General features: G+C 44.5%; 43 protein-coding genes and 1 pseudogene (2 of these 44 cut by a window edge). 13 read left to right on the top strand and 31 right to left on the bottom strand.

Features of this window, described 5'->3' with window-relative positions:
- Together AC0L6N_RS02320 and AC0L6N_RS02315 are read right to left on the bottom strand one after the other, a co-directional pair.
- Nucleotides 1-1,330, bottom strand: the 5' portion of a protein-coding gene (locus AC0L6N_RS02320; protein WP_473478531.1) for a sulfatase-like hydrolase/transferase. Its footprint begins 224 nt before the window's first position; only the first 1,330 of its 1,554 coding nucleotides appear in the window; the start codon lies at nucleotides 1,328-1,330; the stop codon falls past the left edge of the window.
- Between the two features lie 94 nt (nucleotides 1,331-1,424).
- Nucleotides 1,425-1,550 carry a hypothetical protein gene (locus tag AC0L6N_RS02315; RefSeq protein ID WP_301547049.1) on the bottom strand — a complete coding sequence of 42 codons (126 nt, stop codon included), beginning with the start codon at nucleotides 1,548-1,550 and terminating at the stop codon, nucleotides 1,425-1,427.
- Nucleotides 1,551-2,505: 955 nt separating this feature from the next.
- Here AC0L6N_RS02315 and AC0L6N_RS02310 point away from each other — a divergent pair.
- The 4 genes from AC0L6N_RS02310 (at nucleotide 2,506) to AC0L6N_RS02295 (ending at nucleotide 11,569) form a co-directional block, all read left to right on the top strand.
- Complete coding sequence (locus tag AC0L6N_RS02310; protein ID WP_473478529.1) at nucleotides 2,506-6,216, top strand: TonB-dependent receptor; 3,711 nt, start codon at nucleotides 2,506-2,508, stop codon at nucleotides 6,214-6,216.
- Nucleotides 6,217-6,322: 106 nt separating this feature from the next.
- Complete coding sequence (locus tag AC0L6N_RS02305; protein WP_473478526.1) at nucleotides 6,323-8,071, top strand: Ig-like domain-containing protein; 1,749 nt, start codon at nucleotides 6,323-6,325, stop codon at nucleotides 8,069-8,071.
- Between the two features lie 99 nt (nucleotides 8,072-8,170).
- Entirely contained in the window at nucleotides 8,171-10,597 is a 2,427-nt protein-coding gene (locus tag AC0L6N_RS02300) for a glycoside hydrolase family 42 (protein WP_473478524.1), read from the top strand.
- A 192-nt stretch (nucleotides 10,598-10,789) separates the two neighbouring features.
- Entirely contained in the window at nucleotides 10,790-11,569 is a 780-nt protein-coding gene (locus tag AC0L6N_RS02295) for a 3-keto-disaccharide hydrolase (RefSeq protein ID WP_473478522.1), read from the top strand.
- 129 nt (nucleotides 11,570-11,698) lie between these two features.
- On the opposite strand, the gene AC0L6N_RS02290 is transcribed toward AC0L6N_RS02295, so the two are convergent.
- The 8 genes and pseudogenes from AC0L6N_RS02290 to AC0L6N_RS02255 all read right to left on the bottom strand — a co-directional run bounded on the left by AC0L6N_RS02290 (nucleotide 11,699) and on the right by AC0L6N_RS02255 (nucleotide 21,682).
- Complete coding sequence (locus AC0L6N_RS02290; protein ID WP_041713324.1) at nucleotides 11,699-11,959, bottom strand: YrhK family protein; 261 nt, start codon at nucleotides 11,957-11,959, stop codon at nucleotides 11,699-11,701.
- A 336-nt stretch (nucleotides 11,960-12,295) separates the two neighbouring features.
- A pseudogene (locus AC0L6N_RS02285) lies at nucleotides 12,296-12,742 on the bottom strand (hypothetical protein); the annotation flags it as partial.
- Nucleotides 12,743-13,226: 484 nt separating this feature from the next.
- Nucleotides 13,227-14,759 carry a sulfatase gene (locus AC0L6N_RS02280; protein WP_473478519.1) on the bottom strand — a complete coding sequence of 511 codons (1,533 nt, stop codon included), beginning with the start codon at nucleotides 14,757-14,759 and terminating at the stop codon, nucleotides 13,227-13,229.
- Nucleotides 14,760-14,781: 22 nt separating this feature from the next.
- Complete coding sequence (locus AC0L6N_RS02275) at nucleotides 14,782-15,783, bottom strand: family 16 glycosylhydrolase (protein ID WP_473478518.1); 1,002 nt, start codon at nucleotides 15,781-15,783, stop codon at nucleotides 14,782-14,784.
- 204 nt (nucleotides 15,784-15,987) lie between these two features.
- On the bottom strand, nucleotides 15,988-18,612 hold the full coding sequence (locus tag AC0L6N_RS02270) for a hypothetical protein (RefSeq protein ID WP_473478516.1): 2,625 nt from the start codon (nucleotides 18,610-18,612) through the stop codon (nucleotides 15,988-15,990).
- 83 nt (nucleotides 18,613-18,695) lie between these two features.
- Entirely contained in the window at nucleotides 18,696-19,325 is a 630-nt protein-coding gene (locus AC0L6N_RS02265; RefSeq protein ID WP_473478515.1) for a hypothetical protein, read from the bottom strand.
- Between the two features lie 465 nt (nucleotides 19,326-19,790).
- The gene (locus AC0L6N_RS02260; RefSeq protein WP_473478512.1) at nucleotides 19,791-20,060 is read right to left on the bottom strand and encodes a hypothetical protein; all 270 of its coding nucleotides are present in this window, start codon (nucleotides 20,058-20,060) and stop codon (nucleotides 19,791-19,793) included.
- A gap of 635 nt (nucleotides 20,061-20,695) precedes the next feature.
- Nucleotides 20,696-21,682 carry an MBL fold metallo-hydrolase gene (locus AC0L6N_RS02255; protein ID WP_473478510.1) on the bottom strand — a complete coding sequence of 329 codons (987 nt, stop codon included), beginning with the start codon at nucleotides 21,680-21,682 and terminating at the stop codon, nucleotides 20,696-20,698.
- Between the two features lie 523 nt (nucleotides 21,683-22,205).
- On the opposite strand from AC0L6N_RS02255, the gene AC0L6N_RS02250 reads away from it, so the two are divergent.
- Nucleotides 22,206-23,396 (top strand): MFS transporter, encoded by a 1,191-nt coding sequence (locus tag AC0L6N_RS02250; RefSeq protein ID WP_473478508.1) that lies wholly within the window; start codon nucleotides 22,206-22,208, stop codon nucleotides 23,394-23,396.
- Nucleotides 23,397-23,564: 168 nt separating this feature from the next.
- Here AC0L6N_RS02250 and AC0L6N_RS02245 read toward each other — a convergent pair whose 3' ends face one another.
- Entirely contained in the window at nucleotides 23,565-25,043 is a 1,479-nt protein-coding gene (locus AC0L6N_RS02245) for a carboxylesterase/lipase family protein (protein WP_473478506.1), read from the bottom strand.
- 240 nt (nucleotides 25,044-25,283) lie between these two features.
- The gene (locus tag AC0L6N_RS02240; RefSeq protein WP_473478504.1) at nucleotides 25,284-25,379 is read right to left on the bottom strand and encodes a hypothetical protein; all 96 of its coding nucleotides are present in this window, start codon (nucleotides 25,377-25,379) and stop codon (nucleotides 25,284-25,286) included.
- 50 nt (nucleotides 25,380-25,429) lie between these two features.
- Here AC0L6N_RS02240 and AC0L6N_RS02235 point away from each other — a divergent pair, with 50 nt between their 5' ends.
- From AC0L6N_RS02235 to AC0L6N_RS02225, 3 genes are all read left to right on the top strand, one after another.
- Nucleotides 25,430-25,654, top strand: coding sequence for a MarR family winged helix-turn-helix transcriptional regulator (locus AC0L6N_RS02235; RefSeq protein ID WP_473478503.1), 225 nt, complete (start codon nucleotides 25,430-25,432; stop codon nucleotides 25,652-25,654).
- 226 nt (nucleotides 25,655-25,880) lie between these two features.
- On the top strand, nucleotides 25,881-26,558 hold the full coding sequence (locus AC0L6N_RS02230; protein WP_473478502.1) for a glutathione S-transferase family protein: 678 nt from the start codon (nucleotides 25,881-25,883) through the stop codon (nucleotides 26,556-26,558).
- A 25-nt stretch (nucleotides 26,559-26,583) separates the two neighbouring features.
- Nucleotides 26,584-27,327 (top strand): siderophore-interacting protein, encoded by a 744-nt coding sequence (locus AC0L6N_RS02225; protein WP_473478500.1) that lies wholly within the window; start codon nucleotides 26,584-26,586, stop codon nucleotides 27,325-27,327.
- A 598-nt stretch (nucleotides 27,328-27,925) separates the two neighbouring features.
- Here the strand turns inward: AC0L6N_RS02225 and AC0L6N_RS02220 are convergent.
- The 4 genes from AC0L6N_RS02220 to AC0L6N_RS02205 all read right to left on the bottom strand — a co-directional run bounded on the left by AC0L6N_RS02220 (nucleotide 27,926) and on the right by AC0L6N_RS02205 (nucleotide 32,375).
- Entirely contained in the window at nucleotides 27,926-29,653 is a 1,728-nt protein-coding gene (locus AC0L6N_RS02220; protein WP_473478498.1) for an arylsulfatase, read from the bottom strand.
- 83 nt (nucleotides 29,654-29,736) lie between these two features.
- On the bottom strand, nucleotides 29,737-30,693 hold the full coding sequence (locus AC0L6N_RS02215) for a PDR/VanB family oxidoreductase (RefSeq protein WP_011573757.1): 957 nt from the start codon (nucleotides 30,691-30,693) through the stop codon (nucleotides 29,737-29,739).
- A gap of 45 nt (nucleotides 30,694-30,738) precedes the next feature.
- Entirely contained in the window at nucleotides 30,739-31,149 is a 411-nt protein-coding gene (locus AC0L6N_RS02210) for a DoxX family protein (protein WP_473478496.1), read from the bottom strand.
- Nucleotides 31,150-31,301: 152 nt separating this feature from the next.
- Entirely contained in the window at nucleotides 31,302-32,375 is a 1,074-nt protein-coding gene (locus tag AC0L6N_RS02205; RefSeq protein WP_473478495.1) for a Rieske 2Fe-2S domain-containing protein, read from the bottom strand.
- Between the two features lie 313 nt (nucleotides 32,376-32,688).
- Here AC0L6N_RS02205 and AC0L6N_RS02200 point away from each other — a divergent pair, with 313 nt between their 5' ends.
- On the top strand, nucleotides 32,689-33,588 hold the full coding sequence (locus AC0L6N_RS02200) for a LysR substrate-binding domain-containing protein (RefSeq protein WP_473478493.1): 900 nt from the start codon (nucleotides 32,689-32,691) through the stop codon (nucleotides 33,586-33,588).
- A gap of 89 nt (nucleotides 33,589-33,677) precedes the next feature.
- Here AC0L6N_RS02200 and AC0L6N_RS02195 read toward each other — a convergent pair whose 3' ends face one another.
- The 7 genes from AC0L6N_RS02195 to AC0L6N_RS02165 form a co-directional block, all read right to left on the bottom strand.
- Nucleotides 33,678-36,242, bottom strand: coding sequence for a TonB-dependent receptor (locus AC0L6N_RS02195; RefSeq protein WP_473478491.1), 2,565 nt, complete (start codon nucleotides 36,240-36,242; stop codon nucleotides 33,678-33,680).
- A 489-nt stretch (nucleotides 36,243-36,731) separates the two neighbouring features.
- Nucleotides 36,732-37,862: an FAD-dependent oxidoreductase gene (locus AC0L6N_RS02190; protein WP_473478488.1), complete on the bottom strand. Its 1,131-nt coding sequence runs from the start codon at nucleotides 37,860-37,862 to the stop codon at nucleotides 36,732-36,734.
- On the bottom strand, nucleotides 37,859-38,221 hold the full coding sequence (locus AC0L6N_RS02185; protein WP_011573747.1) for a Rieske (2Fe-2S) protein: 363 nt from the start codon (nucleotides 38,219-38,221) through the stop codon (nucleotides 37,859-37,861). The genes AC0L6N_RS02190 and AC0L6N_RS02185 overlap by 4 nt, the downstream gene beginning before the upstream one ends.
- 5 nt (nucleotides 38,222-38,226) lie before the next feature.
- A complete protein-coding gene (locus AC0L6N_RS02180; protein ID WP_473478486.1) occupies nucleotides 38,227-39,159 on the bottom strand; it encodes a VOC family protein in 933 nt (310 codons plus the stop codon).
- A gap of 10 nt (nucleotides 39,160-39,169) precedes the next feature.
- Nucleotides 39,170-40,330, bottom strand: coding sequence for an alpha/beta hydrolase family protein (locus tag AC0L6N_RS02175; RefSeq protein ID WP_473478484.1), 1,161 nt, complete (start codon nucleotides 40,328-40,330; stop codon nucleotides 39,170-39,172).
- Nucleotides 40,331-40,384: 54 nt separating this feature from the next.
- Nucleotides 40,385-41,173, bottom strand: coding sequence for a cyclase family protein (locus tag AC0L6N_RS02170; protein WP_473478483.1), 789 nt, complete (start codon nucleotides 41,171-41,173; stop codon nucleotides 40,385-40,387).
- Complete coding sequence (locus AC0L6N_RS02165) at nucleotides 41,173-42,168, bottom strand: fumarylacetoacetate hydrolase family protein (protein WP_473478480.1); 996 nt, start codon at nucleotides 42,166-42,168, stop codon at nucleotides 41,173-41,175. The genes AC0L6N_RS02170 and AC0L6N_RS02165 overlap by 1 nt, the downstream gene beginning before the upstream one ends.
- Before the next feature lie 183 nt (nucleotides 42,169-42,351).
- Between AC0L6N_RS02165 and AC0L6N_RS02160 the strand changes: the two genes are divergently transcribed.
- Complete coding sequence (locus tag AC0L6N_RS02160; protein WP_473478478.1) at nucleotides 42,352-43,260, top strand: LysR family transcriptional regulator; 909 nt, start codon at nucleotides 42,352-42,354, stop codon at nucleotides 43,258-43,260.
- Nucleotides 43,261-43,431: 171 nt separating this feature from the next.
- Here the strand turns inward: AC0L6N_RS02160 and AC0L6N_RS02155 are convergent, their stop codons facing one another.
- On the bottom strand, nucleotides 43,432-44,499 hold the full coding sequence (locus tag AC0L6N_RS02155; RefSeq protein WP_473478476.1) for a Rieske 2Fe-2S domain-containing protein: 1,068 nt from the start codon (nucleotides 44,497-44,499) through the stop codon (nucleotides 43,432-43,434).
- A 103-nt stretch (nucleotides 44,500-44,602) separates the two neighbouring features.
- On the opposite strand from AC0L6N_RS02155, the gene AC0L6N_RS02150 reads away from it, so the two are divergent.
- Complete coding sequence (locus tag AC0L6N_RS02150; protein ID WP_473478474.1) at nucleotides 44,603-45,553, top strand: cupin domain-containing protein; 951 nt, start codon at nucleotides 44,603-44,605, stop codon at nucleotides 45,551-45,553.
- A gap of 98 nt (nucleotides 45,554-45,651) precedes the next feature.
- On the opposite strand, the gene fdhA is transcribed toward AC0L6N_RS02150, so the two are convergent.
- The 4 genes from fdhA to AC0L6N_RS02130 all read right to left on the bottom strand — a co-directional run bounded on the left by fdhA (nucleotide 45,652) and on the right by AC0L6N_RS02130 (nucleotide 50,356).
- On the bottom strand, nucleotides 45,652-46,845 hold the full coding sequence (fdhA, locus tag AC0L6N_RS02145; protein ID WP_473478472.1) for a formaldehyde dehydrogenase, glutathione-independent: 1,194 nt from the start codon (nucleotides 46,843-46,845) through the stop codon (nucleotides 45,652-45,654).
- A gap of 198 nt (nucleotides 46,846-47,043) precedes the next feature.
- Complete coding sequence (locus tag AC0L6N_RS02140) at nucleotides 47,044-48,123, bottom strand: fumarylacetoacetate hydrolase family protein (protein WP_473478470.1); 1,080 nt, start codon at nucleotides 48,121-48,123, stop codon at nucleotides 47,044-47,046.
- Between the two features lie 42 nt (nucleotides 48,124-48,165).
- Entirely contained in the window at nucleotides 48,166-49,104 is a 939-nt protein-coding gene (locus AC0L6N_RS02135; RefSeq protein ID WP_473478467.1) for a VOC family protein, read from the bottom strand.
- A gap of 199 nt (nucleotides 49,105-49,303) precedes the next feature.
- A complete protein-coding gene (locus AC0L6N_RS02130; RefSeq protein ID WP_473478464.1) occupies nucleotides 49,304-50,356 on the bottom strand; it encodes an amidohydrolase family protein in 1,053 nt (350 codons plus the stop codon).
- 115 nt (nucleotides 50,357-50,471) lie between these two features.
- On the opposite strand from AC0L6N_RS02130, the gene AC0L6N_RS02125 reads away from it, so the two are divergent.
- Nucleotides 50,472-51,383: a LysR family transcriptional regulator gene (locus tag AC0L6N_RS02125; RefSeq protein WP_011573735.1), complete on the top strand. Its 912-nt coding sequence runs from the start codon at nucleotides 50,472-50,474 to the stop codon at nucleotides 51,381-51,383.
- A gap of 94 nt (nucleotides 51,384-51,477) precedes the next feature.
- Here the strand turns inward: AC0L6N_RS02125 and AC0L6N_RS02120 are convergent, their stop codons facing one another.
- On the bottom strand, nucleotides 51,478-52,173 hold the full coding sequence (locus AC0L6N_RS02120) for a GntR family transcriptional regulator (RefSeq protein ID WP_473478462.1): 696 nt from the start codon (nucleotides 52,171-52,173) through the stop codon (nucleotides 51,478-51,480).
- A gap of 262 nt (nucleotides 52,174-52,435) precedes the next feature.
- On the opposite strand from AC0L6N_RS02120, the gene AC0L6N_RS02115 reads away from it, so the two are divergent.
- Nucleotides 52,436-53,485, top strand: a complete 1,050-nt coding sequence (locus AC0L6N_RS02115) for a Rieske 2Fe-2S domain-containing protein (RefSeq protein ID WP_473478461.1) — start codon at nucleotides 52,436-52,438, stop codon at nucleotides 53,483-53,485.
- 1,184 nt (nucleotides 53,486-54,669) lie between these two features.
- On the opposite strand, the gene AC0L6N_RS02110 is transcribed toward AC0L6N_RS02115, so the two are convergent.
- Together AC0L6N_RS02110 and AC0L6N_RS02105 are read right to left on the bottom strand one after the other, a co-directional pair.
- Complete coding sequence (locus AC0L6N_RS02110; protein ID WP_473481225.1) at nucleotides 54,670-56,826, bottom strand: multiheme c-type cytochrome; 2,157 nt, start codon at nucleotides 56,824-56,826, stop codon at nucleotides 54,670-54,672.
- A gap of 571 nt (nucleotides 56,827-57,397) precedes the next feature.
- A protein-coding gene (locus AC0L6N_RS02105) for a sulfatase family protein (protein WP_473478459.1) crosses the window boundary here: on the bottom strand, nucleotides 57,398-57,671 show its end. The gene runs 1,292 nt beyond the window's last position; the window shows 274 of its 1,566 coding nt (coding positions 1,293-1,566); its start codon lies beyond the right edge, outside the window — the gene reads right to left on this strand; it ends in the stop codon at nucleotides 57,398-57,400.

Here is a 57,671-nt window from a genome sequence, read left to right as displayed (position 1 = left end):
TCCAAACGAATTTCATCTCTGGGGTACGCAAAGCGCGAATGCCAAACCAGCCACCGTTGTACCATTCGTAAGCATATAACGCTTGATCGACTCTGCCTTTATCAGCAATGTCGCCTTGCTCCATCAGATTAACCAAACTTCTGCCGTCCACGTCTCCGTCAGGCTCCAGTGACATCATTTCGCTAATTGTCGGCGCAATGTCGAGCATTGAAACTTGCTTGTTAACAATTCTAGGCTCTACATTTGGCGCGCGAATGATTAAAGGCATGCGCATCAATTCGTCGTAAGCATAAGGGCCTTTATCGTACAGATTATGCTCTCCCAACATGCTTCCCTGATCGCCTAGCACGATAATCGTTAAGTCATCGTACATGCCCACGTCTTTGGCCGTTTTGATGATATCCCCAACCGCATGGTCGATCATGGCAATGGCACCGTAATAAAAGGTGCGTGACTTGCGCCAATCCATATCCGTCATATGGCTCACATCATGCCAAGGCCACCAATCTTCATCTTGGGCCATCGGCTTAAACTGACGTTTCACAGCGTGATTAGCGGGTAATTTAACTGTTTTCGGATCGAACATACTGGCGTATGGCTCTGGCACTCGATAAGGAGGATGCGGCTGTTCGAAGCTGATGACGCCAAAGAATGGTTCATCCATTTTGGCCGCTTCACGTAGCATTTTTTGCCCCATATGCACGTTTTCAGCGGTATGGCTTGTTTCGTATGTACCAGGCAAGGTTTGGTAATATTCGTGCTTCTCGCCATTTTCGTCCCGCTCGCCGCGATTGTATTGCGCCATTTTGGCTTGTTTTTCATAAGGCACGTAGGGGCGAGAATGACGGGCCTGAGAATGTTCTTTGCCCCACATAAAATCAGCACCTCGTAGCGCTGGGCCTTGGGGGCCAAGGTGCCACTTGCCCACATATCCTACGTGGTATCCGGTGTCTGCAGCACGGCGTATCACGCCTCCTTCTTCTTCACTTAGTTCATCCACATGAGAATGGTACAAACCTACGTTGTCATCTAGGCCGGTTTTATGTCCCCAACGCCCTGTAAACAACGCAGCACGTGAAGGTGAACACAAGCCAGTGGTTGTCATGGCATTATCAAAGCGGGTGCCATCGTTGGCAAGAGCATCAATGTTAGGGGTAGGAACTGGCCCGCCACGATACGAGAATGTATCAAAACGCATGTCGTCAAACATAAGAACCAATACGTTTGGTTGTTTGGTTTGCACAGTTTCTTGCTCTGGTTCATTGGCAGCTAAGCTACTGTGACAAAACAAGGCAGTTGCCATGCCCGCGATAAAAAACGTTAACTTCATTATGTTTTCCTTACTCTGAAATTGCTAATAACTAACCTTCTACCTAATGCGCTTAATTGCTAAGTAATGGATGAACAAGGTCAGTGTTCTGTCGTTACTCTGGGAAGAAGCGTGTTGCTGTCGCTGAAAAATCGGCTCTGTCATTTGTCACTGAGCCTGGCAAGCGGTGATGCTGCACTCGAGTGATAATCGGTAACCTAGTGTAAGAATCCGGGTTCATTATCTTTCGCCTTAATATGTCGTCCTAGCAGATCATCTAAATGCCTTATATGCATCTAATGTCGCGCAAAATCTCAGAAGATAGCGTTTAATGACTGCGACTCATCTCATTAACCTAGCCGAAGAACATCTACCGTCGTCTATGTCTTCCCAGCAATCTAAACATATGATGTTTGCACTTGCAATATCTTTTGTTGCGCATTTGTAAATTGTTGAAACAGTGGTAAAGCAAATGAATTCACTCAACTCAAGCTACTTCTTATTCACATTTTCACCCAAACGCTTCGCCAAATTCCCCACAGCATTTTCTAATCAAGTTGTAGCAGAATGATTAAACGTCTTATGCTGGCGCTTGCTGCTAGGTTTTATTTCCCTGAGCAGTGATTCAAGCATTACAGTTGCAGGACACTCCTATTCAACAAGGACGTGTTATGTCGTGATTGTTCCCACTTTTTAAGCTCCTAATGCTAGTACAAAGAAATTTTTAGCATGGAATGTTGCTAGCTAACTAGATGATTCATCCCTTAGCTAAAAACGAATAACTTCGACCTATTCATTCCTTATCCCATTGATATAAGTTCTTATTTTAGTGCTCACCATAGAGAACTTAGGGATTGATAAACCTCGAACGTCTGAACTAATGTTACGTAAAAGTTAAAAAACATATTGCGGATGCAAACATCATATGTTTATATTTGTATGAGATTTGTAACTGCTTGTATCAAATAGTTTGAAGTTGGCGTGGATGGCAGAGGCTCAGTCATTGAAACATCACTCCATATGTTTGAGTTACAAAACGCGCTGAAAGTAGCATGCGTTAACGAATGAACACTGCACCTAATGACGCAAGTACACGACACATGATTGCGCAGATGAAATGTTCAATTTAGAAGGCAACGCACACACTTTCCTTTTAAACACGCATGTAAATATTTAAAAAGAACGCGGGAAATATCATGAGAACACATTTTAGATTAAACGCTTTATCACTGGCGGTTATGACAACTTTTCTGAGCACACATGCTGTCGCTCAAGAGTCCGAGCAACCACCAGCAGAGCCTGTCCAGTCAAAACTCGCTTCAGAAGAAGATATAGAAGTCATTGATGTGACGGGTTTTCGTAGCAGTTTGATGAAATCAATGAATGCTAAGCGATTCTCTGACACTGTCAGTGACTCAATTCACGCAGAAGATGTGGGTAAATCTACCGACCAAAACATTGCGGACGCGTTATCCCGCGTGACTGGTGTCACAGTACAAGAAGAGGCTGGCGAAGGAACACGTATTTCAGTACGCGGTGCTGGCCCATCACTAAACCAGATTTCTATCAACGGTGTGGCGTTAACTGGCGGCATTAGCAATGACGGTTCCAACAACAATGCAACCAATAACAACAGTGTTGATTTAAGTTCTTTCTCATCAGATATTTTGTCCTCAATTGACGTGGTAAAAACTGCGGCCGCCGATCAAGATGAGGGCTCCCTTGGTGCAAACATCGTACTTCGAACCGTCAGACCATTAAACCTGAAAAAGCCCAGACGTTCATTCACCATTGAAGGGCGTTATAACGAGTTCGCTGACGACAACGATTTCAGAATTAACGGTAGCTTCGCTGACAAGTACTTCGATGAAAAATTGGGATTTATCATTACTGCCTCCAGAGACGTTCAAAACACGCGGCAGGACAGAATTTCAACGGACTTTGAAACTGGTGCAATTCCAATAAATGACTTAAATGACGGTGGGCGTACCGCAACCGATTTAGCTACAGGTCAGCCTATTCGCGTATTGGGTTATCAACGCGACGATCAAGGAAACGTATTACGAGATGATAGCGGACAAGCGTTAGTCAACCCTATTGAGAGCTTGGTTGATTATGACCCAACAACGCAACAGCTGGTTGAAGGCGACCTTTTCGTATTGGCAAGAGACTCAGTCAATTTTGGTCTTAATACGGATAAGCGAGAACGTTTTTCACTGTCAACGGGGGTGCAGTACCGCCCTGACGAAAAAACGGATATTCAATGGGATGTGACATACACCAAACAAGATATCCTACAAGATAACCATAGCGTAAATATGAATATTTCTCCGTTAGTGTTGATCCACCCAGATGATGATAATACCGCGCTCAATGTGGTTGATCTTCGCACCAATACCCTAGAACGCTCAACGAGTCGCTCGATTGGCGGTACCACAAACCGCACAACAGGTTTGCGTGAAATCGAAACAAAGGTCAGCACATTGGATTTGACTCGTCATCTTACGGATAACCTCACTATGAACATAGTGGCCGGATATTCTCAGACCGTTGATGAAACACCTGATGATGATGAAGAAAATAGATTCCTTTCAATCGGAACAGCTCAATGGGGAACCGCCGGAAGAAATGCTGTAGAAGCCCAGCCGGACGACATACTTGAGCTTGTAGGTTACGACTGCTCAACAGGCTCGACAGCAGACTGTGATTATTTTAGTGGATCAACACTGGCGCAATTTGATGCCTTCGACGGCTCTGTGACGTCGGTAACTAGTCGCTTTAACCCTTTCGATTTAGAACACAATCATTTAGGTCAGTTGTTATTTCGTAAAAACAAGCTGACTGACACCAACAAGTCCGTATTCTTAAACTTTGATTGGGTGCTGGATTACGAACATGTGAGATCCGTTGAATTTGGTGCCAAATGGGCTGACCGCTCACGGGATGTGAATATTGAGAACACCCGTATCACCAATGGCGAAGATCTCATCGATGTTGATGACCCATCCGCACCATTTGAAGTCAGAGGCCTGGCGACCATTCGTGTTGCCGACATCATCAGTGGCGAAGCATTCCCTTATGATAACTTTGGCGAAGACTTGCAGGCGAATCGCAGCAACGCGTTATTTGGTGGATGGCCATTGTTGGATGCAGAAAAAGCCTTAGAACTTGTCGGCGGTAAAAATGCTGGTGAACTTGGGGTTAACCGTTCACGTGCCGGTAGCCGAGAAATTGCAACCGAAACGATGGCAGCCTACGTTAAAACTAACTTCGAGTTTTTCGATGGTAAGCTTACAGGTAATATTGGCGTGCGCTACGTTCGTGACGAATCGGACGCGTCAGGTCTTGGTAGTATCAATTATATTCGCGCCCCGCAAATGCTGGACCCATACGATCTAATCGTTACGCGCGGGCTGGCTAATATGAGTAATCCCGCCTGTCCTGAAGCCGTCATCAGCAACAACGATACACGTTTTACACCAGAGAATGACGACCAGTTGAGAAACTGTTGGGCGTTTGCAGTGACACATGGCTACAACTTTAATAACCAAGCCACCATTCCTTACGATACAGCCACTGGGCAGTTCCTGATCCCTGGCGCAGATGGCCAAGTTGGCCCGGATGTTAACCGTATACTTTTCGTAGATGGTTCAGGAAATATCGTTACCAGTAATGAACTGCCAGCACAAATTTACGACCAAAACGGCAACCTTGTCCCCACCAGCGCATCTGAATGGGCAAGATTTAATTCAAACGGTTTGATTTGGCCATTCCTAGACAGAAGCACCGCCTTCACTGGGCCTAATGGCACTGGGCAAGAAGTGCAACAACGGGAAGCACCGGTGTCGGACTCAGGTACTAACGAGGCTTGGCTGCCTAGCTTGTCCCTTAACTATGCGTTGAACGAAGAGACAATATTACGTTTTGCAGCAACAAAAACCATGACTCGGCCAAGCTTCGATTCGTTAAATCCGGGTAACAGTATTCGCGAGCAACAATTCGGAACCGGTAACGGACGCGCAGGCAATACCCAGTTGAAAAACCTAACCTCGACTAACCTCGACTTCTCTTACGAGTGGTATTTCAATGAATCAGGCTTGTTATCCGCGGCACTGTTTTACAAAGATATGCAAGATTTTGAAGAAACCATTATCACGCCGTTCCATTATAAAGATGTACGCGATCAGATCGATTTAGAAAGTGCTGACCTACTACTCGATTTTGATCCCAATCGCACCCCTGGTGACGAAGATAATTGTCATCCATTGCGCTACGCCGCTGGCTTTTTCGATAAGTGGACGATTGAGTGCGATGTGGTCAATGTTGCCACTGTAACTAATGGTGACGGCGCCACGATTAAAGGCATTGAGTTAGGTTACACTCAAAACTACACCATGTTACCAGGGGTATTATCTGCTCTCGGGATAAGCGTTAATTACACCTACCAAGACTCAGAATCAGAAGCACAAGAAATTGGCTCAACAGGTCGTTTCTTGCGCCCACTACCACAGCCGTTTACGCCGAAACATTCTGCCAACATGACCATTTACTGGGAAAAGGACGGCATCCAACTGCGCTTGGCCAATCGCTATACCGATGTGCAAGCGGTTTCAAGGAACAATGGTGGGGCAATATGGCAAGAAGCGAGCTCTCGTCTTGATTTCAGCGGCAGCTACGCCATCAACAAAAATTTTACTGTGACCTTCAATGCGTTGAACTTGACCGACGAAACCAGACGTAATTTTTACACCGCCTCAGGTACGGTTGATGCGACCAATTTGAATTCTCAAGAAGTGGTGTTGGACGAAGGCAATGTTTTTGATGACAGCGGCATAACGACAAACAGAACCGTTGCTCTATTCAAAACTGGACGTCAATTCCGTATCGGTTTACGCGGCACTTTCTGATACGCCTTATTCAATAACACTTTAAGAACAGGTTGAGCCCGTTGTGCTTGCATACTTCGCTCACATCACGTGCTCGACCTACATAACAGGATTTTGGAGAAGTAAGATGAAAAAACACTTACTAGTAAACAATGTAACAGCAGCCGTACTTGCCACGCTTTTAGCCGGCTGTGGCGGCGGTACTGACGAAGGGTACGACCCTGATTTTTCAGCGTCTGAGATTGTGACCTTTGATACGGCGACGCTTAGCGCGTCTTTTGAAGAAGAAACCGGTACCCAAGAAGTTGATTTACTGGCTGGGGCCATGGCTGATGGCAAGCCACTGGCCGGCAATATCAATGTTTCAGACTTTAACTTCACCGTTGATCAAAACTTTGTCACGCCACAAATAAGAGGTAATGGTTTAGCCAATCAGACCGTGTCACCTTTTTCTGAACAAGACGGCAAGCTCATCATTGATACTGACAAATTTGCTGACCGGCTCAGCACCTGTGACACCACTGATATCATTGGAGGCCCGCGGGATGAGGATGACAACCCAACACCTGACGGCTTCTTAGATACCCCGCCCCAAGTGACTTATACAATCGATTTTGCAGTGGATAACGGCTTTGATTTAGCCCCCGGGGAAGTATTGCCCAGACGCACTTTAATATTGACCATGAATGCAGTGTTCGACGCTGTTGAAAGTGTGACGGCTGAGCCGATTCGCGTATTGATGGGCCAAGAAGCCACTCTTTTTGCCACTGTGCTTCCTGAAAAAGCATGCGATCAGGGCCTAACTTATTCGATAGCCGACCCGTCCATCGCGAGCATAGACGACAACGGCAATATCACTACCATTGAGGCTGGGCAAACCACGGTAACAGTGACCAGCGTCAGTTCGCCTGATAAGTCAATTACAGTAGACCTAGAAGTCTTTTCTGAATTCACCTTAGCAATTTCCAACAGAGACATGGACAGCAATGGGCTGCCAAGTGAAACGAAAGAGGTACCAGCCTGCGTAACCGCAGGATTTAACGTTACCCCTACCCCAGCGTTTGGAGACGCCTTAAGCGGTGATTATGCCTACGCGTGGGCATCAAGCAACGACGTAGACTTCCCTGCAACATCTGTTAACTATGGCGAAAGTGGGGTTGGTATGTACTCAGTGGGTGACGCTTCAACCGTTGGCTATACGTTCGATGCATCCGTTTCTTTAGCGTCTGGCGATACTGGTGCAACTGAATTCGCAGATGTGGCGAATCAAGGTATTACCGCGACTGTGGTCAGAAACCTGATGTGCGAAACCGGCGTATCAGTTCACCCTGCTGGATTCAACACTGATTTTAATCTCGACGGTGCAGGCGCTCCTTGGAAAGGCGGCACTGTTACTGCTTCTGACGTCAGTCTTTCGGGCAAAGCGTTGGAAATTACTGCTGGCGCCGATGACGCAACAAAAGTCCTTCAGCAAGTGTTCAATAAACAACGGAATTGGCATAGTGCAACCTATGGCTTGGGCGGAAGCTCTATCGGCCAGACCTACAAATATTCAGTCTGGGTAAAACTGCCTGAGCGACCAACACAAGACATCACCCTTAAACATGTATTGTTAGCATGGACATATGACGGCGGCCCAAGTGGCCCGGGCTTTGATTTTAGAAGACCTACCGCTGGTATTTTATCTGCAACATTACAAAAAACCACCGAATGGCAATTGGTCGAGTTTATCAATGAAGCAACTGGCGATAGAGAATGGTCCGTGCCACCCCAGTGGAATGTCTCCACCGATGTATTCCAATTTTGGGAAGTGTATGGCCTACCAGAAGGCGGGAAAATCCTACTTGACGAATACGCAGTCATGCCAGTGCAATAAAAAGCAACCTAAGCCTTCGATTTAGCAAACTGCATTGCAAAAAATAAACACAAATTAACATGTGCGGCTGATACATCTGGCCGCACAGTAGGAGAACAAATGAAACATCATCTTTTAGGGGCAAGTATTGCTTCAGCACTCATACTTAGTTTAGGTTGCAGCCAATCAACCGAACCTAAACAGGTATTGGAAATAGCGACCGAAAAAGTTGAATCTGTCAGCCCACTTGAGCAACAAGCTAAAGCAAAATTGGACAAGCTCAAAGGTATGATGGACGAAGCACGAAGCAAGAAAATAGACGTCACCCGAGAAGAAACGCTAGTGTGGTTTTCTGAGCAGTTTATCAAATTCGCGAATTGGGATGAAGCGAACCCTAAAGCAATTGAAGCCGCTTTTGGGTACGAACGTTATTACGCTGCCGATAAAGTTGAATTAGCAGCTTCTTTACCTGACTTCGAACGCCAAAAAGTAAACGAGATTTTAGATAAAGGCATAACGGTGCTCGCACAAGTACTACGCGGTGACATAAAACGCCGACCAGTAAACAAGGTTGATTGGCAGGGTACCAAAGCTGGCGACAATATGTTTGTGAGTAATGGGAAACCTATCTTCCCTTATGATTACTTTTCCAAAACGGTTGGCCAACCTCTTACTAATACCGACGTGTATAACGACCATTTAGGTGCACTATACCACGGTGGTGAAAACCTCTATCCAGTAGATCATGACCGCGCCATTAACTCCTTTTTATTGAAGGAAGACGGGACCTTTGACGAAGAACTGATGAAGGAACTCACCGATATTCCTGATACGAATATTGGCTTCTTATATTACTGGATCATGGGGATCCCTGAGTGGGTTGAAAAGCAAGAACCTGAAGTACGTAAGGGTCGTTCACTCTTTACCGGATTCGACATAGACAACCCTTTAGCACGTGATTTGTGGGGTAAAATCATCCGTAGAACAGGTGAGCTAACAAAAGGCAAAAAAGTAACAGAGCTGGGCTTTGTGCTGGCTAATGAACCTCATTGGTTTGCAGAAAAAGACTTTTGGACCGCTCGCTTCGACGAGATGACTTCAATTTCCTCCTACACACTCAACAATTTCCGCACTTGGCTAAACGATAAGTACGAAGGCGACTTAGCTCAGCTTAATGCCAATTGGCGAGCCGACTTTGCGAGTTTCGATGATGTGACTATCGACATACCGATAGATCCTGCTTTGCAAGGCCAGCCAATTTGGTTTGACTGGTCACGTTACAACATGGATAGAAGTACTAACTGGTTTGCATTTATGCAAAATCAGTTACATTCAGTTAATCCAGATGCCGACACGCATATTAAAATAATGCCGCGTATGTTTATGGATAATGTTCGCTCAGGTGGCATAGATACCGAAGCATTAGCGGAATTAACCACCATGGTAGGCCATGATGCTAAATCATTTGGCAGCAAGAATATTAGGCCAGGTAAATCCTCAAAATGGATGGAAAAGTACGCTTATTACTGGGGGTACGTTGCTATGTTCCACGACTTTATGGAGTCAGTGGCACCAAATAAAATTAATGTTAACTCTGAATCACATTTCTTATCGTCCGGCCAGTGGCGAGATTTAGACACTCGCCCAAGCTATGTTCGCAGTGTCTATTGGTTGGCCACATTACTAGGAATGGATGCCAACACCGGTTGGTTTTGGGCACGGGATCCCGACGGCTCCCCTGAGGACCGATTGGAAGGCGAGTTAGACTTTTTCGATCCAGGTTTGGCTGGTGCCTATGCTGGGTCTAACAACATGCAACCTCAAGTCACCAATGAAGTGACTCAGGTGATGTTTGACTTGAATAGTTTTTCAGAAGAGATCATCGAACTGCGGGAACAACCTCGTCCGCTACGTTTGTTTTACTCTGAAACTACAGCCATCAACACTGATGACTACATGACCAAAGGGTACAAGCTCTATGAAGAGCTGTTTTTTGAAGGCTTACCGTTGGGCTTTGTCACCAAAAATATTATTGAAAAACAAGACAATAGCGCTTGGGATACGGTCATTGTTTACAACAACCCAAATGTGAGTGACGCTGAATTTGCTGCATTACAGTCTTATTTAGAGCAAGGCGGTACCGTCATTCTCGATGCTAAAAGCTTGCAATTTAACGAATACGGCCAAACCCGCAAACAGTCACTTAAAGCAAGTAAAGGGAAACTAATCGCACTTGAGGCAGAAGCTGATATTGCAAAAATCAAGCAAGTGGCTCTAGCAGAAGTTGCCGACAGCATGCCTGATATTTTGCTAAAAGAAGATAACGGCGAGCCGTTCAAAACGACCACATGGCGCACAATCAAACAGCCTGACGGTAGCTACCTAGTGAATATTCTGAATGTTGGGCGTAATGTCGCCAAGCTTGAATTATCACTGGCAAATGGAAAGCCTGCGATCCTCACCAACATGATGACCAGCAATCCAATAAATAGCCATTTCGAACTTGAGTCAGAAGGCGTATTGCTGCTAAAAGTCACCCCTCAATAACCGCTATTTCAACACCCCAGTGTGACGAAACCACTACCTTTAACAAAGGTGGTGGTTTCGTTTAGACTGAGAAGGATAAATACACGCAACCTGTGCGAAGCGATAAGGCGTATAGTGCACTTGCCCACCATGCGGCGCAGGAAAAAAATGACTGATTTGTCTCACAGATTAGTTCAACACTGAGGTAAATATATGACACTCGTGAAGCTCATACTCATTGGTACCTTACTCGGAATACTGTCTTCCTGCACTCATCAACGCCCCGTAAAAAGTGGCTGGCATACCCTATTCAATGGGGAGAATTTAGACGGCTGGACAGTAAAAATTCATCATCATGAAGTGGGTGAGAATGTGGCCGATACCTTTCGTGTTGAAAATGGTTTATTACGTGTCAGTTACGATCAATACGATACCTTTGATAAACAATTCGGCCATCTATACTTCAATCAACCCTTCAGCAACTTTCACCTAAAGCTGGACTATCACTTCTACGGTGACTTCCTATCTGATGCCCCTCATTACGCTGAGCGAAACAGTGGTCTTATGTATTACAGCCAAGCGCCTGAAACGATATTGAAAGAACAAGACTGGCCCATCTCGGTGGAAATGCAGTTTTTAGCTGGCCTAGATGATGGTAAAGCACGGCCAACAGGCAATATGTGCTCCCCAGGCACGGACATCGAATACCAAGGCGCTGTTTACACCGATCACTGCTTGATGTCATCATCACCAACGATTCCGGTGGGTGAATGGGTTAGCGCAGAACTAATAGTCAATAATGGCAATGTGACCCACATCATTAACGGTGACATCGTATTGCAATATACCCGCCCGACGATGGGAGGTAAGTTTGTAAAAGGGTATGACCCTGCAATATGGACACCGAGCGCACCACTACACTCTGGATACATTGCCTTGCAAAGTGAAGGGCATCCCATTGAGTTTAAAAATATCAAAATTAAAGCATTGTAGTGCTGGTGTGGACTGAGTCTTCGGCATCAAATAAAGCGAATACCGGCTCTTGAAAGACAAACAAAGCCACAGCTACCCTCTGCCAGCAGCCTCCTCAAAAAGAGAAAATGTTATGTTTCACTTTTCTCACTAGGTTGATTTAGGAGCGACCCTGGCAACATGTATTAAACTTGCCAATTTAATAAAGGGTTTAATAAGTAGTTGGGCACTGCCTGCTATAAATAACCAGGTGCCATCTTCAACAAGAGATTCACTTAGAAAGAAAAAACTGCCAATCAAAAACCAGACAGCGATCAGTAAATCATTAAAAGCACCTAATGCTTCGTATCGACGCTGTATTACAATGTGTCGCTTACCTAAATCTAAGTCCAACTCAAAACCTTGCTTCATCACCCATCCCCAATTGCACTTTGCTTAAACCAACGCCAATAAATAATCTCAAATTCAACTTCTAAGCGCACCACTTAGTTTAACTTTATCTAGACAGCCATGTTAAACGACTTTATATGGACAGCCATGTTAAATATAGCCCCCCTTCAAATACTCTTAATTGATTCACAGTCGATTGGCACTGCTTGCTCATATGCTATGTGAAGATGTTTTTAGTTGAAATGAGTGCAGCTCAAAGAGATTAAACAGAATTTTGTAAATTACGGGCAGAGGTTTAAACCATGCTTGGGTAGGGTGAACTGATCTACTATTTTCAGCTTGTCGCGGGAAACAGTTTTATGCTTGTTTTAACAACTCTTTGGCTTTCCCCATCCCTCGCAGTCTCTGATGGTGGGTATGACGCTTGAACGTGTTCATCATTTGCTCCGCACCTGCGGCGTAGCAAAAATGCTTTTCGAACTCCGTGGATAGGGTTAGCCACTGCACCGTGCCTAACCCGAGTCTTTCTAAAATAAGACTTTGCTTATTATCCATATAACCTGTCTTATCATCATGAATGCAGCGGCTTGTGGTATCTATAAGCTCGCAATAATCATTAAGTGAATACGCGAAACCTTTGGGCATTTCTTCACGATAGCTGCCTACAAAGGGCATCAAGGCGCTAGGCTGCGACTGTTGATTTTTAGCCGCGTCGATCCGCTTTTTAATACTTGTGTGACTTGCCGTTTCGGGTGTTTCTGCCATTTTTGCGCGTATAGGGTTTAGGTCAACGTATGCCATACACAGCGGGAAATACAATGACAAATTTATCGGGAATAAAATTTGAACAGCTTTAGCTGGCTTCGAAGAAGTGAACGACATGGATGTTGTGAATAAAATAGGTGTATCGATTAAACTGATTTGGCTTTTTCGCGACTGAGGCATAACCATCAACTTGATCAAATAGAACACCTATCAAGCTTAGTTTAGGAATGAAAATAACTAATTTTAACTTGGGTGTCTTTATAATAGAGAGGTGGTGGATATTTCTAGATTATCTGAAAATCTGCGCTCCGATATGTACTCTGTACTAGTCGGAATTCACAATGCATGGCCGGCTGAAGTGTTAACGCTTCGCGCCTTCAAGGTGTAAGTCTTTTCAGATAAGGTCTTAACATCTGAATTGTGCTTGCTGTGATATTCACTGATAAGTCACTAACTTTTCCCTTTGCGAACGCTACCGTTTTAATTATTGCTAGCAACAGTGTCATGAAAAGCAGTATTAACGTTATAACTCAGCCTCAAAATCTGGTTGCCAAGGCGTTTTGTTACCCTTCGCTTTTAAGAAGCGCGCATTAGTTTGTTGATACCACTCATGCAGTTTTTTGCGCAACGAAGCGACTCGTTCGGGCGCTTGGTTTGCTAGGTCTATTTGTTCGCCTATGTCATTGGCAAGGTTATACAAATGTACCTTACCGTCTTCGAAGCGTTCAATTAACTTCCAGTTACCCTGACGGATTGCTGCGCCAGGGAATCCCCCCTGATTCGAGTAATGAGGGTAGTGAAAATACAAAGGCCTTCGCATTAGCGCGTCGCGCTTTGCGCCGGGCGAAAAGTACTGATTTAAATCTACTCCATCCAAGTGTTGCCCAGGCTGCAAATCGAGGTGCCCAGCACTGAGTAAGGTGGGATACAAATCAGTAGAGGTCACGGGCTCATTGATCTGTAGGTGCTTGTGTTTCTTCTGGGGTAATTTAACCAATAACGGCACTCTAATTCCCCCTTCGTATAACCAACCTTTGCCGCCTCGCAAAGGCAAATTTGAAGTAGGTGAGCCTTCCGCGCTTGATAACCCGCCATTGTCCGAGGTAAACACAACAAGCGTGCTTTCTTCCATACCCGCTTGCTTTAATTTGGCTAATAGTCTGCCTACTTGGGTATCCATTTGTTTGACCATAGCAGCATACGTGGGGTGATTTTGCTTCACTCTCACCTCCCGTTTATCCGCAGTTGGCCAAGCCTGCTCTTCCCTTTGAAACTCGTCGTTATGGGCGTATTGGCGTATTTTTGCTTGATACTCGTGTACGTCTTTGTTCGGCGCAGCTAAAGGCGTATGTACCGTATAAAAAGACAGCATCATAAAAAACGGAGCGGTTTGTTTGCTGTATTTATCCACCAAGGATATAGCTTCATTGGTTAAGCGCTGTGTCAAATACTCGCCTGCGGGACCATCCGTTAATCGTGCATTTTTATATGGCGAAAAGTATCCAGCAGCTGGGTGACCATTTTTAGTACCTGCAATATTGACGTCAAAACCTTGGTTCTCAGGCCACAGATCTTCGGTTTTCCCTAAATGCCACTTACCTAAGAAAGCAGTGTTGTAACCATTTTGTTTGAACGCCTCAGCCAAGGTGATTTCAGACAATGGTAAAGCGTCATTAAACTCAGCGGGAAGAAAGCGCCCTGCCCGTGCGGGTTTATCATTAGCTGGAAACCAATCAGTCGCTTTGCCTCGGGTTGGGTGTTTGCCTGTCAGCAGCGCGAATCTTGAGGGGCTACACACAGGGTTAGCCGCATATCCGTTGGTGAACATAACACTCTGACTAGCAAGCTTATCGATGTTGGGCGTGTCGTAAAAACTATTTTCGTTGTACGCTTTTATATCTGAGTAGCCTAAGTCATCCACTAGAATCAGCAGTACGTTAGGCTTTGTTACAACTTGTGCAGCGCAGGAATTCAGCACACTTTCACAGACAATCAACGTTATGAATAATAGATAACTTAAACGCTGAAGATGGCGACGTTCGAATGTTATAAGCATAAATTCCCCTTATTGATATAGACTACTGCCCAAGTTGTTCTGGCTTTTGCCACACGCGGATGTATTCCACCTCGAAGTCCACGACGCCATCATTTTTCAAATGCTCAGGGCTGTTTTTCTCTAAATCCTCTTTACTGTTGGGGTAGCCGTGCCACGGGAAGGTTTCCATGTCTAGCCACAGGTTTATCGGCTTTGTCGCCACGTAGCCATTGTAGTCTTCAGGGAGTCCTTCGCGGTTCTCCTTAGCCCAAGCGGTGACCTGCTCTGCACTGACCGTTGACAGCAACTCGCCGTCGACATAGTACTTAACCCCATTTTCATTCCATTCCACGCCGTATACATGAAAGTCATCGGCCATTCTAAAGCCAAGATCTTTGTGTTCGGTGTAACTCGGCTTACCTCCAACGGGCTTTTCCCAATCTCGGATAGACCACCATAATTCACTGTCCAGGTGGTCTTTTTTGGGATCTTCTCGGCTGTCACCAAAAGACTCAAAAAAATCAAATTCCAACTTAGGTCCCATTGACCAAAAAGCGCTAGTCACTTCAGCATCAGCAGATTTACTTTTGATTTCAATGTAGCCGTACGTAAATGAACGGCGGTTAATTAGGCAAGGAACGGTAATATTTTCATGTTTCATCGGCTCGCCAAACACCGGCTTTCTGATTTCATCGGAAAAGGGGAAATCTGGCTCCCAGCGGGCTTCTAGCATTAGCTTTCCGTCTTCCAAGCGATGATTTCGCCCGGAAAATTGCGACGGAGCCCTGCCCTTCCATACCCATTTATCGGGTTTGTCAGGGTGAACATATTGCGGCTTACCGTTTTTAAACTTACCGACAATAAACCAGCGGGCTTCATCGAGTGTGCTGTTATTGAACTCGTCACTCACAGCGGTATTTAATGACCAATTCCCCTTATTATCTGGGTCGGACAATGGCAAAAGCATTTCAGCACTCGCCTGAGAATGAAGCGCAAAAAAAGCACTGAAAGCGAGCGTCTTAGCCGCATAAATTTGCTTGATCATATTTACCTTCTTTTATGGTGTAAATGGAAATAATTTTTAGGGCTTAGCTAACAAATATGAGAAAGACTAAATATTAAACGTGAAGGTATAAGCTGACTTACAAGCCCTCCTCTCTTGACGCTAACACCTACTCTTTCGCTTCTAGCTAGAGCGTTCAGCAGTAACTAGTTCGCTTAACGAGGCTAGCCAATACTGAACAACACGTTACTTATTGATGAAATCTGTAGCAGTACTGCCGTTGGGGTTACGCATATCACCGCGATACAAAATCAAGGTATCTTCAGGTAAACCATCAGAAACGATATTCGCTTTAGAGAAATCCACAGGGTAAAAGCCAAATTTAGCGGATTCATTGCCTACTTCTGTTGCAGATAACATGGATAAGGCGAGAACAGGTGCCGTTGGAAATATTTTATACCAACGCGTACCTGACGGATTATCAAAGCTTTCTGGGGTCAATGCGGCTAACTGCTCAGGTGTTTGCTGGCCGATGATCTTCTTCTGCTGTAAATCATTCCGGGTCAGTTGATCGATGTTTTTATCGTTGAGGTTAGCTAAATAACGTCTGTTGGCATCAGTTATCAAGTACGTAATGTTATTGCCCACCTCTGCAACAGGGGCATCAAATACGGTTTGTCTTAGGGTGATATCCCCTTTAATCACTAAGTTATTAATACGACCTCGGGTTAGGTCGCGACAACGGGTTTTACAATTGAACGAACCTTTACCGACTAATAAAGCCGTGCCGCTGTCTATTGCTTCGATATTTTCAACACTGATGTCTTTCATGATTTTTGAATGGGGTTTTAACCACACACCAGTGAAACCATTGGTGACCTTCACATTAGTGATATTGATTTTGTTCATAGACGAGAAGTAAGGCCCCGAACGATTGAAGTTATCGTTGTCTGTACCGTTACCCGCCTCCACGCGAACGCCGATACCGTTGAAGGCTTCAATGTTATCGATTTCTATCCAATCTCCGCCATATACTTGCACTACGCCGTAACCAGTATGGGCATGGCTTGCCTTAATATTTTTGATTGACCCTTTAACCGGTGTACGACCGTAAGTGGGGTTACGTTGAATGGCAAACATATCAGGCACAATATCACCACTCTCATCAATGAAGTCACCATTATCGTTGGTGGCTAACGGGATATTTACGGGGTTCATCGGCTTATTGAGATTCGCGCTTCCTGCAGGATTTTTTACATAACGCTCTTCCAAAAATAACGGTGTAGGACCAAAGCGATACGCAAATGCACCGTCCTTGTAATCAGCATCAGCAAACATCTGCACAGCAACGGATTCCGTGTGATTATCTTCAATGTTGATATCTGAAATCGCGAAGTTCTTCACGTAAAACAAACCAACAGGGATGGCGCGGGTCAGGTTTACCACGCCATTACCGTTACCACCGTTCATGTAACCGTAGTTATGCGGCATGTTGGTGGTGGCATCTATAGTGAACTTCTGACCAGGTATAGTCGAGCGAACTTCTACATTTTCGACCCGCTCGGCTAATAAATTGCCTGGGCCGTTACTCCGGCCGAACGAGAACAAAAACTGACGATTGGGTTTATTCTTATTTTTGTGATCATTTTTGCTTGTGGGGTAAAGGTCTTCCTTTATGCCGCGCATTTCAAGTACAAGGCTAGGCTCCACTTCGATACGTACATTAGACGGCACCGCAATATGAGATAAACTAAAACGATTTTGGCCATTCGCATTTGCGCGAAGTATAACGACACCGCCACCGGTTTCTCTTTTTGCTTGATTGAGCGCCGTTTTTAATCGCCCGGTATCATTTACCGTGTCTGCAAATACGGCTTCGGCGAACAGTTTAGTTGGGGCGTGGTCAAAGACCTTATTCTCGAAAAAGCCGACATTCACCGTAGTAACGCCGTTTTCGTCCGTGTAGCCGGTATAACCGCTTAAGTCTGTATCAAGAATCGACTCGCCATCTGGGTCGGGTATCGGTGCCGAGTCATCTTTTTTGCTTATCAGCGAAAGTTGGTTAATGCCTAAATTCGCTCCATCTGGGCCTCTAAATCTAAAGCGAATCTTATTGGCTGACACATTAGGGTTGGCGGTAAAGGTATTTAGACCTACGTTAGCATCGCCCCAGCTTTTCAGCACAACCCAACCACTGTCTGTTTTATGGGCTGCTTCCCAGCTTGTAACACGATTTTGTTCTGTATCGTCTTGGCTAAAGTTAAAGACTAAATTATTGCTTTGTTCGATATCAAAGATGATGTACACGTTACTATTAGCTGCACCTTCAAGGGTCGCCACGGCTTCCTCATGGTTGTCACCTTGTACAACGTTAGCCAGCGCTGCGTTATCCCAGTGGGCGCTTGGCGCCATATTGGCGACTGATAATAAGTTTTTCTCTGGGCTATCGGCCGATGCGAACTCTTGAACCACCGCGTTGTAATTAAGCTCTCCTCGCTTTATCCCGAAGTAAATTTGCGTCTGTTCGTCCAGTGAAACAATATCAAAATAAGGGAGTCCATTATCGGTAATACCATCTGCATCGAGTACCGCGTGGCTGCTATCGGTCACCACTATGCGCAATTTGACAGAAAGTGCTGTGGCATCTGAAATGACAATATTGTTGTAAGTGTAATAGCCCGCACGGCGTTTGGTGTAGCGTTCACTTTGTTCAACGCTGGCTGACTCCACCGTCACCCACTCGCCTTCTTCTTGTGCATAACCATTGAAAGATAACTGACAAACCAAGGTGATGAAAATTAAGCGTGTCACTGCCCACTGGGCACCTTTTAGCGCGCGCAAAGAAACCCAATTGTGATTAGGATCAAACATTGTTGTTCTCCAAAAAGTCAAAAGCTGGTCGGCGAAGTCATAGTGATGACATCACCAATAAATTAATCTGTAGAGGTGAGTCGTTAGAATGCAGGCTTTCGAGAAGCAGACGTTTGCCTGAGCGCGAGCAATCCCAGCAGGAAAAGAGCAAAGGTGCTGGGTGCAGATACCGCGTTAGCACGTTGGCTAATAGAAATATTGGACACGGTTAAGTAGTCATCGTAATCGTAGTTAAAGTCTTCAATACCAAATTCCAAAGCAACCGAAGCGCCTGCTAGCGCACTGATATCGGCACTTAAACCGTCGAGCATAAAGTCATGTAGAAGGTCGCCATTATCATCAACAAGAGTGACATAAGCGCTGTCCGCTATTGAGTCAAATGCCAATGAAATAAATGACGAGTTATCAGCAACCATGAATGTTTGAAACAAATAAATACCCCAATATTCTGCGCTTAAATCGGCAGAAGTGTTGAGTGTGACGCTGTTTGAGCCAGTGAAATAGTTATCCGAATACTCGGTAAAGTTAATGTCATAGGTTGCCACTTCTTCATCGGCATTGACGTTGTAATAGTTAACATCTCCTGACCAGCCGTTTAGCCCGTCAGTAAAGCCCCCATTAATTAGGCCGGCAGAGGCACCGCTGCTAAGGAGCAATCCACCAACCAAAAACAGTGGTTTTACGGTCGCTTTACACGCTAGGTATATGTTCATGTATTCCCATCCCTCACTCTTTTTTTGTGAATAAGTGTTATTCATGAGCGACAAGCTCAATACATATAGCGCCAATATTTGAATTGGTCATTTGATGCGCTTCACGTCGCTTAAGTAAAAATGAACCGCATTAAAGTGAATGTACGAACTGGAACATTTTGTTACTGAAATGTATATCAACATTAAATCATTGTAAACATCATATGTTTAATTTTGCGCTATAAAAGCAATTTTAGTACAAGTAAAAAGCGTAGAAATACTGACTGGCGAGCTAGCTGAGGATATTAATTAACTAGAAAGGATTAGAGACTCACAGGTGCTAAGTACTGTTACTCAGGGCACGGGATGTTAATCAGTGACCGTAGCGATCACTCTGACGCTCTCCACTTGTGTACAGTTTCCTAAACCAAATAACAGCTGATTGTTGTAGGAGTCTGCGTAGGAAGAAGATGAAGCACCTACTTGCTACTGCCATTGTCTACCGCAGGCTTGTAGCGCCTCTTTACCTGACGGGGCGCCACCTACCACAACACCCAAGAAATGATGATTAGATCGAGCGGATGTGTGATTTTCAAAAAGCCGCCATGTGCCACGTTCATTGGCGGTAATTAGATCAAGGTCGCCATCTTTATCGAAATCGATAACATCTGCGCCCGCCCAGCCGTCATTATCAAAATCAGCGGCTACCACGCTCGCCGTGGGCTGTTGAATATCAATGCCTTTAGCGGCAGTCACTCGATAGTGGTTGGCATTGGTCCATCAGTTACATTTAACACAACCCCAGCAGTGTGTGAGCATGTTTGGCTGCAGATACGCCATTTATCTTCCCTAAATAACCTATGTACAAGTGGGCATAGACTCTGGTGATAAATACTTCATCTTAACGCCTTCAGGGCAGATGTCGCTTGGCCAGCCAAGCGCTCGCTGCGGTTCAATATTCAGCGACCGACTGCCGCTCGCAATCAAATAAAACACCCAAAATAATAAAGTTTTTAAAAATAACTGAATCAACAAGCTTAAAGTAATTGGGGTAATTTTCTCATTTGGTTTTAAATTCATAACTCAAAAGTTGTTTACGCGTTAGGACAACTGGCAACGACCACACAGTTAGTAACTGGCTAGCTCCTGCAAAAGCGGAGAGCCAACCTATTTTACAGGCCGGAATGAGTTGACCGCTACATAACGATGGCTCTGTCGAATAAATTGAACTACTAATTGAACTACTAAATAGTGGGGATTAGGGAGGACGGGAACTAAAAATATAAAAATGACAAGCTGATTTTTTTTCACATTTAGGATTGCAGGTATAACCCTAAATGTGAACATCTAAACATGCCATTTTATAGACATAAAGTATGCTAATCCTGTTGCTATCTTTGCAGTAAGAATCTGTCTAGGTCGTTAGCAAGAGTAATGTCGCCTTGATAAAATGCCGCTATTTCATTGCTATATTTTTTATACTCAGCTGGCGCGGTCAGCCCAGGTGCCATATGGGTAATAACAACTTTTTTAACGTTCGCGTTTGCGGCAAGCTGGCCAACTTCATCAGGCGTAAGATGGTGAGTAGACAAATGCTGACCTAAATGTTTGAAAGCTTGAGGGGGCATTTTAGGATGCGCACGTTTTACAAGATTAACCGTATGATCAACATCCATCATTTCGCTGATAAGTATATCAGCATCTTTAGCAAGTAATTCAACCGCTTTGCTTGGCCCTGTATCTCCTGTGTAAACGACTGTGTAATCTGCCAGTTCAAACTTAAACGATAATGCCTGGTACTTCTTCCACTCATCGCTGCCTTCTGGCCAGCTAAAGTGAGTATTTCGCACTGCTGTTAAGGTAAAGTCCTCTAGGCTGACCTTATCACCATCTGTCAACTCAACCACGTTGACCTTACGATTTGCAGGTTCTGGTATTTGGCCTGGTACACCATAATGGCCTGCCGCGCCGTATTTCATAAACGCAAAGATCCCGTCCACTGTTTCTTTGATCCCAGGGGGGCCATAAACAGTCAATTCATTCCCTGCATTCACTTGCCAGCGAAGACTTAATAATGCGGGTAACCCGCCGGTATGGTCAAAATGTAAGTGACTGATAAAGACTGCGTCAACATCGGTTGTTTTCAAGCCTGCTTTGGTTAGCTGGCCCACTGTGCCATCGCCCGCGTCGACAATATAAGTATGGCCGTTAACAAATAAAGCGTTCGACGGTTGTGAATGTGTCGCATGGGGTATAGGACCTCCCATTGTGCCCAGGGTAATCCATTCATCTTTTACATCACTGGCGCTATCAGCTATTGCACAACTGATACAACTTATCGTGAGCAACATGCCGCCAATAATTCTTGTCAAACTCATTTGCGTATCCTTTTTACTTTCATTTTAAAAACAATAAAAAACTGACAGTAAACTCTCTACTGACAGCAGAACCAAACTGAACAAGGATGAAACATATAAGTCACACCCTTGTAACATTTGACTCACTATACGGCTTGCCTCGGTATCCATATAATTGATTTTATTGATACTTGTTAGCGATATTAGTGATGATCTTGTTGTATTTTGATGAGGGTTTACAAAGCATAGGCAGATTAAGTTGATTGTCGACGTTCACCAATTACTAACATATACATAGCTGTATCATTATGGATGTATCAGATTTAGAGATAGTTAAAATCAGTTTATTCCACTGGCATCCCACTGCATTCCCTTACATTATTTTAACAATGACTCATAACTTTGAAGTTTGGTAGAACACTATCGTTACCGTCTTTTTCTCAATATGTATTAGATGAAGTAGCGCCGATTAGTTAACGACATCCTCTACCAAGCAAAAATATAGTGGAAATAAAATATGCCAAACAGTCTCGTTGATACCGTATTGATAGATAAAATAAGCAATCAAGCCTCTACTAAACATGCCATTATTTTAATCTTGGCAGCCATAATGCCCCCGATGGCAATTGCTTCTTTGATCCCTGTTTTGCCTTTATTAATGAAAGAATTTGCCCATGAGCAAGGCTCGGCATTTTTAGTGCCCATCGCACTGACCGTTCCGGCATTGTGCGTCGCGCTTTTTTCACCCTTGGCCGGCTGGATATCTGATAAATTAGGTCGTAAACCAGTTTTGATATCTGCACTTTTGGCTTACGGGGTGGTTGGCGTAGTCCCATATTTTTTAACTGATCTGCATCACATTATTATAGTAAGGATATTATTAGGTGTTGCTGAGGCGGCTATCATGACGGTAGCGACAGCGTTAATTGCAGATTACTTTACCGGTAAACTCAGACAAAAATGGATATCTATTCAGATCGCTAGTGTGAGTTTGAGTGCCATCGTTTTAATTGCTATGGGTGGGCTTTTAGGTGAATTTTTTGGATCTCGAGGACCCTTCTTGCTGTATTTAGTCGCTATCCCTATCGCCTTAGCTGCCTACGTTATCTTATTTGAACCGCAAAGAGGTCAAGATCAAGAGCAAGCTAACAAGAGCAGGCCCAAGGTACCTTGGAAAAGGGTTACCCCCTTACTATTAACAACGCTTTTTGTGGGTGTCATCTTCTACACCATAATAGTCAAAATTGGCGTTATTTTAGGCTTAGTAAGTGAGGTATCGCCGGCAACTATTGGTGGTATAGGTGCAGTGGGTAATATAGGTGTTGCGCTGGGCTCAATGGCATTTGGTAAATTTAAAGGCGCGTCAGGTCCTAAATTAATGAGTATTGGTTTGGCCTTGTCAGCCATAGGATATTGCGGTGCGGCACTATCTTCGACGCTTATATTTACCACCGCAGCCCTTATTGTCGCTTGTTTAGGTTTTGGTATGCTGTTACCAACTATGCTTAATTGGATACTTAGTGTACTTCCGAAAAGTGTCATTGGTCGTGGAACAGGTCTTTGGACAGGTGCATTCTTTTTTGGCCAATTTACAGCCCCTATCATAGCAACAGCGTTACAAAATCAAATTGGCGGATTAGAAAACGTGTTATTGATTTATGCTGTTTTATCGTTAATTGGGGTATTCATTGCCTTTATGAAACTGAAGGGCGCCAAAAGCTTAGTTAATCACTAGGCTTTAGTGCTGGCACTACCGGCAAATAGTGCGACCCTGAAGCCACAAACAAGATAGTGATTGTGCTGCCTCGACTTGGTTGCAGCGAAGTTTAATGAAAAAGTACTCTTTAAATTTGCGAGCAACCTGTAGTCCTTTCATTAATGTGTTAATGAGGGCTTTGCCTCATCAGAACGAATAGTTCTGCCATAACTGCCTTACGCCCTTGTTGGGGTCATGTATTACCTGGTGCTTGTTATTGAATTCCATTACTGCGCGATCGACCCGATTGTAAGCGGGCCATTCAGTACCGCCCGTTTTGGCAAAACGCAACCATTGAGCCTGCATGTAATTAGCCAAAAATTTAGGCGGTTGAGCATCGACAAAACTTATAGCTTGTTCACTATCAAGGGTGTTAAAGGTAAAGGGAACATCGACAAAATGCGCTGCCCCCAAACGTCCGTCATAAGCAGGCGACGACCATGCGAAATTATATTTCCATACGGGATTCCCCATGGCGACTAACTGCTCAGCGATATGCAAAGCGGGCATACGAAACGTATAATCGGACTGTGCCTGAGCGTATACATCACCAACCGAAATTTCGTCAGTTTTACGGTAAACATCGAACGCATCGCTTCCGAGCTTTAAGTCTTCCAAAAATAAAGATAATTCAGTTTCTTCAATTCGATCAATTGCACCGCCTGGCACTAAGTACAGCCTTGATTCTTGGTCAGTACTTCCCACAATAACGGGTATAGAAGGATCGCCGTTATTTAGTAAATCAGCCATTGGCGATATTTCAATAACATCACCATCAATAACCGGTAAAAAGGCCGTGCCTCCCCAAGATAGCATGCCCCATTGCTTGTGATCTGTAATCGAATTCCCCATGCCGATAACACCTTCGACAAGCTGCGAAAAAGGTATGTCAGCAATATCTGTCATTGTGGCTTGTACATTTTGTTGCTTTGCAAACTCACTGGTTACTCGAGCGGCTTGTGTTTTTGTGATTGCTTGCATAGGTGGGCTTTGCATAATCGCTTTTTGATATAGGCCACTGGCTTTTTTACTGCCCAGCAAAATGGCTACGCTGCCCGCACCAGCTGATTGGCCGAACAAAGTCACGTTCTTAGGGTCACCTCCAAAATCCTGAATATGTTCTTTCACCCAGCGTAACGCTAGAATTTGATCTAAGATCCCTCTGTTATCAGGTGCATCGTCGAAATGCATGAAACCGTCTACACCAACCCGATAATTAACGGTCACCACCACCACGCCATGTTCGGCAAAACGACGCCCATCGTAAACTTCCTCCGCTGCATCTTCGCGAATAAACGCCCCTCCCGGAAGCCAAACCATAACGGGCATTTTCGTATCTGCTTGCACAGCAGCGCCCGTCGTCCATACATTGACGGTAAGATCCCCTGCCCGGCCAACCAATTCTACGTCCGCCCCCCGCCCTGGCTGCGGAACAGGAGGTGTAATGACAGTCGCATCCAACGTTTTCTCCCAGGGGGTTATCGCTTCTGGCGCCTGAAAACGTCGCTCAGGGCTAAAAGGATTTTTTGCATAAGGCACGCCATAGAAAATAGCCACATCGTTAACAAGCTTACCCGTTACCTTTCCTAGTTTGGTCGTTGCAGTGATGGTGTTATTAGAATTCATAGATGGACCTGCACAGACGTTTGCACAAAATAAGATGAGAACAAGAAAGACACATACTATGTTAATAAGAACTTGGTTCATGGATGCTCCAATGACTATCAAAGGAAAAGATACCGATGGTTTTATCCATATCTTTACCTCACTATATTAAATGTAGGTCTGAAATAGAACTATAGTCACATCAAATCAGCATGCCGAGATGTTATACATTTAGTAGAAAAACGGCCAAACAAAGCGTATTCACCCTTCACATAATTGCTTTATTATTCGCCTTGCGTGATTTGCCCCTGTATCAACATGGATATCAATCATAGGCTGGCCTTTGAAAGGTTTCATGGTCCGATACTGTGCCTCGATGACCCCTTTGTCTTCATCGAATGTAAGCCGTGTTTGTCAAAGCTCCTCAAGATGCGCGTTCCTCCCTCGTAATATTAACTCACAAGGGTGAAACCTTGCATGACAAGGTATTAGAAATCGCCCTTGAAAGGGAAAAATTACTATTAAGTGGTATTTCTCAGGAAGAATTAGATCTGCTGATTAACGTGCTGCTCAAACTAAATAACAATGTTAAAACCGTTAATGCATATGAACCGAAGTTTGAACATAAGTAAAACGGGTTGACGACCAGCATCAGGTGCTACACCTAGGTTTTAACGTGCTCTGCGTTTGAAGGCATAGAGCACGTGAAAGGTGCTTTTTTGATATGACGTATTGGCATCCCTGATAGGTACTATGAAAATAGCCGAATAGTGTTAATCGGCTCAATTCGCTATGCTCGTGTTCAGGTAAAAATAAACGTTTTTCTTTAGTAGGCATTAGTCCTCTAGGAGCGTAAAAGTGAGTAATATCGTTCTTTATACGTCGCCAGGAAGTTGCTCTCGCGTGACTGCCATTGTATTAGAAGAACTAGCGCTTGAATTTGAAACGCGAGTTGTGCGTTTTATGAAAGGTGAGCATAAGTCTCCTGAATTTAAACTGAAAAACCCTAAAGGAAAAGTCCCTGCGCTTATCTACAAGGGCCAGACGCTCACTGAAAATGTCGCCATTATTACCTATTTAAATCAACTACATGGCCAACTGTTACCTGCAACTGACAATGCCTTAGACTTTGCAAAACAGATTGCGGATCTGTGTTTTTGTTCTGCAACACTGCACCCTTTAGTCACGCGTATAAGAATGCCAGAATTTTTTGCAGGCGGCGACAATGCAAAAACAGTGCAAGACATTGCTTTTAATGCCATGGATGAGTTTTTTCACTTAATTGATAACCAGTTAGCTGATCAGCAATGGTGGTACAAAGATCAATGGTCAGCTATGGATGCCTATCTTTATTGGTGTTTTTGGCGTGTTCAAGGGGCTGGTTATCCTGTTGAAAAATATCCTCACTACTGCGCTCATGCGCAACGAATGGAACAACGCCCAGCAGTGAAACGAGCAGCGGCACGTGATGATGAAGCGATTGAGATTTTGGAAAACGAAGGTTTGCTGTTTACACCCAAAAAGATTATTCGTTAGTTTACTGTTTTTAAAAGGAAATAAGATGGCTACTAGGCCTGCACCAAGAAAGTTAGTTGTGAACAACAGCCGTTATATCACACCTAATATGTTACGTATTACCTTAGGCGGCGAGGAGATGAGTGACTTTCCTGCGGATCAGGACAGCGCTTACGTGAAGTTAATTTTTCCAAGGGCCGATGGCGGTCGTCCTACGATGAGAACCTACACAGTGCGTAGCCAAACAGAGAATTCGATTGATGTTGATTTTGCCTTGCATGAGGCGAAAGGCCCGGCCTCCTCATGGGCAGTCAGTGCTAAAGTCGGCGATAAGATTATAGTTGGCGGGCCAGGTCCTAAAAAACTGCTTAACCAAGATGCAGATTGGATAATTATCAGTGGTGATATGACAGCCTTACCGGCAATCAGCGTCAACCTTGCTATTTTGCCAAAAGATACGAAAGGCTATGCGGTGCTAGAAGTAGTAGATGAAGCAGATATCCAAGAATTGGCGCATCCTGACAATGTGCAATTAATATGGGTTGTCAGTAAACCCAGTACCGATACAGAAGTTCTGCCTTTACTGGATCGCATCAAATCACTACCTGAACTTGAAGGTAGTTTATCAGTATGGGTTGCCTGTGAATTCAGTACAATGAAAGCGATTCGTAAGTATTTGAGAAGCACTTTTGACTTACCTAAAAGTCATTTTTATACCTCCAGTTATTGGAAACTTGGGGTCAGTGAAGATGAGCATAAAATTGCCAAAAAAGAAGATGCTGAATCCTAAGATTGGCGTCCAAATCAATCCATGGCTTCGACTTGCTGCGGCTGGTTGTTGCATCGAACATCATGAATAGTCGCCCTTGGGAAGAGTTTCAATTAATACCGGAAAATATTTATTGAGAATCAAATCACTCTGGCAAGTCGGTAGTCTCTTTAGAAACGCGTAGGGTTCTACCTCACAGTCAAATAACGACTATTCCTTTTAAGAGTGTAATTGGTCCAAAAAATTAGCCCAGATGCCCTGAGTTTGTTCGATAAATTAGCCAGGCATAGATGTGGGGTTACTGTTTTTAGTTGAACTGATTATTATTGATGGCACCACAACAGTTTAGCTTTGACGTAAGACTTGCTTGGCTGCGTTCATATTACGGGCATTCCATTAAGGTGAAGCCGTCAAACCTCCCTTGTCATCCTCGATGCTAAACCGTGGTTTGTAGACCCTAATATTGGCTCGAACTCTTCATGAGCACCTTTGCCTTTGGCAATTGTGCTAGAGTCCAAAGCAAATTCTAAGGTGCTACGATGTATCGACCCATCTCAATTCTATTTTGGTATGCGCGAGAGTTGCCTCTGTGCCAACTGAAAATCGGTCAATAACCCGCTTAATGTTTTTTGCGTGGTCGCATCTCTTGTACACCCACTTCTTCAGCATACTGTTGCCAAGCGAGCTTAAGTTCTGCAACCTTTTCAGGGTGTTGTGTTGATACATCAATTAATTCCGCAGGATCATCAGCTAGATTATACAATCCCCACTGCCCATTGCCCGCAGGTCGCGAAATAGAAAGTAACTTCCAATCCCCTTTACGCACAGCTTTATTCCCATGAAGCTCTGCGCCTAAGACATAATCATCGCCGTGTAGACTGACGCTTTTTCCAGTCAGCATGTTCATCATCGATGCCCCGCGCATTGGCGTGATTTTGTTTGTTTCACTCGCGGTGAAATAAGGATGTTTTGCGTTAGCTAATTCTAATATGGTTGGCATGACGTCCATAACACTGACGATGCCGTCATACTGCTTTGGTTTAACCATTTTAGGGAAATGAACAAATGCTGGGGTATGAATGCCACCTTGTGCCACTGAGCCTTTGTTTAGCCGTTTAACACTGCTACCGGCGCGTGCCCATTGCGGACCGTACATAACATAGGAGTTAGCCTTGCCCATGTTTTCGTAACTATTGTCACAACATGCGGCAACAAATTTACTCAAGAAGCTTTTGTAGGCTGGTGAGTTAGGTGTATTGGCTTCAGTACCATTATCTGACATAAAGAAAATGACAGTATTATCGTATACCCCCTCATCTTTTAAGTAGGTGACCAAATCACCAATGGCGGTATCTAAGTCAGATACCATAGCCGCATAGATTTCCATTTGCTTAGCTGAAATTTTCTTTTCTTCAACGGTCAAACTTGCCCAAGGCTTTATATTCCTTGGTAAGGGGGGAATTTGGCTAGACTTTGCAATTAAACCGAGTGCTTTTTGTTTTTCTAAGCGACTCGCTAAAAGCGCTTCATAGCCTTCATCATACTTACCTTTGTATTTCGCTATTGAAGACTCTGGGGCTTGCAAAGGCCAGTGGGGAGCGGTATATGCCATATAGGACATGAAAGGCTTAGTTTTATCCCGCTCTTGTAGATATTGCTTCATCTTACTGGTGAAAAACGGCGATGAATAAAAATGGTCAGGTAACGTCGCTGGCTTATCATCTTCTACATAAGTTGCTTTTTTGGCGAATGGCATAATAGACATATCATCGAAGTGCCCCGCTCCACCTTCCATTAGTGCGAAAGAACGTTGAAAACCACGAGCGGCAGGCATTTGTCCGTCTTTTTTACCTAAGTGCCATTTGCCGACCATAAAACGTTGGTAATCAGCTTCCGCCAAAACTTCAGGTAAGGTTGCAACGCTATCGTTTAAATACCCTTGGTAACCTGGCTTATCTAAAAGATAAGGCGCGAACGCTTGCATAACTTCATCCATGGCCCCTAGACCCGCCAAGTGATTATCCGTGCCGGAAAGTAACATTGCTCGGGTAGGCGAACAGGTTGCAGCGGTATGAAAATTAGTTAGCCTTACACCTGCATTTGCTAATGAATCGATATTCGGGGTTGCTATTTCGCTACCAAACACGCCTAAATCGGTTAATCCCAAGTCATCGGCAACAATAATGACGATATTAGGACGTGTGTCTGATGGCGATTCCAGCACTTTATTTTCTATAACTGGCTTACTACTTACGTTAACCGCCTCTGAGGAACATCCTGTTAGTAAAAGAAAAGTACTCAACCATACTGCATTAATAGTTATTCCATAATGTCTTTGATAACTCATTCATTACTCCCGGTAAGTCCACATATATTCAGCATACAAAATGTTCTGGTAAGGCAACTATTTCAAAGTAGTTATTATTGGTATTACAAATCTATTATTAGCGTGTCAGTTAACGACCTTGAGCAGCATGGGGTAAATTGATTGTTCTTGGATTTTTCATCAGCAGATAAAAACTCGTCTCGGTGATCCGGTACTCCGTCAATAACAGGTGTTAGACACGCACCGCATATTCCCATCTCGCAGGACATATCAACCGTTACGCCAGCGTCTTCTATAGCCTCTAAGGCCGTTTGCTCGACAGCGACATCGATTTCCAACCCTGAACGTTTTAGAATAAGTTTAAATGGCTTATCACCTGATTCGGCAATCTTAGGCTCCGCTTTGAAGTTCTCTTTATGCAGATTTTCTTCTTTCCACGAATTCGCTCTTGCCACATCAAATATGTGCTCCATATACCCCACTGGTCCACAGGTATATAAATGGGTATTTTCAGTAAAATGACTTAAGGCTTGGTTAAGCCTAGTATTGTTATTTTCTGGCTGATCAGAGAAATAGTAAGACACCTTAGATGCGAATGGGCAATTTAACAGCAGTTGATAAAACGCAGCCTGCTCTTTCGATTTAGCGCGATAATGCAGCTCAAAATCAACGCCGATACCATCAAGTTCTATTGCCATTGACAATATAGGCGTGATCCCTATCCCCCCCGCAAAAAGAAGGACTTTGTCACTTTTCGCATTGATAGGAAATAAATTACGCGGTTCCGATATAGCGATTTCATCCCCAACGTTGAGCGTATCATGCAGTGCCAGCGAGCCGCCCCTTGAGTTAGCATCCTTTAAAACAGCAATTTTATAGAACGCTTGAGATTGTGCATGGCTTATCAAAGAATATTGCCGAGTCAAGCTATTAGGTAGCTGCACATCTACATGACTACCCGCTGAAAAAGCCGGCAATTCTCCGCCGTCTTTGCGCGCTAATTCAAAACTACAAATATGGGGGGTTTCCAGTGTTTTATTCTTAATAACAACGTCAAACATAATATTTCTCGATATATTTTTAGCTTAAAAATAGCTAAATAAGGATCAGTTAACCGTCGAGCGGTTTAACCTTGCCTCTAGGACTGCATCCACAGACCAGGCACCAGGACCTGAGAAGATGAAATAGAAAAAGACGAAACAGTACATCACGGCTAGCTCTCCACCATTGACCACAGGAAAAAAGTCTTTTGATGCGTAAAAAAGAAAGTAAGCCACAGCCATCTGTCCGCTCAATAAGAAAGCCACACTGCGAGTACCCAGCCCCATTAACAAGCAAAGGCCACCAAAGAACTCTAAAATGCCAGCGAAGCCCGCTAAACTGAATAACTCCAAGGGCCCTTGATGATGCCCTCCCTCTGGGAAGTGAAACAATTTCTGCGCACCGTGTTGTATATAAAGCAGTGCTGTTACAACCCGTAAAATGGCTAGGCAGTATTTCTCATATGGATAAAACATGCTTCAATCTTCCCCTCGAGGCTTGATTCACGTGTTCTTTAATAGGCGCTAACCGTTTTAAGCTGCGCCCATTAATCGGCGTACCTGCAAAACAGCGAACGCGATGGGCTGCACTGACGCAAAGCGTGAGTGCAACGGGCACCTATTTCTTCTTATGCGTCAGCTAAAGGCACATTTTCTTCCGCCAGCATGGCTTCAATTCTTCTTCTAACCTGTACCGCAGGCTTGTCTGCTCCAACTAACAGTTCTCGTTGTTGAGTGACCGCAAAATCGAGCCTCTTTTCTACAGCATTGATCGCTACCTGGTCTTGGGCGCGGATTTTCTGATCAGCGGCAAGTTGGAATTGGTTTAAGCTTTCATCACCTAACCTGAAATTACGCGTAGAAAACCCAAAATAGTGAGTTGTTGTGTCGGTTTCAGGGGTAGCACCATGAAGTATCATCAACGAACCCAACTCTTTGGGAACCTCACTTTTGCCAGGCACTGCCGTGATAATGGGAAGACTTGTGGACATGAATTCAGGACCGAAAAAATCGCTCTTGATCATAAAGTCACATACACCCTCGAATTCAGCTTCTGGGCCAAAGACCATCTTGAAATAATCATTCCAGGGGGCTTTGCCATTTCGTGTTATGCGATAACTTCTTTCACGCTCTTCAGTGACAATGGGTATATCTGCCATCGAATCTTTCCCTGCGATATGGTGATGCACATAAGGAAGGTGGGTAAGGTCCATTAAGTTATCGACCAATAACTGAGAGCGGCCTTCAAGATGGAAATAATTAGCCGAGTGGAAATCCCAACCTGGCTGATCCAAACCAAAATCTTCGTAGGGCGGAATTAAATCGATATCACATTTGTCTTCATCGCCCATCCAAATCCAACAAATTGGACCTTTTTCTACAATTTTATACACTGGCTGGCAGATTCTGCCTGTGACTTTTGGTTGCGAAGGAATTTGAATGCACTCGCCAGTATCGGCAAATTTGAACCCGTGGTAACCACACACAATAGCATCGCCTTCAACGCGACCTTGCACCAGAGGTAAATAACGGTGGGGGCATAAGCCATACATGGCAACGGGCGTACCATCTTCTTTACGATACATAACCACAGGCTTATTTAGCATGGTGCGTTCCATTGGCTCACGGGTTATTTCGGTTGAAAATGCCGCCATATACCAACGGTTGCGCACGATCGAGCTTTTATATTTAAATGGATACATAATTTATTTTCCTCAAAAATTGTCTAGCGCGCTTATCGCACTCAATTGTTAAAAAATTGTTTACGCAATATAGCAGCGCCGTTACATCGCGACCAACGCTTAACATCGCTAGTTGGCATTGATAAAATCGATGGTTAATAGAGAGTCACTTTTAATCGGATCAAGAGAGTACCGTTTCATCGGCAACGTAAGGATATAGTCCGGGCTAGGTGTGACTACCGGTAGTAAAAAGCAGTAAATTCGTTGAACATTTGATGCCTTTAAAATAGATTACTTAGTAAAATTACAGCTTTGAAACTGATGGTTACTGTTTATGCGATTTAAAGGCCTAGATTTGAACTTACTCGTTGCGCTAGATGCACTCATAACGGAGCGCAATGTCACACGAGCCGGTGAGCGAATACATCTTAGTCAATCGGGAATGAGTTCAGCGGTTTCACGCTTAAGACAATATTTTGATGATGAATTATTTGTGCAAGTCGGCAGAGAACTCATCCCCACATCACTTACTGAAGCACTAGCTAAACCCGTTCGGCGAATTCTAGTAGAAATGGAAAATACTATAATAAGTAGACCTAAATTTGACCCTGTCAGTGATGAACGGTGTTATAGAATCGCTGCGTCAGAATTAACGACTATGGTATTAATGCCCAGTGTGATCAGTCGGCTGGCCCAGGACGCTCCCAATATTCGCTTGAATTTATCGACCATTGGTGAAACCGATTTGATTGATAAAGGGGATATTGACTTAATGATTATTCCCAAACAGTTTACGCAAGACGGACACCCCTTCGATGAGATATATCAGGAAGGTTACAAGTGCATTTGTTGGCAAGAAAACACATCGATTGGAGAAAAAATAACGTTTGAGGATTATCAATCTGCTGGCCATGTTGTGGTCAGCTACGGTAAAAATAACGCCCCAGCCTTTGATAGTTGGTTTATGAGCCATTATGGTATTAGTCGAAGAGTAGAAATTATGACGTCTAATCTGCTAGCGCCGCCGTCCCTGATTATCGGTACGCAACGCATCGCAACCGTACACAGTAGGCTGGCACAAATAGTTAGCCAATCATTACCCATCAGAGTTTTACAGCCCCCGATTGAAATTCCCCCCTTGACGCAAACCATGCAATACCATCGAAATCGAGAAAACGATGTAGGCTTAGGCTGGTTACGTCAACTGATTATTGATGTGGCTAAGACTATTTAATAAGTCTTCACGAGACGCAGTCACCTCCACTTAGTGTGTAAAAAAACCCGCGATGACAGGTCGCGGGTTTTCAATACAACGTTATCAGCTTAGAACTCGTAATTAACACTCACTCCATAAGTACGAGGCGGTTCATAGGCTGAACCAGCGATATTACCCGAACCAAGTTGATAAGTGGCAGCAATGGCCTCATCGGTCAGATTACGGACAAACGCATTTACCGTCCAAGCCCCGTCGTTAGACACTAGCGTTACGGATGCATCAAGTGTCACATCACTGTCTTTGCGCCCACCTGGAACGTAGTTAAAGCCCAATTCACGTGCTCCACGATAACGCGCATCTAGATTGCCAATAAGCGCATAACCGTCCAGTTCAATCGTTTGTTGTATCCCTAACGTTAAGGTTAGGTCAGGTGCGTTTAACGCGTCTTTACCTGAACAGTCAACAGTAAATCCTCGCTTAGCGCCGACGACATCTAACGCGGGATCATAAGCCACCAAGTTGTCGCCATCAAAGATACCAAGGGTATTTTCACAGGTATTAACAGGGGTCAGAAAATTAGGGGGATCAATGCCAGCATCAGACAAGTCAACTTGAATATATTCATAGCTGTCATACACAGCATCAAGAAATTGCGCCGAACCTCGAAGCAGTGTGCCCACGGCAAGAGCGTATCTAAAGTCAACTTCAAGACCTTTTATGGTCGAAGCCCCTACGTTACGCGTGTAAAAAGCGTTATCCCCATTGATGTCTAACCCCAACGCCGCGAGTTGCTGGCCCTCATATTCCCAGTAGAATAATTCTAAGTTGAGCTCAAGGGCATTATCCAACAAGCGATTTTTAGAACCGACAGTGTACGCATCTATATATTCAGGCTCGTAAAACTCTCGACCGGGAGAAAGATTGAATCCACCCGCTCTAAAGCCCGATTCAAAGCTTGTGTAAACCATGTTTCTATCGCTGAGATCATACTCAACAGCAGCACGGTATGTGGTTTGCGTATCGCCACCTTCTTCCACCGTCGCTCCCGGCGTGATAGCCAATATTGCGCCTGGGCCAAACTGTGCTGGGGCAAAATAATTAATGGGTCCATAAGGACGAGCCCCAGGTGTTATCGTACCATCAGCATTTAAGGGCGAACCTGTAGGGAACAATGCAGGATCAAGCATGGCCAATGTATCTACTAATGTTAGTGCGACAGGCATACTAGGAATTTGCGGGCAGAAAGGCGCTCTGCCTTCTGGATGTTCCAAACAGACAGCCGCAGTAGCCGTTTGGGTAGCGTTCATCGTATAACTATCGTCGGTAAATCGAATGCCACCTACAAGTCGCAATGTCTCCGATACGTTGTAAGTCAAACGACCATAAATGGAGGCTGATTCAACGTCACTCTCCCAGTCATTATGGCTGACTGTTGAGAATTGATTGAACGAGTTAATACCATGTACATTTTCATCAAAGTACAAGCTACCTAAGATCCACTCAACACGCTCAGTTTCTCCCGTTAAGCGCAGTTCAATACTACTTTGGGTAGCTTCATCTTTATTTATTGCCGCTTTAAAAGGAGGTCCATTAAACTGGTTATCGAGCTTAGATACCCTGTGAGAAGGGATAACGGTTAGTTGAGCCCAATCCAAGTCATAGTTAATTTCAGCGTTAATACCCCAATAAGAATCGTCACGGGTAGGATAAACGAAACCTTCGAAAGGCATATGACCCGGGGCGCCAGCTACGTTAGTTTTAATATATTCAAGTACATCCGGATTGTGTAAACCTTTGAAGTCACCAGACAGCGCATCTGGCGCTGGAACATACGCCCAGCTTGGCACAGGAAGTTCAGATTGAAAGGCTGCAAAAGCGTAATACCCTTCATATTGCACACCGGCCCCAGCACCTTGTTGGGTCGAGTAATCGGCTGTCACGCGAATATTCAAGTCATCACTTGCTTCGATATAATATGATGCTCGTAGCGCAGTATCATCTGTGTCAGATGTACCATCGCTGAAGTAGCCATCACGCTCAGACACTACAGCAGCTAAACGCAGCGCTGAGTCGTCTGAGACTTCGAAGTTACCGACTGCCGTAACGTTATAAGCGGAATAATTGCCTAACCCGAACTTAATACTGCCACTATTTACATTCAATTCCGGCGCTTTCGATACCACATTGATCGCACCACCTGTCGAGTTGCGGCCATATAATGTACCTTGAGGTCCCTTCAAAACTTCGACTCTGTCCAAGTCTAGAAATGACGAAATCGTCGAAGATGGCCGTCCGATGTAAACGCCGTCGATATTGAAAGATACCGCAGGATTGGTATAACCGTTATTGGTAAAATTACCCACACCTCGAATGAAATAAGCGGTGTTCGCGCCGCCCCCAGTAGAAACAGTCAGTGCAGGCGCGACTTTGTTCAGTCCCTCAGCATTACTGATCCCCATGCGCTCCATTTGAGCCCCTGATGCAGCATTAATAGGAATTGCAGCATCTTGAAGTGATTCCGATCTTCTTTGTGCTGTAATAGTTATCTGTTCGATAGTCGGATTACTGCTCGCCTCCTCTTTTATTTCGCCATTGCTGCCATCCGTTTGTGCGGTTGCATAAAGTGAAAAATTAATCGATATCGCGAGCATAGTCATGTTAAAAACTTTCATCTGACCTCCAGATATTTTGCAATCTGGACTACATGCCAGTTATGCAATATTTATAAGAAACGTGTGTGTGGCATAAAGCCAATTAGTCTATTTTGCGCGAACAATGTAATCGCGCTGTAAACATAATGTTATAAAAAGAAGTATATTTAAAATTAATTTAACAGGTAATATGTATCTGAAATATCGATAACTGTATTCTTTACAGAATGAGAAGCGGTAGCATCAAAGTCGCTGTTTTATAGACCATTAATAGCGCACGTTGCCTGCAATACGTCACTAGATACGACTGAGCCTACTGTGTCAGTCACACAATTCTCTCGTGACTTAGTGAACGGGGATATTGAATTTACTGATGATAAATATCTTCAATTCGAGTCAGCTACGGTTATGCACCTTAAAAATTGTGCAATACCGCAACTGAAGATAGAGAAAAGGCCAAGATGATTTTCCATGGAGTACCAGCAGGGCGACTACCATGGAGTGAATATTTTAGATCGGTTGCGCTAGCGCCATCATAGATTCGCGCATAATTTCAGTATGCTCTTGCTTATCGCCGCCCTCTATTTCTATCTGGGCTAATCGAGCAGAGTTTTCTACCACCATACGACAGCGCTCCCAACGTCGCTCTTGAAAGGTAGCGAGCGCTTTATCTACCGTCACCTCTTTGGATAGCTCTTGAGCTAATACAATAGCGCTTTCTATGCCAATACATGCTCCTGAAGCTAAATGAGGCGTAGTCGCATGCACCGTATCGCCAATTAAAACGATACGATTTTTATACCAAGGGGCAGGCACTAATAATTTGCCTATCGCACGAAAATCAATCAATGAATCTTCGTTCAGCATAGCTTTTAGCTGCTGAATAATAGGGGCCGGAAACGTCGACATTAAAGCTTTTAGCTTCTCTAAAAAATCGGCGGGTTCCACATGTTGTCTTTCTTTTTTATCTTCCGTTAAAAACAAGTACATCTTATCTTTAGACATGGGATTAACACCGACTTTTAAATGGGGTCCCACCCACATCATAGTGTTTTTCACTTCAGGAAGGCGTAGTAACACCGCACGCCAAATTCCTTGTCCTACATATTTAGGTGCTTCAGCTTCCGGAAAATAGGTACTGCGCACTTTTGAAAACATACCATCTGCGCCTATGACCAAGTCGTAACGGTTTGACGTGCCATCGGTAAATGTAACATCGACCCCACTTTCGGTTTGTGACATCTCGGTGAAGGTGCAACCCAGTCTTACATTTGCGCCCGACTGCCGGGTTTTCTCTGCCAATATTTTGGCCAAAGCAGGTCGCATAATAGCACCTGAGTTGGGAACATCGGGATCACCCATCACGGGTGTTGGGATATGCGCCAAATGCAAACCATGGGGTGCATGTATGTCTAGTCCGCTATGGGCACTGCCCACCTTTAAGAATTCCTCTAAAATACCCAACGTTTTAAAAGCGCGTAAGGTGGCTCCACCGATACTGATACCCGCACCATCGGCTCGCCAATTGGGATCTATTTCGACTAAATCAATTTCTATACCGTATTTTCTTAATTCAATGGCTGCTGACATACCTGAGAATCCGCCACCGATGATAAGGACTTTTTTTACGCTTGGGTTCACAACTTGAACTCCTCAATGGTTGTTAGGCTTAATAAAATGTCTTTTTGACAAGATACTTCTAGTGGAATTTCATCAAGCTTTTGCCCTAAACAGGGACCTTGCACACACAGCCCTGTCTCAATATCAAACAAAGCTCCATGGGCGGCGCAAACTAGGTAACCGGCTGCACTATCAAGGTACTTATGACGTTTCCACGGTAATGAGGTCGTGCCGTAGTGAGGGCAGATATCGACATAAGCAAAAAGTTGTTCACCTTTGCGCACAACAAACATGCTGTCTTTACCACGGCGCATTGGGTCAAACCCTTTGGCTTGCCCCTGCGCAATGTCACTTGTCTTACCTATACAGATTTTACCCATTCACATTAAGGCGCTTGGGGCGGAGGTGGTCCGCCTGGTGCCCATTTTTCTTCATACTTGAGTAAGAATACTTGTGAATTATCTGCGCCAGGCATCGCCTCGCGAGCAACCCATTGGTCATTGTGTAAGTCCATATCGGCGTCATATTCAATGTTGCAACCAAAGGGACTTTTAAAATACCAAAACCAGTTAGAGCCGAAAATGTGACGCCCTGGTCCCCAGAAACTCTGATAGCCTTTTTCGACCAAGGCGTTACCCGCCTGTGCTACTTCCGTTGGGCCACTCATGTGGAAGGTAAAATGCTCTACACCTTGCATGTGGGGCGGAGTATTGAGAAAAAACAATGTGTGATGATCGTGCGTGCCTGCCGGGCGCATAAATGGCCCCATATGTTTAAATCGGTCGGTGGTCACAAAGCCAAGGCGTTCAGCGAAAAAGGCTTCAGCTTTAACGGCATCAGGCACAAAATAAACCACATGAGACAAACTGCGGGGTTTAGCCACAAAATCTTTACTGACCCCGACTTGATTCACTTCTCGCTGAGGAGCGGCGCCAGGCGCATTGATAGCTTCCGCTGGCAAATCAATTACCTGGCGAATAGTCACCTGAAAACCCAAAACAAATCCCATATCATCGAGAGCTTGGATACTGCCATCTGGCAAAGTAATGACTTCTCTATCTTTAGACAACTCAGCTTTAATTTCATCGACAGTCGCTTGATCCGCAACACCATAAATGGTTTTACGCAACATAGAGCCTGTCTTTAAAGCAGCAGGAAGGGAGTCATCATCTTTAGCGCGAATTTCAATACCCGTCCCATCAAGGGCAACAAAGTTAAATTCGTCTTTTTCAAGCAAACCATAATCGAGGGCGAACTGCTTACACGCGGTGACATCGTCGACGCCAAAAACAAGTTTATCTGGTCCGATAATATTCATAATAGGACTCCTACTTTTCTTTTAATTCGTTAAAGGTTTCAGCCACCCAATCAGCGATGTAAGAACCCGCATTCGAACTGTTATCAAAACTTGAATGCTGCACGCCACCTTCACGTTCGGTAAATATTTTAAGTTCCCGTTTAGGGCTATTAACTAATTGCTCGTAGGTGCGCTCAGCCCATTTAAGGGGGATTTGCGAATCCTTCAAGCCATGAGTAACTAAAAAAGGCACTTTGATTTTTTCAATCTGACCATCAAGATGAACGTTTTCAGCAATATTCATGAAGTCATCCATATCTTTGGCGCCCCACACCCATTGGACATGTGCCCAATAATGGGGAACGGGGAAGTCACCTTCTTTCTCTAGGCGACGCTTTTGCACATCACGCCAGTCATGGTTAGCACCCCAAATACAACCTAGGGCAAGTCTAGGTTCGTTGGCAACCGCACGAGGACAGTAATAACCGCCCAAAGACACCCCTTCCATACCAATTCGTTTGCTATCCACGTCTTCTTGTTGTTCTAGCCAATCAACCACTGGGCTGGCCCAATGTTCAGTATCATAACGAGCATGAAAACCTTGTAATTTTAACGCTTCACCTGTGCCGGGTTGGTCAAGAATTAACGATGATACGCCGCGTTCAGCTAACCATGCGGGTAACCCCACGCGATATTTCATTTCTTTAGATGAATCAAGACCGTTGACTTGAATAAGGATGGGCGCTGGGCCTTCTACTCCCTCTGCTTTCACATAAAGTGCTGACAGATGTTTTCCTTCATAAGGAATTTCTACACGCACACAATTTTCTTTACCAAGCTCAATGGACTTTTGGAAAAGCTCAAGTGAACGTTTATAAAGCTCTGTTCTGCCAGGGGCTCCATGGGCTTGAATACGCTCACAGGTAATTAGATAGGTTGCTGCACGATTATATTTATAGCCTGCTGATAAGGTGCGTCCTTTTTCTAAATCTTCTTCTGCTAAGCCGCAAAGTTTATCAGCCATCTTGGCCCAGGTGTCTCTAAAGGCTTGCACACCCTCTTTATCAGGTGACTTGGCCGCTTCTTGCAACGGTGCGCACATTTGCTCTATCTCGCCGATACGTGCGCCCATTTCTATGGCTAAATTAACGGATAAATTCCAAACATAGTTAGTCGGGAAGTATTTAAACATGTCTATTCCTGTAAAATTTGCAAAATAAAATAAAATCCAAGAGCGATAATTTGACTATTTTTCAATTAACGCCACTGCCCTAACGAAACCAGCAGAAGCCTGTTTTATTTTGTACGGAAAGCAATTGACTAAGAAACCGGTGCTCGGTAAAACCTCTAAATTACTCAGTTTTTCCATTTGACCGTAGCCTATATCTCGACCGGCTTTATGCCCTTCCCAAACGATTGATGGATCCCCTGATTCAATGAATCGCTCTCGGGTATATTTGAAAGGTGCATCCCAACTCCACGCATCGGTACCAACAACTTTGACACCCCGCTCTAGTAAATACATAGTCGCTTCACGCCCCATGCCAACGCCTGCATCAAGATAGTCTGGTTGACCAAATACTGAGCCAGCTCGAGTATTCACTACCACAATATCTAAAGGCTGAAGCTCGTGTTTAATGCGCTTAAGCTCTGCCTCTACGTCATCAGCGGTAATCAGGTATCCATCCGGTAAATGTCGAAAATCGAGCTTTACGCCGGGTTGAAAACACCACTCAAGAGGCAGCTCATCAATGCCATAGGCTGGTTTGCCGCCATCAGTTGTTGATGCGTAATGCCAAGGCGCATCCATGTGCGTGCCGCTATGAGTTGTAATCTCTAAACGCTCTGCCGCCCATGCTTCATCACCCGGCATCTGTTCTTTTGTCAACCCAGGAAACATGGCGCCCATTTCGGGCCAGCCTTGTTGATGATCCATATAATCAATTTTGGGCAGTAATGGAGGTGGATCAGTGTAAGGGTTGTTATCTAACGTCACGGATAGATCGATTATGGTGAAATTTCTAGGGTTAAACATCAGAGCTTCTCTCTATGGTTATGCGCTGTAACACGCTGCTCAATTGCACCAAAAACACTTTTTCCGTTGGGAGCAAAAGCATTCATGCTGACCACCTCGTCTTGCTGCATAAAGGGCGTTTGACCGCTACCGGTTTTAATCATTTCTTTGGCACGCAATTCAGAGATACAGGCTTGGCCTTTGCTCGGGTCAACGTTAGACACTGTCCCCGAACCAAATACCGTTCCCGCTTTTATGGCGCGAGTTTGTGCTACGTGCGCAATCAATTCATGGAAGCCAAAGTGCATTTCTTGGCCTTGGGGTTCACCGAATATTTGGCCATTTCTTTTAACTTGTAAGGGCAAGCACACTCGCCCATTTTGCCAATGCTCACCCAATTCTTCAGGCGTTAGGGCCAGAGGAGCAAATGCAGTGCTGCCTTTGGCTTGCACAAAGCCAAAGCCCGTTTTCATTTCTCTTGGACCGAGGGCCCGATAACTAATGTCATTCAGTAACACGACTAAGCGAATTTTAGTCAGAGCATAAGCAGCAGAGCTACCCATAGGGATAGCATCCACGATCACCCCAAACTCCCCCTCGAAATCGATTCCATGTTTAAAATCGGCAACCACAATGTCATCCTGTGCCCCGAGAAAACTGTCACCTGCACCTTGATAAACTAAAGGATATTTATCAGCGTCAGCAATAGGGTCTAAATGAAAAGCTTGTTGCATCAAATGGCCGTGGTTGAGAAAAAGCGACCCATCTAGCCATTGCCAAGAACGAGGTAAAGGGGCGCAAGTATCCATAGTAGAAAACTCAAAACGTTGCTTTTCGAGTCCATCGTTGAGACGTTGGTATTTAACCATCAGGGCTTCACTGCAAGCCGACCAATTTTCCAGTGCAAACTGCATTGTCGGTGCAATGTTTTCAGCTTCTACACAATATTTTTGGTCATTCGACACAATGACTAGCTTGCCATCGGGATGCTCTGTTCTTAGCGATGCTAATTTCATACTTATGCCCAGTTCAACTTGTTAAAAAATAATCAATTTAATGAGTGAGCGATGTTAATATTTTATTTGCAATCCAAAAAGTTGAATGTTTAGATGGCTACCATCAGAAAAATAGATACCTGATGAGATTCAACCTGTCCCCCTAGACGTTCGTGATTACTGGGTATTTTAGAGAGAGATAGTATGAGATTTGAACAACTCGACCTGAACTTGCTTGTCGCACTAGACATTTTGATTGAAGAGCAAAATATTACACGCAGTGCTGAGCGACTCCATCTTTCACAATCTGCTACCAGTGGCATATTGTCGAGGTTGCGGGCATTTTTTGAAGATGATTTATTAGTACAAATTGGTAAAAAAATGCAGCCTACCCCATTTGCGCTGGAGTTACAGGGGCCGGTAGCAGGGGTGCTCGCCACGGTACGTGGTTCGATCATTGGCAAGAAAGCCAATAACCCAGAGCACAGTGAGCGTCATTTTAAGATCATCGCTTCTGATTATGTTATTCAAGTACTACTGAGCCATGTAGTGGCAGAAGTCGCTAAGCTAGCCCCTAAGGTGACCTTTGAATTTTTGACACCTTTTGCCCACGAAATAAATATATTATCCAAGGGCGGCGCTGATATGATGGTCGCGCCAGAAGCTATCATTTTAAGCAATTACTCAAGTGCTTCGCTGATAAGTGATGAATTAGTCTGTATCGCGGATATAAACAATACAGAAGTCGGTGACGAACTCACCTTCGAGCAATTTAATGCTATGGGTCATGTTTCGGTCGGCTTTGCTCGCGTTAGCTTATTAAGTATTGAGCAATGGTTAATAAATACCTTGGAAACAAACCGCAAGATCGCAGTGATCACCAGTGATTTTTCAACCATGGTTTATGCGTTGTTAAATACCAATCGAATTGCCATATTACCTCGACACTTTGTAGATATGCACATACAACGCGAAGCAGTGAAAACGGTGAAGTTACCCTTCTCCCCACCTAACTTGAAAGAAAGCTTAATGTGGCACCCTACTTTGGATAATGACCCTATGCACAGATGGTTACGGGAAAAAATTATTGAATGTGCCGGCAAGTTTGAATAACCCGATAAACATAAACCATCGTCACAAATAGAATAGAGCTGGATACTCAACCCAACAACTTGAGTTGGGTTGAGTGCTGGCTAAGATGCCGCATTATCCCCGTTAGACCACTTATATGCAGTCAAATCGTTAACTAACAACCTAGCCGTGTCATACGCAGATTCGTTCTTGTTATGGCTCAAGATTTTCCGCGGCTAACATGCCATCAACTTTTCTTCGCGCCTGAATGGCCGCCTTATCAGCGCCTACTATCAGTTCTCGCTGAAACAAAGCGGCTGCATCGATGCGTTTTTCCATGTCTTCAATCGCGTCAACATCTTGTTGTCTAACTTGCATTTCAGACTCAAACTGAAATTTATCTAGCGCCGTATCACCTTGTCGGAAATTTCGCGTAGAGAAACCAAAATAGTGCGTACTTGTTTCAGTCTCAGGTGTCAGTCCGTGCAATATAGCCATATGCCCCAACTCTTTGGGTATATCCTCTTTACCCGGGATCTTGGTAATGGTGGGTAAGCTAGTTTTGACCAATTCTGGGCCATAAAAATCACTCAAATGAACAAAGTCGGCTAACCCTTCGAACTTGGCGTCTTTTCCGTAGACTATTTCCAAAAATGGATTCCATGGCATTTTTCCGTTTCTGAGCACCCTATAACTTAGGGAACGCTCCTGTGTCTCCATAGGAATTTTTTTCAATGTATCTCCGCCTTTGCCTAATTGCTGATGAATATAAGGCAGGTGGGTAAGATCCATTAAATTATCGACTAATAGCTGAGAGCGACCTTTCACATGAAAATAATTTTCAGAACTGTAATAGGTATCTGGGTTGTCTAAACCAAAATCATGATAGGGAGGAATTAAATCAGTGTCACACGTATCTAGGTCCCCCATCCATATCCAGCAAATAGGCCCGCGCTCCTCTATGGGATAAACGGGTTGGCAGAAATTACGCGGAACGGTGTCTTGGGAAGGAATATCAATACAATCGCCATTATCGGCAAAGGTAAAACCATGATACCCGCAGACAATATTGTCGCCCTCAACTCGCCCCTTAACGAGCGAAAAATACCGATGTGGACACAGCCCATACATTGCCACCGGCGATCCATCTTCTTTTCGATACATTAGAACAGGTTTACTGTGTATCGTGCGCTCTATCGGCTCACGTGATATCTCGTTAGAAAACGCCGCCATATACCAACGATTACGTACAATTGATGTTTTATATTTGAAGGGGTACATAATTTAGATATTCCTAAAATACATTATCTTCTCTGTAGTCTAGCCCCCGACATTGGATGAATATATACTTTAAAAACCTAATTATCGGCTAAATACTCCCACTATGGATTTACTTGGTGACGTACTTTGTTCCTTAAATGTGTTCTCACACTCTATCGGCATATTCAAAATAGGCGGTTCGACTCACTTACATTTAACGGCCATGCCAACCAATTTTGCTTTTATATTTACCAGTACCGAAGGTGAATGTTGGATCGAAGTAGACTGTTGTCCGCCACGGCAATTGCACGTTGGTGACTCCGTTTTGATATTAGGTGGTAGGGCCCATCGTTTTGGTGCTTCACTTGCGAGCGAACAAAAGAGTTTTGAGACATTATGGGCCGCCAATGGCTTACCCAAATTTGGTGAGACACGAGACAAACCAATATATTTGAGTGTCGATGAGACTGAGGATGGCAGTTCATTACTCTCGTTGGCATTCACGGTGGATGAACCTGCGCATCACTCTTTGTTGAAGTTACTTCCCCCTTACATTTTTGTTTCAAAAGGCAGTCAGTTGGATACTTGGTTATCAGCCGCATTCGGTTTTTGTCAACGAGAGCTGTCACATAATACGCCGGGATTCAGCGCAACTGCGATGAATTTTACTAACCTGATATTTGGTGAGTTTGTCCGCGATTATTTAAACTCGGCGGATTTACCTCACGAAAGCTGGATGCGTGGATTATCGGACCCAAGAATTGGCCGAGCACTAGCAATGATGCATACCAGAACCGCAGAACAACTTATGGTCTCAACCATGGCGAAAGAGGTGGGGATGTCTCGCACAAGTTTCGCGCGGATTTTCAAAACACTGGTTGGCCAATCCCCGATAGATTATTTTATTAACTGTCGAATGCACAAAGCCGCCCAGTACTTATTAGAAGGGAATCACTCCATTGCTAAAATCACAGAGATGATTGGATACCATTCCGAGCGAGCATTTAGGCAAGCATTTATTCAACGCTTTGGTCTGTCCCCTAGTCAGTTCAAAAAACAACAGCAAAAAATCTAGCTTCGTTGTAATTTCATTAAGACAAATAACGAACAATAGTAAGTAGTACTCGCCCACCAAGCGCAAGGCAGGCGAGTTCATGTCTAAGGTTACATTTATTAAGCTGCGTTACCGTGTGGGTCGATGACGAACTTCATCGCAGCGCCGCCATCAAAATCAGCATATCCTTTGGGTGCATCATCTAACGAGATCATTTTCACATTTACCGCTTTAGCAATTTTTACTTTATCGAATAGAATCGATTGCATCAGTGCCCGATGATATTTCATCACTGGGCATTGGCCGGTATGAAACGAATGAGACTTCGCCCATCCCAAACCAAAACGCATACTTAGCGCTCCCTGCTTCGCAGCATCATCTACCGCACCAGGGTCTTCTGTAACATACAGTCCAGGAATACCAATTTGGCCTCCTGCCCGGGTCATTTTCATCGCTGAATTTAGTACGGTTGCCGGTGATTCCTGATGGTGATTGTGGCCACAAGCGTGTGCTTCAAAGCCCACACAATCCACGAACGCGTCAACTTCACGCTCACCGATGATAGCTTCAATCCTATCCCCCATATCACCCTCTTGGGTCAGATCGAGCGTCTCGCAGCCAAAGCTACGAGCCTGTGCGAGGCGCTCTTCAATCATGTCTCCCACAATGACACATGCCGCACCTAACAACTGAGCAGATGCGGCAGCAGCAAGGCCAACAGGTCCTGCTCCTGCAATATAAACTGTCGACCCAGGACCAACCCCAGCCGTTACGCATCCATGAAATCCAGTTGGGAAAATGTCAGATAACAAGGTTAAATCTTGGATTTTTTCTATGGCTTGTTCAGGATCAGGAAACTTGAGCAAATTGAAATCGGCATAGGGCACCATAACATATTCAGTTTGCCCTCCGACCCAGCCTCCCATATCAACGTAGCCATAAGCGGCGCCAGGTCGAGCAGGATTTACGTTTAAGCAAATGCCCGTTCTTCCCTCTTTACAATTGCGACAGCGACCACAGGCAATATTGAATGGCACTGAAACCAAATCACCTGGCTTAATAAACTCTACATCTCGACCCACCTCGATGACTCGACCGGTAATTTCATGACCTAACACTAACCCTGACGGTGCTGTGGTTCGCCCGCGAACCATATGCTGATCAGAACCACAAATATTGGTTGTTACTACTTCTAGGATCACGCCGTGCTGACATTTTCGATTACCAATCGCCAACTCAGGAAAAGCAATACTTTCTATAGCCACCTGGCCTGGGCCTTTGTATACAACACCGCGATTACTTGTTCTGTTCATGAGAGTCACCTTTATTAAAGATTTTTGTGTCATACCTGAAAAATAAAACACGTTTCACTACGCTGAATTTCCAAGTAATCGTTAAGTCGCTTACCCTTGTGAATAATTAGCCTCAGGTCACTAAAGAGCTAGCTTCGATTTACGTTTACTGCATCAAATAAGGCGGGCTTGTACGACCCGCTTTATTTAATATTTACCTTACCACTGGGTTTTGAATGGACCATAGGTAGGGGTTCGTCCGTTGGTTTCTTCTTTAACAATGTTGTTGCGTTGACGCCCAAGATAAGTAATAGAGCTCTCCATAACGTCACCTTCTTTAAGCCACAAACCGCCCAGCGTTGCAGCGTTACCAGGAGGGGAGCCCATAATCATTAAATCGCCAGGCATTAACTTAAGGCGCTCCGATGCATGAGAAAGCACTTTCTCAGGGGAGAAAATCATATCTTCTGCGGGCCAATCTTGACGTTTCTCGCCATTGACGTTTAATTTAATCTGCATCTTATTACGATCGACAAATTCTTTTGGTACAGCAAATGGGCCAAATGGCTTGAAGTTAGGCTGAAACTTACTAACCCAATCAAAGTTGAACTTGATATCAGCGCGTTTGAACTCATCCACCGTGCCTATATCATTCACCATTACGTAAGCGGCAATAAGATCATCTGCATCTTCGGGACGAACATAACGCTCGCTTTTACCCACTATGACACCTAGTTCTAATTCCCAGTCCGGCTGCTGACCAATCAAAGGTAAAGGAACATCATCGTTTGGTCCGCACAACGCAGAATGCAAACCTGTAAAAAAGTAGGGCATACCTTCGCGTCCGCGGCGATCCACTTCTTCGTAATTACGCTTGAAGAAAGCCTCGTCATCTTCATCGGGTAAACGCTTATCTTGATTAAATTTGTTAAAGGTCATCATCTCAGCGACATGTTGACGATAGTTTGACGCTGCGCAAATCATATTTGGGTGCGCTAAAACAGGCAGGATATTCAAGCTGTCTAAGGGTTTTGCGGGACGCTCCTGCTTTGCTGCAACCTCTTTTAGCCAAATTAAGGCGTTGTCCCAATCATTAAAAATGGCGTGGGTATCTGCATAACGATCAGATAAATCGAGCACATCGCCATTAGGTAAAACCAAGCCTGGAAAAGCGGCTTCGCCTGCTACCTGATAGGTGCCTATGCCAAATGTACCTTCAACTAAACCAGTCACTGAATTTATATTTTCTGGCTCAACAGCTGGTTTTACCATCTGCGCCATAAAGTCATTTGCACTCATAAATTTATTCCTCTTATTTTGTTTGTTGGCAGAACACTGAGATCATGCAAAATAACGATCAGGTGGCTCAGAACTCCACACATCCATTTCCACTTCTGCTATGTTATGTACGCGTGAACCATCACTCGCTCTTAACCGATCGGTGTCTGAAAAGGTTTCAAATCGATTACGATCTGGGTCACGCCACACATCAAAAATGTGGCTGCCATGGGGATGTCGACCTACGCCCCACACCAATTCATATTCTTTCGATTCTAAATAGCGATGGGTCATAAATTGGGCTTCGAAATCTTGGGCTTCGAAACTAATATGGTGACACGCCGTTTCACCTGTTTGACTTTGCATTAATGCAATGACATGGTGATCAACCAGTTCTTCACCTCTGTCCAAGCGACAGAAACCAACAATTTGTACCTGAGGCTGCCCCGGGATGTGGTATACATCGCTTGGGATAAGACCTAGAACATCTTTATACCAAGGTAAACTTTGAGCAAAGCTTGGTACAAATAACCCTACATGACCCAACCGGAATAATTTCGCCGGCGCCATAGGTCGTTTAGGCTCAAAACGTTCGTTACGAACATATTGTCCTGGTGCGTTCATCACTAATTGCTCGTAAGGCGTTTCAGGGGAAACCCGCTCAATTCCATACACCAGATCAATTTTAAAACCATTCGGATCTGTCAGGGTTACCGCTTGTCCACCGCCTGGCGTGGTTAGTTCGCGAATGGCACTTGCACCATGTTCTGTTACTGCTGCTTCTAGGTCGCTAAGGGCTTCAACTTCGAAAGCAAGCCCAATAAAACTGGCTGTATCTGCTTTTTCAGCGATATATGAAAAGGCATCACCACCGCCAGTTCGCATAATTAGTTTTTGATCAGTGCGCTCTACGGTTAATAAACCGAAGTCTTTGGCAAATGTTTCTGTCTGGTCCAAATCCAGCACTTGAAATTTGACATGATGGGGGCTTTTTAGCCTCATGGGGTTACTCCACTTGTTATTAATTTATTTATTGAGCTTTTCAACCTCAGCACGTATTTCGATATGAGAAAAAGCGATGTACTCAATCTTTGGGTGAATATAGGCACTGAACCTATTACCGTCCAATGACAAAATACACACCCAGCTATTCGTGATACTTATAGGTTGAGTGAAAATATTCTTCTTATTTACAGGTCAGCTAGCTACTTTTAACCGTCAGCCCAAGTAGTTCTACTGCGTTGATGCCGAGAATTTTGGCTTTATCTGTTTCAGATAGCTCACTGTGAAACCCCACAGGATCAGGCTCAGCCATATCAAACGGATAGTCGCTGCCCAGACAGAGACGATCTGAACCGTGCGTGCGCACTAAGGAGTCCAACTGTTCTTTGTCGAACACCAAAGTATCAAACCATAGTCTGCGTAAATAACTTGAAGGGAGATGTTGACAATGCTCACTGCAATCAGCGCGAGCTCGCCAGCCATGGTCCATGCGCCCCCAGTAACCTGGAATATAACCACCACCATGGGCGACACAAATTTTCAAACTTGGGTAGCGGTCTAACACGCCACCGAAGATCAAATGCCCCACGGCAAGTGTTGATTCCAACGGATTGCCGATGAGGTTATTAAAATAGTATTCCTTCATTCGGTGAGCATGGGTAAAACCAAGAGGGTGAATGAAAAGTAAAATACCAAGTTGTTCAGCGGCAGCAAAAAAAGGCTGCAATTCGTCGTGATGTAAATCTTTGCCATTAACATTGGTACTGATCTCAATACCACGAAGGTTAAGTTCTAGTGCACAACGTTTCATCTCTGCAATTGCCAATGGGATATCTTGCATAGGTAACGTCCCCATACCGACAAACCGTTCAGGGTGACTGTTTACGGCATCAGCAATACCATTGTTAACGGCCTGGGCTGCTGCCAGACCTGTCTCAGCATCGGTGTAATAGAAATACTGGCCAGGATTGGGCGATATCACTTGCACGTCCACTCCTAGTCTGTCCATATCCTCAATACGTAAATTTATATTGTTAAGCGTCGGACCGATTGTACAAAACTGCGCTTTGTTCACCTCATTCGATTGAGGGCTTGAAAATTCATGGATCCCTGGCGGTGGGCCCGGATACTTAGCCTGCACAATTTTATCAGCTGCCGGTACATTCAAATGACAATGAATGTCTACAACCAAATGTGTGCCTTTTTTATTCACCGTGATTACATTTTTCTCTGTACAGCAATCAGTACTCATACACCTAACCTTCTATCAAAATGGCGACTCATCACGCTACTCTCTATCTATGACCTATAAACGTCCAATCAGAATTAACCTTGCAAGCAATAAGTAACGCTGATAGGTTACAAAAATGAGATTCGATGGATTAGACCTAAACCTGCTGGTGGCCCTAGAGGCATTAATTGAAGAGCGACACGTTTCCGCTGCAGCGCGTCGCATTCATCTTAGCCAGCCTGCGGTTACCGGTGCCCTCAAGAGATTGCGCGAATACTTCAACGACGAGCTTCTCGTGCAAAGCGGCCGACGTATGTTTCTGACTCCAAAGGCAGAGGCACTAGCCGAACCAGTGCATCGGGCATTACTGCAAATAAGAGGTGAGATAACGCGCGCAGGTAGTTTTAATCCTCTGACCACGACACGTCATTTTGTAGTATCCGTTTCTGATTACGCCTATACCATTTTGTTGGCTGATGTGGTTGCCAAAGCAGCATCGTTAGCTCCTTCAGTTACCTTTGAAATAGTGCCTCCCAATGAGCAAGTCAATGAGCGCTTTGAACGAGCAGAAATCGATTTGTTGTTAACCGTGGATAGGTTTGCCCTGCCCGGACACGCATTTACCGAACTTTGGCGAGACGAAGAGGTGATCATTAGCTGGCAAGGAGCGAATTTTGATACCATTGATGCTGACACTTTCTTTGCTTGTGGGCATGCAGTAGCAAGCTTCGGCCTCGAGCGCAGACCATCAATCGCAGACAATCATATAAACCAAGCAGGCTGGAAGCGTCGCGTAGAAGTTCAATTACCTGATTTCGGCGCATTATGCCAAGCCGTAGTGGGCACCAAACGCCTTGCCACTATGCACCGCCGATATGCTCTGCACTTCGCAAAACTGTATCCAATCAAGCTTCACTCGACATGGGAACCCTTTCCTAAAATTGTTGAGGGTATGCAATGGCACAAAGTGCGCAACTTGGATCCGGGGTTACAGTGGTTAGCTGGTTTGATAAAGGATGGCGCTGACGCTGTAAACGACCGTTCTTAATAGCGCCTGTCGTTGAAATGCACTTATATAAGCCGTAACCCCGACTTATAAAGTACGTCTATTATCGCGATGAAGCGTTAAATTCGCTAGGGATCTAATCAAGCAACTTATATTTACCCTGTTCATCCCACAGATCACCATAACTTAAAGCCACGTTAGCGTGTTCGCGCATGATAGCTTCAGAGCGTGCGCCTTGGCGTTTAATTAAGGCGTCAAATACCCCATGGTGTTGCATATGGGCATAATTAAAACGACGAAATTCTCGGTCAAGTTGTGCAGGGTTAAACACCAGCGCTGTGGCGGATGCAAAAGGCAAATTTTCATTTAATTTCAAAGCAGCGTGAATAGCAGGATTCCCGCTAGCCTGCAAAATTAAATCATGGAAGCGTTTGTTTAAACGCTGATACGACTCAATATCCAACTGGCTTATATAGCCCTTACTAAACAAGTCATCCCCTTCGACTAAGCAATCTTTCATCTGCTCGATGGTGGGATCATCTAGGCCCTTTTCCGCTGCTTGCCTAGCCGCTAACCCCTCTAGCACGCCCCTAACTTCAATAGAGCCTAAAATTTCATGCTGCGTGATTTTCCTGACCATATAGCCCCGACGAGGTAATTTGGTCAGCAACCCCTCTTGTTCTAAAGCACGAAATGCGATGCGCACCGGCGTCCTGGAAATACCCAGTAATTCAGCGGTAGGAATTTCAGCCAGACGTTCACCTACAGGAAATTCGCCTGATACAATTTTATCTCGCAAAATGCTGACTATCCCTTGCCCCTCTCGCGTCATTTGTCTCTCCTGTATTGGGTCACTAAAAAACGTTTCCCAGTATAAACGTAATCATCCTTTATTGGATCCAATTCAAATAGGCATCTTGCTATCGTCATGGGGATTGAGATTGTAATCAGCCGCATACACACCCCACAAGTCGCTTTCACTCTACATATTACCTCATAATAAAACTAAATTGGATCCAATAACTGCTATTTTGAATTGTTTAGCCCGCTAAAATTGCATAGAATGGATCCAACGTTAACAAAAGGTTAAATTTATGTCTGTGCAAAAATATCCATTAAATACTTGGTACGTTGCTTGTACACCAGATGAAATTACGACGGCCCCCTTCGCTCGTAAAATATGCGGCATCGCCTTAGTGTTTTTCCGAAATACTCATGGAACGGTGGTTGCTCTAGAGGATTTTTGCCCTCATAGAGGGGCTCCTTTGTCCTTAGGAAAAGTCGAAAATGGTCAATTAGTGTGTGGTTATCACGGCTTACGCATGGGTGACGATGGTGCTACTAAGGCAATGCCCAATCAACGTGTTCAGGCTTTTCCCTGTATCCAACGTTATGCAGTCGTTGAGCGCTATGGGTATATCTGGATTTGGCCGGGCGATAAAAGTTTAGCCGATGAATCCTTACTGCCAAAGCTAGAATGGCCAAACAATCCAAACTGGGGTTATGGCGGTGGGCTATATCATATCAAATGTGATTATCGCTTGATGATCGATAACCTGATGGACCTAACCCATGAAACCTATGTACACGCCAGCAGCATAGGGCAGAAAGAAATCGATGAAGCGCCCGTTACCACGAAAGTTGATGGTGAAAGTATTGTCACCAGCCGGTTTATGGACAATGTAATGGCACCGCCTTTTTGGGCATCGGCCTTGCGCGCCAATGATTTAGCCGATGATATTCCTGTCGACCGTTGGCAAATCTGTCGCTTCAACTTACCCAGCCATATTATGATAGAAGTGGGGGTTGCTCACGCAGGTAAGGGGGGTTACCTAGCGCCCAAAGAATGCAAAGCGAGCAGCATAGTGGTTGATTTCATCACCCCCGAATCTGATCATTCCATTTGGTATTTTTGGGGGATGGCAAGAGACTTTAAACCCCAAGATAGCGAGCTTACGAATTCAATCCGCAATGGACAAGGCGCCATCTTTGCCGAGGATTTAGACGTATTAGAGCGACAACAAGAAAATCTATTACGTCACCCCGATAGGACACTTCTTAAATTAGATATAGATGCAGGTGGAGTGCGTGCACGCAGAATGATTGAGCGCGCGATTAAACAAGAGCAGGCTTCTGCGAATTAACCTAGCTACTGTCAGCCTTGCCAGTTAGGGCGCCAGCCCTGACACAGGGCTCGTTTTGTGTGAGTGTATACTCACTAGTTGCACACCTAACCTTGTGGGGGGCGGCCAAAATTCTTACGTCTCAATTTCCAATTGTGTGGCCGATGGATAACGAGGCCCACTAATGTGCTTAGGATGAAATACCTGACTGAGTTTTCTATTGGGTGGATGTTAAGCGAATATTGGACGCCCTACATTGTCCCGCAAATGAGAAATTTGCATCGTAGCGGGTATTAGATGAATGCGCGGATACTGTATTGAGTATCCGATAACTGTTCTTTCAATATCAATATCGACACCATTCCCATGCCTTAAATCTGACGTTGCCTTACGTTTTAGCGAATGGATCCCGCCCTGTTTAATTATTTTGTGATGGCGATAAATGGTATCGCGGGAGACGCAACTAAGAAAGAATGCTTCTTTTGCATCTTCGTATCTTCTATGGGCATTTTCAGGCTCTCTGACTTCAGTTATCGATAGCTTACGTCCGACGAAGTAAGTACCGAATGGCTTATTTTCACCAGCTCGGATTTCAATTGTTTGGTTTGCGACAGGGCGTTTAAGCGGAGAGCCAATAAAGTAGAATTTGCCCTTGTAGCTAATCGTATGGTTGTTGCGTATTTTCCGGTAGACCTTACTGATGCAGATATCATCAAGGTCAATCCGCTACCCCCAAAAAAACAATAAGGTCCGCGTCATGCAAGGGCTTGTTAGTAAATGGCGGTGAGAGGGAATCCCCGCCATGCCGCTACAGGCCACAGAACTCGTGCTGTTGAGTTAGAATAATATAAATGTGACAGAGTAAAGTTGATAATTAATCTTCAATCTCATATTAATCTTTACGGGTTAGCTTTTAATTACACACTAAATATTTTCCAATGAGCAACCCGCAGTAGTCCAATAAATTCATACCCCCTATTAAAGATGAGACGATCTTCTTGCTTTGCGCATCCTTAGCGCTATGGGAAGAAAACGAATTTGCTTTAGCATTAGTTCGACTAATATTTTCTCCTTCATGACCAATCTATTATCTTGAGCGAGGATTTTACGTTGTTCTCGCAAAGCGAAAAGAAGTCAGAAACATTGTTAACAGATATACTAAAAGATAATAAATCACGCTCTTCAACTGCTCTCAACATTGACCACTATTGCTGCAACGCACGCAATTTAGATTCGTATTGCTGCGCTTTATCCGTTTGGCCTGTCTTGTTCAAATAGCTGATGAGCGCACTTAGCACGTCAGTATCAGTTGGCCAGCGCTGATGAGCCTTTTCCAATTCACTGATAGCTACATTAGTGTGGCTTTGGTGGTCGAGGGCAACGGCATAAATATAAGCAAAAGACGGCAATGCTTCATCGCTGTGTGCTGATATTTTCAAGTTCGCCAGCGCTTGCCCATATTGTTTCTGGCGAATTTTAAACAAGCCTAACGCGTGATTGGCTTGGGCATTGTTCGGCTCAACGTTTAGTGCCTGGGTTAAATACCCTGCGCCTTTTTCGTCTTGGCCCTGCTGGCGGTAAAACTCAGAGATTTGAATTAACACCGGTATATAACTGGGTTCGATTTTGTAAGCAATTTGATAAGCTTGCTCCGCCGACGCCAAATCCCCCAGACTGGTATGCAAATGACCGATGGCCAATTGGGTAATAGGCGAATCAGCGTTCAGCTCAAGCATGTCACGGTATCCATTTAGCAGTGGCATCAGTTTCGCTTTATCAACACGTGACAACTGACCCACGCTATCCACTAATAGCCGGGCCATTTCGAAGCGTACCGACTTACTCGGCTCATTCAATTTTGCGCTCAATACCTGCCAACGTGCCTGTGGGCTAAGAATTTCTAGGGACTCAACGGCTGCCCGGCGCATTAAGGTATTTTCACTTTCAAGATTTTCGAGGGCAATATCTACCCCTTGCTGGGAGCGATATTGACTCAAGTCAGCCAATAAAGACGCTTGGCGTAAGCGGCTGTTATCAGGGTTTTGAATAAACGCTATGGCTTCGTCTAACCCTTGAGGAGCAACATTTTGCACATGTTGACGGGCAGTTTGCCACGCGTTGTGCTTGGTATTGCTGCCCCATACTTTTTGACTGGCTTCTCGCCAATGCTTGTCGTCTTTGTCATGACAGGCTAAACAGGTTTGTGGCTCACTTGATTCGTTGTTAAAGCTCAGATCAGGTAATAAAAAACTATGATCCCTTCTATCATCCACACCCATATAGGTTTTTTCGGGCATGTGGCAGTTCACGCACATCGCACCGTCTGTTTGCGGAGTATGGTGATGATGCTCTGGGCTATTAAAAGTGTCAGCCTGATGGCATTGTAAACATAGGCCATTACCCTGAATTTTCACTTTCCCCGTATGTGCGTTATGGCAATTTGAACACGTTACGCCGGCATGTTGCATTTTGCTTTGCATAAACGAGCCTGCCACAAAAACCTCTTCATTGATGCTGCCATTAGCATGATAAAACGGCGCGCGGATCCACTCGAGTCGGTTGTCATCCACAAAACTTTGCTGAGGCTGCTTGGCGTCTGCATCAGAAAATGGATGACTTAGAGGAGTGCGTAATGAATGGCAACGAGCACAAACGTTTACCTCACTGTTATTTGGTTTTCCATCAGCATGAGCGATAGAGTTACCTTCACCAAAAGCAAAATTCTTTAGCGCTGGCAGTACCTGAGTAAACCCCGATTGATCTTTCGTTAAAGCATCGCTTCTTGCCAGTTCAATGTGCTGCTCTGCTGGACCGTGGCAGCTCTCGCAGGCCACGTTCACTTCACTAAATTGAGTGTTAAACGCATTGGTTTTCGGCTCAAAATTACGTTTTAAATCGGTGGTATGGCAATCGGCGCAGCGGCTATTCCAGTTTTGAAAATGGCGCTGCCAAAAAAATGGGTGCTGCGGAGTGATTTTTTCAATCGGCTGTAAATGAAACCAGCGCTGACCGCCATCTTCTTCGCTGCGGCTGTCCCAAGCAACGTTAAACGCCTGCAGTTTCCCCTCACCAACATCGATTAAGTATTGCTGCAAAGGATAAAAGCCAAACGTGTACGGTACATCAAAGGTTTCAACCTTATTTTGTTTGTTGGTGGTGGTGATTTTGTAATGGCCGTTTTCGACAAAAAAGCGTGTTTTTATATTATGAAACTCGACATCAGTATCCGCGAAGTCCCCTAACACACTGTCTTTGGTCGCCTCTTGCATGGCTTTGAAATGGTCGGACTGTTGCCACTGTTCATATTCACTTTGATGGCAACTTTGACAAGCTTTGGCTCCGACGTAATGTGGCCCTTCAATTTTCGAAGCGGTTTTAGAGGTCGCTTTATTAAACGCACTAAAAGATGCTTTAGAAAGCGTTTTTGACGGTGCTGTGGACGGTGCTGTGTAAGAAGTATCGTAAGGTACCGAACCGCTATTTGTACCCTCAGCAGCACTGCAGAGGCTAAAAAGTGCAGCCCATATAGAAGAAAACAATAAAGTGTAAAATGTAATTTTCTTCACATGTATCGCATCTACTACATACCGCTTCGCCACGTTCAACTGCTTATATCCTTGTCAAAATTACTGATCTTGTTTCGCTAGAACCTAAACGCTCTTTAAAGCATCACTGCAAATAGATTTATACCTAACGGCTCTACTTCAGGGAAATTAAAGAGCTGATATTACAGGGAAATATTGCTTTAAGAAGTGCTCATGTAACCTTCTTTTATATTGTAGGCTTCCATCTGTCTATACATCAGCAATAACAGAAAATTTTAATTTGTAATCAATACGTATTTCAGCACTTGGACCGGACGAAGGACTTCTGGCGAAGTCATTGGAGCGGCTCCAAATGCTGATTTTTCAAAGACGAGTACGCCCAAGTCTTCTATTCTTTTTTGATTGCATTCAAACGAGCTTGAAATTTAGCGACCAATTCTGGATGCTGCTTAGCTACATTATTTTGTTCAAATTTGTCTTTTGACAAATCAAACAGTTGAGCTGACGTTTGCAGACCATTCGCTATCGCTGTTTTATTCGCCAGCCAATCCGGTGTTTGGCCATTAAACGGCTCTATGTATTTCCAGTCTCCGTTTCTAAGTGCCAAGGTAAAGGACTCCTCGAGCATTTCCTCTCGCGCACTTGCACGGCTGTCCAGTAGC

The sequence above is a fragment of the Paraglaciecola sp. G1-13 genome (genome assembly GCF_055809255.1).
Note: the sequence above shows the minus strand (reverse complement) of the source record. Positions and strands in the feature narration are given on the sequence as shown.

What these genes read in the sequence shown, in the direction of transcription:
- AC0L6N_RS02140 (WP_473478470.1), bottom strand. Translation starts at nt 48,123, where the DNA reads ATGAGTGCAAATGACTTTATGGCGCAGATGGTAAAACCAGCTGTTGAG.
- AC0L6N_RS02155 (WP_473478476.1), bottom strand. Translation starts at nt 44,499, where the DNA reads ATGTACCCCTTCAAATATAAAACATCAATTGTACGTAATCGTTGGTAT.
- AC0L6N_RS02135 (WP_473478467.1), bottom strand. Translation starts at nt 49,104, where the DNA reads ATGAGGCTAAAAAGCCCCCATCATGTCAAATTTCAAGTGCTGGATTTG.
- AC0L6N_RS02180 (WP_473478486.1), bottom strand. Translation starts at nt 39,159, where the DNA reads ATGAATATTATCGGACCAGATAAACTTGTTTTTGGCGTCGACGATGTC.
- AC0L6N_RS02265 (WP_473478515.1), bottom strand. Translation starts at nt 19,325, where the DNA reads ATGAACATATACCTAGCGTGTAAAGCGACCGTAAAACCACTGTTTTTG.
- AC0L6N_RS02275 (WP_473478518.1), bottom strand. Translation starts at nt 15,783, where the DNA reads ATGATCAAGCAAATTTATGCGGCTAAGACGCTCGCTTTCAGTGCTTTT.
- AC0L6N_RS02200 (WP_473478493.1), top strand. Translation starts at nt 32,689, where the DNA reads ATGCGATTTAAAGGCCTAGATTTGAACTTACTCGTTGCGCTAGATGCA.
- AC0L6N_RS02240 (WP_473478504.1), bottom strand. Translation starts at nt 25,379, where the DNA reads ATGAAACCTTTCAAAGGCCAGCCTATGATTGATATCCATGTTGATACA.
- AC0L6N_RS02160 (WP_473478478.1), top strand. Translation starts at nt 42,352, where the DNA reads ATGAGATTTGAACAACTCGACCTGAACTTGCTTGTCGCACTAGACATT.
- AC0L6N_RS02125 (WP_011573735.1), top strand. Translation starts at nt 50,472, where the DNA reads ATGAGATTCGATGGATTAGACCTAAACCTGCTGGTGGCCCTAGAGGCA.
- AC0L6N_RS02290 (WP_041713324.1), bottom strand. Translation starts at nt 11,959, where the DNA reads ATGAAGCAAGGTTTTGAGTTGGACTTAGATTTAGGTAAGCGACACATT.
- AC0L6N_RS02130 (WP_473478464.1), bottom strand. Translation starts at nt 50,356, where the DNA reads ATGAGTACTGATTGCTGTACAGAGAAAAATGTAATCACGGTGAATAAA.
- AC0L6N_RS02300 (WP_473478524.1), top strand. Translation starts at nt 8,171, where the DNA reads ATGAAACATCATCTTTTAGGGGCAAGTATTGCTTCAGCACTCATACTT.
- AC0L6N_RS02150 (WP_473478474.1), top strand. Translation starts at nt 44,603, where the DNA reads ATGGATTTACTTGGTGACGTACTTTGTTCCTTAAATGTGTTCTCACAC.
- AC0L6N_RS02215 (WP_011573757.1), bottom strand. Translation starts at nt 30,693, where the DNA reads ATGTTTGACGTTGTTATTAAGAATAAAACACTGGAAACCCCCCATATT.
- AC0L6N_RS02280 (WP_473478519.1), bottom strand. Translation starts at nt 14,759, where the DNA reads ATGCTTATAACATTCGAACGTCGCCATCTTCAGCGTTTAAGTTATCTA.
- AC0L6N_RS02120 (WP_473478462.1), bottom strand. Translation starts at nt 52,173, where the DNA reads ATGACGCGAGAGGGGCAAGGGATAGTCAGCATTTTGCGAGATAAAATT.
- AC0L6N_RS02165 (WP_473478480.1), bottom strand. Translation starts at nt 42,168, where the DNA reads ATGAAATTAGCATCGCTAAGAACAGAGCATCCCGATGGCAAGCTAGTC.
- AC0L6N_RS02295 (WP_473478522.1), top strand. Translation starts at nt 10,790, where the DNA reads ATGACACTCGTGAAGCTCATACTCATTGGTACCTTACTCGGAATACTG.
- AC0L6N_RS02305 (WP_473478526.1), top strand. Translation starts at nt 6,323, where the DNA reads ATGAAAAAACACTTACTAGTAAACAATGTAACAGCAGCCGTACTTGCC.
- AC0L6N_RS02255 (WP_473478510.1), bottom strand. Translation starts at nt 21,682, where the DNA reads ATGAGTTTGACAAGAATTATTGGCGGCATGTTGCTCACGATAAGTTGT.
- AC0L6N_RS02220 (WP_473478498.1), bottom strand. Translation starts at nt 29,653, where the DNA reads ATGAGTTATCAAAGACATTATGGAATAACTATTAATGCAGTATGGTTG.
- AC0L6N_RS02175 (WP_473478484.1), bottom strand. Translation starts at nt 40,330, where the DNA reads ATGTTTAAATACTTCCCGACTAACTATGTTTGGAATTTATCCGTTAAT.
- AC0L6N_RS02245 (WP_473478506.1), bottom strand. Translation starts at nt 25,043, where the DNA reads ATGAATTCTAATAACACCATCACTGCAACGACCAAACTAGGAAAGGTA.
- AC0L6N_RS02270 (WP_473478516.1), bottom strand. Translation starts at nt 18,612, where the DNA reads ATGTTTGATCCTAATCACAATTGGGTTTCTTTGCGCGCGCTAAAAGGT.
- AC0L6N_RS02210 (WP_473478496.1), bottom strand. Translation starts at nt 31,149, where the DNA reads ATGTTTTATCCATATGAGAAATACTGCCTAGCCATTTTACGGGTTGTA.
- AC0L6N_RS02195 (WP_473478491.1), bottom strand. Translation starts at nt 36,242, where the DNA reads ATGAAAGTTTTTAACATGACTATGCTCGCGATATCGATTAATTTTTCA.
- AC0L6N_RS02315 (WP_301547049.1), bottom strand. Translation starts at nt 1,550, where the DNA reads ATGAACCCGGATTCTTACACTAGGTTACCGATTATCACTCGAGTGCAG.
- AC0L6N_RS02170 (WP_473478483.1), bottom strand. Translation starts at nt 41,173, where the DNA reads ATGTTTAACCCTAGAAATTTCACCATAATCGATCTATCCGTGACGTTA.
- fdhA (WP_473478472.1), bottom strand. Translation starts at nt 46,845, where the DNA reads ATGAACAGAACAAGTAATCGCGGTGTTGTATACAAAGGCCCAGGCCAG.
- AC0L6N_RS02225 (WP_473478500.1), top strand. Translation starts at nt 26,584, where the DNA reads ATGGCTACTAGGCCTGCACCAAGAAAGTTAGTTGTGAACAACAGCCGT.
- AC0L6N_RS02205 (WP_473478495.1), bottom strand. Translation starts at nt 32,375, where the DNA reads ATGTATCCATTTAAATATAAAAGCTCGATCGTGCGCAACCGTTGGTAT.
- AC0L6N_RS02310 (WP_473478529.1), top strand. Translation starts at nt 2,506, where the DNA reads ATGAGAACACATTTTAGATTAAACGCTTTATCACTGGCGGTTATGACA.
- AC0L6N_RS02115 (WP_473478461.1), top strand. Translation starts at nt 52,436, where the DNA reads ATGTCTGTGCAAAAATATCCATTAAATACTTGGTACGTTGCTTGTACA.
- AC0L6N_RS02185 (WP_011573747.1), bottom strand. Translation starts at nt 38,221, where the DNA reads ATGGGTAAAATCTGTATAGGTAAGACAAGTGACATTGCGCAGGGGCAA.